We start from the raw sequence: 54302 nt of genomic DNA on the forward strand, positions 1-54302 counted from the left end.
CGGGATGCGCTGCGCCAGCTGGCATCGACCCGCCTGGTCGAGTATCTGCCGCGGCGCGGATTTTCCGTCGCGGTCATGGCCGAGTCCGACCTGGATGGGCTGTTCGAGGCCTCGGGCGAGGTCGAGGCGCTGTGCGCCAAGCTGTGTGCGTTGCGGGCCGCCCCCAGCGACCGCAAGCGGATCGAATTCATCCACCAGCAGGCGACCGACGCGGTGGCGCGCGGGGATTCCCAGGCCTATGCCGCCCTGAACGAGGAGTTCCATGCGCTCATCTATGCGGGCGCGCGCAACAAGACCTTGCAGGAAATCGCGCTGGGGCTGCGCCAGCGGCTGGCGCCTTTCCGCGCGCAAGGTTTTTTCGTGGCCGAGAACCGGCTGCAGCATTCCCACGTCGAGCACGAGGCCCTGGTCAAGGCCTTGCTGGAGCACGACGGCGAGGCGGCCGCCCAGGCCATGCACAGCCATGCGGCGAATTCCGCCATGAACGTCCTGCAGCATTTCGGCCGCGAGCGCCATCCATCGGCCTCCGCCGCCTGAACCTTCCCTCCGGCCGTTCGTCCTGAACGCCACTCCTTCATTCCCGCGCCTGGCGGGCCGGCTCCGTACCGGAGTTGGCCTCGTCCTGCCGCCGCCTCCCATTTCCTTCCTCTTGCCTGGCATCGTTTCTTCGCGTTTCCCCCTATGCATATTTTCTTGACCAATTTGCGTGCTGGAAAATAATATTGCACACAATTTATGGAAAGTGAATGCAAAGCCGTACCGGATGTCATCAACAGAGGAGTTGTCGAATGTCCTGGATTGCCCTTGCCACTTACCGCCGGTCCGACCGGCTGGCCCCCGCCTTGGTCCTGGACCAGCGCCTGTACGACCTGGACGCGGCCCTGGCGGCAGGATTGCCGGCCTTGCCCGAGGCCTGCCGCGGCGGCATCGCCCGCATGCTGGAAGCCTGGCCGCAGACCGCCCCATGGCTGCGCGAGGCAGGTCCGGCGGCCGAACGCCTGGCTGCCTCGGGCGCCATCCGGCCGGTGCCCGCCGGTGAACGCACGGTCGCCGCTCCCTACGTGCCGCAGCGCATCTTCTGCGCCGCCTCCAACTACGCGGCCCATGCCAACGAGATGGGCACCGTCCTGGCTGCCAAATCCCAAAGCAAGCCCTACATGTTCCTGAAGCTGTCGAACACCGTGGTGGGCGATGGCGACGTGGTCCAGCTTCCGCCGGAAACGGCCATGCTGGACTGGGAAGTGGAACTGGCGGCCGTCATCGGCACGCGGTGCCGGCGCGTGTCGGCCGAGCGGGCGCTGGACCACGTCGCCTGCTACACCATCCTGAACGACGTGTCGGCACGCGACCTGAACGTGCGGTCCGACTACCCCTTCAAGCACGACTGGTTCCAGGGCAAATGCCACGATACGTTCGCGCCGCTGGGGCCCTGGCTGGTGCCGTCCTGGCAGATTCCCGATCCCCAGGCCGTGCAGCTCAGGCTGGACGTCAATGGCGAGCCGATGCAGCAGGACAGCACCGCCAACATGATCTGGACGGTGCGCGAGCAGATCGCCTACCTGTCCACCATCGTCACGCTGGAACCGGGCGACGTCGTCGCCACCGGCACGCCCACCGGCGTGGGCATGGGACGGGGCATCTACCTGAAGGCCGGCGACACCATGGTCGCCACCGTTGACGGCATCGGCCGTCTGTCCAACCAGGTGCAAGCCGAGAAGGTCTGAGCGCGCCGGGTAGTCGTGGTCATTCGCTGTACGTCGTATGGAGAAGAAGACATGCAACCCTGCAAGCAAGGTTTTGCGGCGTGGGGCCGGGCACTGGGCCTGGCGGCGCTGATCGGTTGGGCCGGAGCGGCGCACGCCCAGGAGAAGGTCGCATACAACATGGCCTGGCTGCCCCAGGGCAGCTCCGTGGGCGTGATCGTCGCGCAGGAACTCGGGTATTTCAAGGAAGCGGGCCTGGACGTCAACATCCAGCGCGGCTACGGCGGCAACCGTACCGCGAACGAACTGGACCAGGGGCAGTACGAGTTCGGCTACGTCGATCCGATCAGCCTGGTCCTGAACCGGTCCAACGGCGGCAAGATCCGCATGGTGGGCGCGCTCAACACGCGCTGGCCGGCCGGCATCTGCTTCGATACCCGGCGGCACAAGCCCAAGTCGCCTGCCGACATGAAGGGGCTGACGCTGGGGGGCGGCTCGGCCTCGCCGGTCCACAACGTGGTGCCGGCGTGGCTGGAACTCAACGGCCAGCCACGCGACGGCATCCGGCTGCTGCGCATGGACCCGGCCGTCGTGGACGCCTCGCTGATCGAGGGACGCATCGATCTGGCCGAATGCTGGCGCGCGAGCAACCGCGCGGTCACGCAGAAGCAGGCCGATGCGGCGGGCGTGCCGCTGGGCTGGGTCGAATACAGCGATTTCGGCCTGGATGCCTACGGCAGCGGCTTCGCCGCCAGCGAGGACACCATCCGCAAGCGGCCCGACATGGTGCGCAAGTTCCTGAAGGCTTCCTATCGCGGCTATGCATACGCATTCGCCAATCCCGAGCGGGCGGCCGACCTCATGGTCAAGATGTTCCCCGTCACCGACCGGAGCGTGGCGCTGGCCCAGATCCGCGACATGGCGGACCTGCTGGTCGACCCGCAGGCCAAGGACCAGGGCTTGGGCTATCTGCGCGACGACCGCATGCGCTCGACGGTGCAGTTCGTCGACAAGGCCTTCGGCCTGAACGGCAAGGTCAAGCCGCAGGACACCTATACCAACGATCTGCTGAAGTAGGAGGCAAGCATGGCGACTCGACCCTGCCCCCGCAGGCTGGGGCACGTCGTATTGAACGTGCGCGACCTGGCGGCCTCGGTGCGCTTCTATACCGACATCGTCGGGCTGGAGGTGTCGGACTACATCGAGGACCAGATGGCGTTCCTGCGTTGCGGCCGCGACCACCACGATCTGGCGCTGGCGCAGATCCCCGCCGGCGGTCCCTTGCGCGAAGCCACCTATGCGCCGGGGCGCCCGGGCATGGAACATTTCTCGTACGAGCTCGGCTCCCTGGCCGAGATAGAGGATGCGGCGCGCTACCTGCAGGACCGCGGCGTGGAGATCGTGCGCGGCATAGGCAAGCACGGGCCGGGCGAGAACCTGTTCCTGGTGTTCAAGGATCCCGACGGCAACTACTGCGAGTTCTATGCGGAAATGGTGCAGGTCACGCCCGAGCAGCCGCATACGGCGCGGGTCTGGCGGAACGATCTCGCGGCCTTCGACCAATGGCATTTTTCCCGCTTCGTCGTGCCGGCTCCCGACTGGGGGCCCCGCGGCGGTGGGCAGGAGGGGCAGGCATGAACGCGCACGTACAACCCACCCCGCTGCCCGCGGCCGGACGGCGCGCGCTGCGGCTGCTACCATCCGGCGATGCCTGGCGCCGCGTGATCGATCCCGCCGTGCTCTGCTTGATGCTGGCGCTGCTGTGGGAGCGGGCCGTCGACATGTTCGGCATCAAGCCCTACCTGTTGCCGCCGCTGTCCAAGGTGCTGGAAAGCCTGTGGGCCAATCGCGCCGCGCTGGTCCTGCAATCCTGGGTCACGACCCAGGAAGTGCTGGCCGGCTTCGCGATGGCGGTCATCGGCGGCATCGCGCTGGGGCTGGCCATCCATGCGATGCCGCTGCTGCGGCGGGCGCTGTATCCGCTGGTCGTGGTGTTCCAGGGGCTGCCCAAGATCGCGTTGGCGCCGCTGATGGTGATCTGGTTCGGCTACGGGTCGGCGTCCAAGATCCTGATGGCCTTCCTGTTCGCCTTCTTCCCGGTCGTGATCGCGACCATGGGGGGACTGGCCGGCACGCCCGCCCACCTGATCGAGCACTTCAAGGCCATACGCGCGCCGGCCTGGACCACGTTCCGCCGCCTGTACGTGCCGGCGGCGCTGCCCTCCATCATGGACGGGTGCCGCTCGGCCATGCCGCTGGCGGTCATCGGCGCCATCGTGGGCGAGTTCGTGGGCTCGGACAGCGGCCTGGGCCACCTGATACTCGAGGCCAACGCCAATGGCCGCACCGACTATCTGTTCGCCGCGCTCATCGTCGTCTCGGCCGTGGCCGGCCTGCTGTATCTCTTGGTCGAACTGGCGGCCAAGCGCATCTGGTGGCGAGGCTTCTGAGCCTCGCGTCCATCTCACATCTTTCAGGAGCATTTCGCATGGCCAAGCTACGTCACATCGCCCTTGCCGTTCCCGATCCCGAGAAGGCCGCCAAGTTCTACAGCGAGGTATTCGGGCTGGAGATCGTCGAACCCACGCATTCGCCGCTGGCCGATGGCGTGTACCTGTCGGACGGCACGATCTGCCTCGCGCTGCTCAACTACAAGACCGACGATGCCGCCGGCCGTGACCGGGGCAAGGATTGGGTGGGCACCCATCACTTCGGCTTCTGGGTCGACGACCTGGACGAGCAGCGGCGCCGCATCGAAGAGCGTGGCGGCACCTTCTTCATGGACCTGCCGCACGACAAGAAGAGCCTGTACTACGAGATGAAGTTCCGCGACCTGGACGGCGTCGTGTTCGACATCTCGGAAGGGGGCTGGGTCGGGGCGCGCAAGTGAGAGCCGCGGCCATGACGGGCGGGGATGCGGGAGCGGTGCGGATCGAGACCGCCGTCCAGGTCGAGCGGACCGCCAAGACCTTTCGTTCGCGCAACGCCGTGCGGGCGCTCGACCAGGTCGATTTCTCCATCGCGCGCGGGGAGTTCGTGTCCATCCTGGGGCCGAGCGGCTGCGGCAAGAGCACGCTGCTGCGCATCGTCGCGGGCCTGATCCAGCCCGACGCGGGAGGCGAGATCCGGGTGTTCGGGCATTCCCAGACGCGCATGTCCAGCGACGTGGGCGTGGTGTTCCAGACCCACAACATGCTGCCGTGGGAAACGGTGGAGGCCAACATCCGGCTGGCGGCCGAGGTGGCGGGCGTGGCGCCCGCCGAGATCGACCGCCGCGTGGAGCAGATCCTGCCGGTGCTCAAGCTGGAGCGGTTCCGCCGCAACCATCCGCACGAACTGTCGGGCGGCATGCGCCAGCGCGCGGCGCTGGGGCAGATCCTGATCACGCATCCCAAGGTGCTGCTGCTGGATGAACCCTTCGGCGCGCTGGACGCGCTCACGCGCGATCAGTTGAACGTCGAGCTGCTGCGGCTCTGGCAGGAGATGCGGCAGACGGTGCTGCTGATCACGCACAGCATCGCGGAGGCCGTCTTCCTGTCCGACCGGGTGCTGGTCATGAGCGAGAGTCCGGGGCGCATCGTCGAGGACATGCGGATAGACCTGCCGCGTCCGCGCGACCCGCGCACCACCAAGGAACAAGCCGCCTTCGGGCAATACGTCGGCCGCCTGGGCCGGCTCATGGGCGTCGGCGACTGACATCGTCCTATACGGGAGTACACATGCAGATTTCGAAATTCCACGGCGTCGTGCCGGCCATGGCCACGCCCTTCACCCGCGACCACCGCCTGGACGAGGCGAGGGTGGGCGAACTGATCGACGGGTATATCCGGGCCGGGGTGCATGGCATCTCGGTGGCCGGCAGCCAGGGCGAGTTCTTCGCGCTGGACACCGACGAGCACATCCGGCTGCTGGAGCTGTCGATGCAGGCCATCGACGGCCGCGTGCCGCTGTATGCCGGCACGGGCGGCGCGACCACGCGCAAGTCCATCGAACTGACCAAGGCCGCCGAAGCCCTGGGCGTGGACCTGGCGCTGGTCATCACGCCGTATTTCGCGCAGCCGTCGCAGGACGAGCTGGTCGAGCACTACACCGCTGTCGCGCGCGCCACCCGGCTGCCGGTCATGCTGTACAACAATCCGCCGCGCACCAGCGTGAACGTGCTGCCGGCGACGCTGGCGCGCTGCATGCGCGCCGCGGAGAACATCGTGGGCATGAAGGACTCCAGCGGCGACCTGACGCAGTCGGTGGAGTACCTGTTGACCGCGCCGCGCCCCGCGCTGCTGTTCTCCGGGCGCGATACCGTGGCGCTGGCCATGATGTTCCATGGCGGGCAGGGCACGATCTCGCCGGCGGCCAACGTCTTTCCCGAGCTGATGGTGCGCATGTACGACGCGCTGCGGGCCGGCAACCAAGACGAGGCGGTGCGCATCTCCAACGTGTTCGCGCCGCTGCGCGCCGCCTGGGCCTGGGGATCGTTTCCGGTGGTGATCAAGGAGGCCATGGCGCTGGCCGGCCGCGATGCCGGTCCGGCGCGTCCGCCCATCGCCGGCCTGAGCGAGAAGGTCCGCGCGGACCTGGCCGCGGTGGTGGAACGGATCGGGGCGGCGGCCTAGGCGGCCGCCCAAATGAATGGCCCCGGGGCGCGAAGTCCGCACGTCCGGGGCCGGGGGTAAAGCGTCGTCAGCCAGTGCGCGGCGGTCAGGCCAGCGGCTTGAAGCGGTAGAGTTTCTCGGGATTCTCGACCAGCAGCTTGCGGCGCAGGGCGGGATCCGGGCAGAAGTCCAGCATCAAGTCGACCAGCTCGCCGTCGTTGGGCATGTCCTTCGAGATGTTCGGGTGCGGCCAGTCGGTGCCCCACAGCACGCGGTCCGGCGCGGCTTCGATCAGCCGGGCGGCGAAGGGCGCGGCATCGGCGAAGGGGCGCTTGCCCACGGACACGCGCTCGCCTCCGCAGACCTTGACCCAGGCCAGCGGGTTCTTCATCAGTTCCAGCAGCGCGCGGAAGGGCTCCTGGTCCAGGCCCTTGGCGGCCTGCACGCGGCCCATGTGGTCGATCACGAAGGGCACGTTGATGCGGTTGATGCGATCGCTGTAGGTCAGGATGTCCTGAGCGTCCAGGTGCAGCACGACGTGCCAGCCCAGGCCGTCCAGGCGCTCGATGGTCTTGTCGAAGATTTCCAGGTCGGGCGCGCCGCCCAGGTGCTGCACGAAATTGAAGCGCACCGCGCGCACGCCGCCGGCGTCCATGTCGGCCAGTTGTTCGTCGGTCTCGGAGCCGTTGACGATGGCCACGCCCAGGTAGCGGCCTTCGCTGCGGGCGATGGCGTCGAGCATGGCGCTGTTGTCGTCGCCGTGGCAGCTGGCCTGAACGATCACCGCGCGGTCCAGGCCCAGGAAGTCATGCAACTGGCGCAGGCGCTCGAAGGGCGCGTCGGGCGGCGTGTAGCTGCGGTCGGGCGCGTACGGGAACTTGTCGGCGGGGCCGAAGACGTGGCAGTGGGCATCGCACGCGCCGGCCGGCAGGGCCTCGCGCGGTTTGACGGGATTCGGATCGGGTGCGGCGCAGGTTTTCATGGTTCAGCTTCAGGTTCGGGGACTGCCGCGGCAGGCCGCGGCGAGGTCCGTTGGAGACGGGTCTCCCCCAAGGGGCGGTCTCAGCCGTTCAGTTCGTCCAGCGAGTCGACATAGCGCAGGCCGGCCTCGGCCAGCCTGGGTCGCATGTTGTAGATGTCCAGGCCGAGCTCGCCGGCGGCCAGGCGGGCGCGCTTGCCTTCCTCTTCCTGCACGCGCTTGTCGGCCTTCTGGATGACGGTGGCGACCTGGGCGTTGGGCACGATGGCCACGCCGTCGTCGTCGGCCACGATGGCATCGCCGGGATGGACCAGCGCGCCGCCGCAGACAATGGGCACGTTGACCGAGCCGATGGTGGCCTTGACGGTGCCGCGGGCATTGATGGCCTTGGACCAGACGGGGAAGCCCATCGCGGTCAGGGTGGCCACGTCGCGCACGCCGGCGTCGATCACCAGGCCGCGCACGCCGCGCGCCTTGAGCGAGGTGGCGAGCAGGTCGCCGAACATGCCGTCGGCGTTCTCGGTGGTGCAGGCCACGACCAGGATGTCGCCCGGCGAGCACTGCTCGACCGCGACGTGCAGCATCCAGTTGTCGCCCGGTTGCGCCAGCACCGTCACCGCCGGCCCGGCAATCGACGCGCCCGCGTAGATCGGACGCATATAAGGCCGCATCAGGCCGACGCTGCGCCCCTGGGCCTCATGCACCGTGGCCACGCCCTGCGCAGCCAGCTTCTCCGCCGCGCCCTCGGGCAGCGCCGGCTTCTTTCGTACGACTACACCCAGCATTCTTTTCTCCAACCGTTAAGCAACACGTCGCATCGTGTCCACCACTACCAGCCAGCCCTGCCAACAAAACGCCAGTCATCGCCAGCCCATTGGTACCCCAGGAAACCGCGGATCCGGCTCCGCCGGTCCGCCAGTTTCGCCCCCTGGGGGGCGCGCGTAAGCGCGTAGGGGGGGGACTACTGCTTTTCTATTTTTGCCGTATCGATCACCTTGCTCCACTTCGCGATCTCGGCCACCAGGAAGTCCTGGAATTCCTTGGGCGTGTTCGTCTGCGGAATCATGCCGACCTCGACCAGCTTCTTGTTGATGGCCGGATCCTTGACCACTTCGCGCACGGCGGCGTTCAGCTTGTCGACGATGGCGGGCGGCGTGCCGGCGGGCGCGGCGAAGCCGTTCCACGATACGGCCGTGTAGCCCGGCACGGTTTCGGCGATGGTCGGGGTGTCGGGGAACAACTGGCCGCGCTTGACCGAGCCCACGCCCAGCACGCGCAGGCTGCCGCCCTTGATGTTGCCGATGACGGCAGGCACCGTCTCGAACATGACCTGCACGCTCTTGCCCTTGACGGCGCTCAGGACCTCGCCGCTGGACTTGAACGGAATGGTGGGGACATCCAGGCCGGCCATGGAGCGGAACATCTCGGCCGACAGGTGCTGGGTGCTGCCGACGCCGATGGTGCCCAGGTTGAAGTGCTGCGGGTCCTTCTTGGCCGCGGCGATGGCGTCGGCGACGGTGTGCAGCGGGCTGCTCTGGTCCACGGCCATGACGATGTCGAACGAGCCGACCATGGAGACCATGGCGAGCTGCTTGACCGGATCGTAGGGCAGCGACTTGAACAGCGACGGGCTGACGGCTTGCTGGTTGCTGACCAGGAAGAGCGTGTGTCCGTCGGGCGTCGCGCGCGTCACGGTGACGGCGCCGGTGATGCCGCCGGCGCTGGGCATGTTCTCGACCACGACCGGCTTGCCGAACTTCTCGGCCAGGCCCTGGGCGACGATGCGGGCGGTGACGTCGGCCACGCCGCCGGGCCCGAAGGGCACGATCAGGCGCAGCGGCTTGGTGGGGAATTCCTGGGCCTGGGCGCCGGCGGCGACCAGGGTGGCGGTGGCGCCGAGACACAGGCGCGCGAGCAGGGTACGGATCATTGTCGTCCTCAAATCGTTGGAGGGGGTGGCGACGGGTCGCCTGCCCGCCTTCTGGTCATGGATGGCGCCACGGACGCCATCCAGTCAGCTTGCCATTTTGACCCGGAAATCCCCATTGGAAACCACAAATCAGAACTAGCTGTTATGCTTAAAAAACATGAATCGGGGCTTTCCATGGACTTGAAACAACTCGAGTGCTTCGTCCGGGTCGTCGAGTTCGGCAGCGTCACCCGGGCCGCGATCACCCTCAATCTATCGCAACCCGTGGTCAGCCGCCACGTCCGGCAGCTCGAGGTCGAACTCAAGGAGCACCTGCTCGAACGCAATGGCCGGGGCGTCATACCCACCGACGCCGGCAAGCGGCTGCTGGAGCGGGGCCGCGGCATCCTGCACCAGGTGCGCCTGGCCAGGCAGGAGATCGAGGACCTGCGCGGCTCGCCGGCCGGCAAGGTCGTGGTCGGCATGCCCCCCAGCGTCGGCAAGTCGCTGACGGTGGACCTGGTCAGCGATTTCCGTGCCGAGTTCCCGCGGGCCTCGCTGGGCGTGGTCGAGGCCCTGACGGTGTCCATGTACGAGTGGCTGCTGCTGGGCCGCCTGGATTTCGCGCTGTTGTACAACCCGCCCGTCACGCAGCAGGCGGCCTACGAGCATGTGTGGTCCGAGGACCTCTATCTGATCGGCAGCCGGGGGCTGGACGGCAAACCCATGCCGGCCAGCGTCAAGATGCGCGAGCTGGCGAATTATCCGTTGATCACGCCGGGGCAGCCCAACGCCATCCGCAATCTGCTGGACGTGCAGTGCGCGCGCCTGGGCGTGCCCTTGTCGGTCTCGCTGGAGGTGGATGCGATCGAATCCCTGCTGGACCTGGTGGACCGGGGCATGGGCTACGCGGTCCTGTCGCGCAACGCCATCTACGGCCGCGCCCATCGTCCGAACCTGCACGCGTCCCGCATCGTCTCGCCGTCGCTGACCAGCCAGCTGGTGATCGCGACGGTGTCGCAGCGGCCGCTGACGCGCCTGGCCCAGGCCACCATCGACCTGATCCGCAAGCGCATCCAGGGCGGCATCCTGGCGGGCGACGGGCAGCGCGACGCGGCCCGGGGCAGGGCGTGACCAGATGTGAGCGCGCGGCCCGGCCGTGTTGCGACGCCGCATCGCCGCCGCCATAATCGGGCCATGTCCTGGAGGCGGCAAGCGATGGATTCCCCGATGAACAGGCAGGCGCCGATGGCGTTGCAGCCTGCCCCGCGTTGTACCCTGGTCATCTTCGGCGCGACCGGCGACATGACCGGCCGCCTGCTGGTGCCGGCGCTGTACAACCTGGCGCGCTTCAACCTGCTGAATTCCGATTTCCGCGTGATCGGCGTCGGCCACCGCAAGCTGGACGACGACGAGTTCCGGCGCGGATTGAAGCATTCCATGGACCAGGTCGTCGCCTCGCGGGGCGGGCAGGCCTCGGCCAGCTTCGACGTCCAGGCCTGGGACTGGCTGATGGGCCGCACGTCCTTCCTGATGGGCGATTTCGAGGGCGAGCAGACCTACGCCCAGCTCGCCACGATGCTGGCGCCCGAGCCGGGCGGCGTCATCTTCTATTTCGCCACCGCGCCCACGTTCTTCCAGTCCATCGCGCGCCACCTGCACGATGCCGGACTGTTGAAGCAGGGACACGGCCGCTGGCGCCGCGTGGTGATCGAGAAGCCGTTCGGCCGCGACCTGCCCTCGGCGCGCGAGCTGAACAAGCAGCTGACGCGGGTCGTGCACGAGAACCAGATCTTCCGCATCGACCATTTCCTGGGCAAGGAGACGGTGCAGAACATCCTGGTTTCCCGCTTCGCCAACAGCGTGTTCGAAAGCAACTGGAACCGGCTGTACATCGATCATGTCCAGATCACGGCGGCCGAGGCGATAGGCGTGGAGCGGCGGTCGCAGTTCTACGAGCAGACCGGAGCACTGCGCGACATGGTGCCCAACCACCTGTTCCAGCTGCTGGCCATGGTGGCGATGGAGCCGCCCAACTCCTTCGATGCCGACGCCGTGCGCACCGAGAAGGAAAAGCTGCTGGACGCCATCCGTATCCAGACGCCGGCCGAGGCGCTGCAGAACAGCGTGCGCGGACAGTACCGCGCGGGCCTGGTGGGCGGCCAGCCCATGCGCGGCTATCGCGAGGAAGAGGGCGTCGCTCCGGATAGCCGGACCGAGACCTACGTGGCCCTCAAACTGGGTATCGACAACTGGCGCTGGGGAGGCGTGCCGTTCTACCTGCGCACCGGCAAGGCGCTGGCGCGGCGCCAGACGCAGATCGTCATTGCCTTCAAGGATGCCGGCCATGCGCTGTTCCGCCAGAACGCGCAGGAAAAGCCGCCCTCCAACTCCCTGGTGCTGCAGATCCAGCCCGACGAAGGGCTGTTCTTCCACATGAAGGCCAAGGTGCCGGGATCGAAGATACGCATCGCGCCCGTCAGCATGGATTTCCGCTACGCGGATCATTTCATGACGGGGCACAGCTCGGGCTACGAGACCCTGATCTACGACTGCATGGTGGGCGACGCGACCCTGTTCCAGCGCGCCGCCGACATCGAACTGGGCTGGGAGGCGGTCATGCCGTTCCTGCAGGCCTGGGAGGACGGCGGCGAGATCCATCCCTACCGCGCCGGCAGCCAGGGGCCCGTGCAGGCCGACGTGCTGCTGGCCCGCGACGGGCGGCAATGGCTGTCGCTGGACTAGGGTCCGCTAAAAAGAGGCTCGCACGGGGCGGGAACGCTTCTTGCGGCAGCGGGCCGCATGAACACCGAGATCGATGGCAAGAGGCAAGGCGGCCCGGACGGGCTGACGTTCCGCGTCCTGACCGTGAATGTCCACAAGGGATTCAATTTTTTCAATCGCCGCTTCATCCTGCATGACCTGCGGGAGGCGGTGCGCAGCGTGTCGGCCGACATGGTGTTCCTGCAGGAAGTGCTGGGCACGCATGCCCGCCATTCGCTGCGGTTCGCCGATTGGCCCGCGACCCCCCAGTACGAATTCCTGGCGGACACCATCTGGACGGACTTCGCCTATGGACGCAACGCCGTTTATCCGGACGGCCACCATGGCAACGCGGTGCTGTCCAAGTTTCCCATCGTCCACTACGAGAACCGCGACGTTTCCATCAGCGGGCCGGAGCGGCGCGGCCTCTTGCATTGCGTGGTCCGGGCGCCCGGCACGACAGCAGACATCCACGCGATATGCGTCCATCTCGGGTTGCAGGAGCGCCATCGCGTGCGCCAGTTGCAACTGCTGTGCCACCTGGTGGAGAAGGAGATTCCCGCCGACGCGCCGCTGGTGGTGGCCGGCGATTTCAATGACTGGCGCCGCCGCGCAGGCAGGGTGCTGAACGGCTGCGCAGGTTTGCGCGAGGTGCACGCCCACGCGAGCGGGCGGCTGGTGCCCACCTTTCCCGCGTGGTATCCGGTGCTGCCGCTCGATCGGATCTACGTGCGCGGCGCGCGCGACCACTGGCCCATGCCCCTGGGGCGCCGGCCCTGGACGTCGCTGTCGGACCACGCGCCACTGGCGGCGGAGATCGTGCTATGAGCGGGCCGGCCCGTGGCAGCGGCGGCCGCCAGCGCGGCCCGCGCCGGCCCCCCGCCAGCACGCAATGGATGCCGGGCAACGCGGTGTCGCTGCTGGAGAACGGCGAAGCCTTCTTTCCCCGCGTGTTCGAGGTCATCCGAGGGGCCCGCCGCGAGGTGCTGCTCGAGACCTTCATCCTGTTCGAGGACAAGGTCGGACTGGCGCTGCGCGAGGTGCTGCTGGATGCCGCCAGGCGCGGCGTCTTCGTATCCGTGCTGGTGGACGGCTACGGTTCGGTGGACCTGTCGGAGGCGTTCCTGGCGGACCTGATCGCAGCCGGCGTGCATTTCCGCGTGTTCGACCCGCGTCCCAAGCTGCTGGGCATGCGCACCAATGTCTTCCGGCGCATGCATCGCAAGCTGCTGATCGTCGACGGCGAGACGGCCTTCGTCGGCGGCATCAATTTCTCGGCCGATCATCTGGCGGATTTCGGCCCGAGCGCCAAACAGGACTATGCCATCGAGGTGCGTGGCCCCATCGTCGCGCGCCTGCGCAGCTTCGTGCGCACGGGAGAGGTCAGGCGCGGCCACCCGGACGCCCGGCCGGGCACGGATGCCGAACGCGCCGGCGACGCGGAATGCCTGTTCGTGGTGCGCGACAACGATGCGCACCGGACGGACATCGAGCAGCACTACCGCATCGCCATCCGTGCGGCCCGCCGCGACCTGACGATCGCCAACGCGTATTTCTTTCCCGGCTACCGCCTGCTGCGCGACCTGCGCCATGCCGCGCGCCGCGGCGTGCGCGTGCGGTTGATCCTGCAAGGAGAGCCCGACATGCCCATCGTCAAGGTGGGCGCGCGCATGCTGCACGACTACCTGCTGGATGCCGGCGTGAAGATCTATGAGTATTGCGAGCGGCCGCTGCATGGCAAGGTGGCCGTGGCCGATGACGACTGGTCCACCGTGGGGTCGAGCAATCTCGATCCGCTGAGCCTGTCGTTGAACCTCGAAGCCAATCTCGTCATCCGCGACCAGCGGTTCAACCAGGTGTTGCGCGAGCGGCTGGATACGCTGGTCAGCCGGCATTGCCGCGAAGTGAAGGCCGTTGCGTCGCACCGGCGGCCGATATGGCGGGCGGCGGCGTCGTTCCTGGCCTTCCATTTCCTGCGGCGCTTTCCCGCCTGGGCGGGTTGGCTGCCCGCGCACACCCCCAAACTGGAGAAGGTCGAGGCGCCCCCGCGGGGCCAGGCCGAGCCACCCGATGCCCACTCTCGCCAAACCGGATAGAAGCTGCACACCGTCCCGCACCCGAAGCCGCCGCCGCTCGTGGTGGTGGTGGGGCCGGCACGCGCTCACGCTGCTCTTCATCGCCGTGGTGGTGCTGCTGCTGGCCGAACAGGTCACCAAGATCGACTGGAGCAAGGTGCTGCAAGCGCTCAAGGCCTACACGGGGTGGACCCTGGCCGCGGCGGCTGGCCTGACCATGGTCAGCCATCTCCTGTTCGGCGGTTTCGACCAGCTCGGCAGGCGCTACGTGGGCAGCCCGTTGCGTCCGGCCCAGGTCGCGGTGGTGGCGGGAATCTGCTATGCCTTCACCCTGAACATGGGAGCGCTGATCGGCGGCATCGCCTTTCGCTACCGGCTGTATTCCCGCCTGGGGCTGGCGGCGCCCGACATCACCAAGATCTATGCGCTGAGCGTATTGAGCAACTGGCTGGGCTACCTGATCCTGCTGGGAGCCCTGCTGCTTGCAGGCGCGGTGCATGTGCCGCCGCGCTGGGGGATACCGGCGGGCCTGCTGCCCGTGCTGGGCGTGGCATGCTGGGCGCTGGTGGCCGGGTATGCGGCGATGTGCGCCGGGGTGGGACGCCGCCGTTTCACGCTGAAGGGAGTGCCCATCGAGTGGCCGGGATGGCGGATGGCGCTCGTGCAGGGCGGAATGTCGATCGCCAACTGGCTGATCATGGGATGGATCATCCATCTCTTCATCGGGGGGCGGGTCGACTATCCCACCATCCTGGGCGTGATGTTGCTGAGCGCGGTGGCCGGGGCGCTGACGCATGTGCCGGCGGGACTGGGCGTGCTGGAGGCCGTGTTCCTGACGCTGCTGGCAGGCGCGCTGCCTCCCTACGAGATCCTGGCCGCGCTGCTGGCGTATCGCGCGATCTACTACCTGTGCCCGCTGGTGCCAGCGGTGGCCGCATACGCCGTGCTGGAAGCCCGGGCGCGCCGGTAGCTGCCGCCAGGGCTAGGCGCGCGCGCCGCGCACGATCTTGGCCAGCAGTTCGCCCAGTATCTGCCGTTCCCCTTGGGACAGCGGCGCCAGGACGGTTTCTTCCATGCCGTGCGACAGTCGCTCGGCCTCGAGCGCCAGCCGGCGGCCTTCCGGAGTCAGCACCACGTGATGGGCACGCCGGTCGGTGTCGCTACGCTCGCGCGACAGCAGTCCGCGCTCTTGGAGCCGGTCCAGGACCAGCGCCAGGCGCGGCGCGGACAGCGACAGGCTGCGGCACAGGTTCTGCTGGTTGGCCTTGTCGTTGTGGGCCAGCAGCACCAGGATGGCGAACTCCACGGGTCGCAGGTCCAGGTCCTTCATGTGCGAGAAGAAGGCCTTTTGCAGCTTGACGTGCGCGAGCGAGGTCTGGAAGCCCAGCAGGTGGGAGAGTCGGGATTGGTCCAGGTCGGATTTGGCCGGTCGCGGCGTGGTGGTGGTGCGCGGCGAGGTCTTGGGCATGTGGTGGCGAGTGCGAGTCGATGCGGGGGCGCGGGGGCTTTCCTCGGGGCGGCCCGGCGGCAAGAAATGCCCCCACGCTTGCCGCTACGCGGCGGCGCTGCCCTCCGAGGGGGCGCTTTTTGCTTGGGGGGCGGCCCGGCGGCAAAAAAAAGGGCCGCCGCGAGGGCGGCCCGGTCCAGTGCCACAACATACCACACGGGGCGGCTGCGCGCCGCCCGGACTTCAGAAGCTGTGCCGCATGCCCAGCATGACGCCGGTCTGGTTCAGGCCGTTGGGAAGACCAGCCAAGGCCTGACCGCCGCTGACCGAGAGGTTGGCGTTTTTGTTGTTGTCCATGTAGCCCACCAGGCCGTAGACCGCCGTGCGCTTGGAGAGCGAATAGGTTGCGCGCACCGTGGCCAGCGTGGAGCGGGCGTCGGTGGTCTTGTTCTTCAGGCGGGCCACCTGGCCGTCCAGGGTCCACGCCGACGACAGGGCATACGTGACGCCCAGGTAGTACAGGTTGGCCTCCGAGCGGGTGGCCGCGCGCGTGATGCGGCCGATCCAGCCGCCGCCGATCTTCAGGTCGCCGAAGCGGTAGTAGCCGTTGAGCAGGGTGCGGGTGTCGGACGTGTCGCTGCTGGAGAGGCCGCCGGCGGCGCCGGTGCCGCCGCGCATCTGGTCGTAGGCGGCGGCGATGCCGCCCGGACCCATGTCGTACTTGAGCAGCGCGGTGACCTGGCGGCAGGCCTTGCGGTCGCCGGGAACCTCGCCCGCGCAATTGGTGGCGGCCGGACCGCCGGTGGCCGCGGCATCGCGGCCGAAGCTGTAGGTGGCGCCGACGGTCAGGCCCGAGAACGTGCCGCGATAGCCGATCGCGTTGTCCGACCGCGTGTTGGGGATGTAGTTGTCGAGCGACCCCAGGCCGTACACCGCGGGCCCCATGACGTCGGAGTCGAGCAGGGCGTAGAAGGTCATGTTGGACTGGCGGCCCAGCGTGACCGTGCCCCAGTTGCCCGACAGCCCGACCCACGCCGCGCGGCCGAACAGGCGGCCGCCCTGGCCCGATACCCCGGTATCCACGCCGAAGCCGCTCTCCAGGGTGAAGAGCGCCTTCAGGCCGTTGCCCAGGTCTTCCGTGCCGCGCAGGCCCCAGCGCGAGGGCATGAGCCCGCCGGTGTTGCTCGGCATGCGCCAGGTCGCGTCGCCTTGCGCGTTGGCGTGGTTCACGTATTCGATGCCCGTGTCGAGAATGCCGTACAGCGTGACGTTCTGCGCGTGCGCGCCGGTGGCGGCCAGTCCGAGGGCGCTGGCCAGCAGGATGCGTTTCATGTGTCTCCTTCCCTGTTTCCGGGTTTGATTTGTTTAACAATGATAAATATTAATTTTGTTAAGTAATTAGGGGCTTACCCGTATCGGATTGCAACAAGCACGAATTGTTCGCATTCCATGTTGTCCATGCACACTCGACCCAGATTGCGTCCGCCTCGCCCGTGTCCACCACTTCCAACTTCGCTCCCGCTCCGCCGCCCGTTTCGTCCCGCCGTTGGGAACTGGACGCGCTGCGCGGATTGATGCTGGTCCTGATGACTTCCACGCATCTGCCTACCTGGTTCGCGATACCCGCGGGCCAGCCTTTCGGCTTTGTCTCGGCCGCGGAAGGCTTCGTCTTCCTGTCTGCGTACATGGCCGGGCTGGTGTACACCCAGCGCGCCGTGCGCGACGGCATTCCCGCGATGCGCCGCGCGTTCCTGCGGCGCGCATTGGTCATCTACGCGTGCCAGGCGGCGTGCCTGCTCTTCCTGTTCACGGTCATTGCCGCGCTGGGCATGAAATTCCACCAGCCGGCCGCGAACAACCTCATGTCGTTCTATCTGCATGCGCCGCTGACCGGCCTATGGACCGGACTGTTGATGATCTACAACCCGCCGCTGCTGGATATCCTGCCGGTCTACATCGTCTTCATGCTGGCGAGCCCGTGGATCCTGAGCCATGTCCTGCAAGGGGGATGGAAAACCGTGATGGCGGCCAGCATCGCGCTGTGGGGCGCCGCCCAGTTCGGCCTGTCGCGCGTGCTGTACGACGCGCTGGTGGCGGCGACCGGCCTGCCGGTGCCGTTCCGCGAGACCGGCTCCTTCGAGACCTTCGCCTGGCAACTGCTGTGGGTGCTGGGCCTGTGCCTGGGGGCCTACCATGCGCGGGTGCCGTCCGAGCGCCGCATCGTCTTCCCGTCATGGCTGGTCAAGGCAGCGGTGGGTATCGCGATACTGTTCTTCGTCTGGCGCCACATGACCGGGCTGGAACCTTTTCCCCAGAACGATCCGCTCAACCTGTGGTTCGACAAGTGGCACGTCGGGCCGCTGCGGCTGCTCGACTTCCTGGCGCTGGTCGTGGTGCTGCTGCACTACGGCGGCTGGCTGACCCGTCATCTGCCCCGCCTGCGGCTGCTGGAAACGCTGGGCGCCGCGTCGCTGCCGGTCTTCTGCGCCCATCTGGTCATCGTCCTGGTGGCGCTGGCCGTGGTGGGCGAAAGCCATCCGGGCAGGCCGCCGTGGTTCGATCCGCTGATGTTCGCGCTCAGCATCGCCGCCATGTACGCCGTGGCCCGGCTGGTGCGCATGTTCGGCTCGGGGCCGAGGTCCGGGCAGGGCCGGCGGGCGGCGCCGGCGGCGCGTACGGGCGGCTCAGGGACGACGCTGAGCGTGGAGGCGGGGCAGGGCTAGGGACGCGCCTAGCGCACGTGGCTCGCGATGACCGACGTCCAGAGCGCGTAGCCGGCGTCGTTCAGATGCAAGGCGTCGTCGCGGAACAGCTCGGCCCTGGGCATGCCCTCGGACGTCAGCATGGGGGTGAAGACATCGATGTAGTCGGCGTTGGGCACGCTTTGCGTGTAGGCCTTGATGAGCGCGTTGGTGGCGCGTGCCTGCGGAATCAGCGAGTAGCGCGCCGGGCTCGGCTTGATCGAGATGTAGGCGATCCGGGTATCGGGCAGGGCATGGCGCACGCCTTCGACGAAGACCTTGAAGCTGTCCAGGATCTGGCCGGGCGACCGGCCCTCGGCCAGGTCGTTGTCGCCGGCGTAGACGAGGACGATGCGGGGCTGGTAGGGAACGACCAGCCGCGTCAGGTGGCGGGCGCAGTCGATCATGCGCGAACCGCCGAAGCCGCGCTTGAGGACGGGGAGATCCTTGAACCGGGTTTCCAGATCGTTCCACAGGCGTATGGACGAACTGCCTATGAACAGGATGCCGCCGGGAGCCGGCGCATGCAGGCGGTCGGCCTGATCGAACGCGGCGAAGCTGGCCGCCCACTGCGTATCGGGCACGGCCGGCGCGCTGTCCGCCGGATCGGCCGCGCAGGCGCTGCCCGCCGCGAGCAACAGGGCGAAAACGGCAAGGCGAGACCTCATGGGGCGTGCGGGAACAACGCGGCGACGAAACATCCATCATACCGGCAGCCGCGCGCCTGTGGCCTCGAATTTGTTGCCGATGTGGTGCCAGTCGCCACAAGAATGGCACGAATGTAAACTTTTGATAGCGCGGCGGACCTCTTCGTAAATCCTGCACTCCAATGGTCTAGGATCGAAAGACGGACTCTCGGAGGCCAGCCATGAACCAAGTCGTCGAACACGCCGCCGTTCAATATTTCCTGAAGTCCCGGGTGCACGATCTGCCGGAGGGACAGTTCCGGGGTTATGTCGAGGTGAAGGCCCGCTCCGGCAAGGACATGCTCGACAGCCGGCTCAAATACTGCCCGTTGATACGCGGTACCTGGAACGAGGCCATCGAGGACGCCGAGCGCCTGGCCGAGAGCATGCGCGCCTCGGAGTACCACGACGGGGAGTGCTTCGTCTTTTCCACCCGCGGCGCCAGCAGCTTCGACGCGCTGATGAACATGTTCGCCAGCGCGCGCTGATACGGTCTAGCCGTTGATGATTTCCCCACCGTTGGGGTGCAGCACCTGGCCAGTCATGTAGCTGGCGTCGTCCGACGCGAGGAATACGTAGCAGGGAGCCACTTCCTCCGGCTGGCCGGGCCGCTTCATGGGAACCTTGGACCCGAAGGTCGAGACCTCCTCGGCACTGAACGAGGCGGGGATCAGCGGGGTCCAGATCGGCCCGGGCGCCACCGCGTTGACGCGGATGCCACGCTCGACCACGGCCGACGACAGTGAACGGGTGAAGGCGACGATCGCTCCCTTGGTGGCGGCGTAGTCGATCAGATGCGAACTGCCGCGATAGGCGGTGACGGACGTGGTGTTGATGATGGCACCGCCGGACATCATGTGCGCGAGGGCTTCCCGGGTCAGGTTGAACATGCCGAAGAAATTCGTGCGGAAGGTCCGTTCCAGCTGGGCGCTGTCGATGTCTTCCAAGGCCCTGCGCGGATGTTGTTCGCCGGCATTGTTCACGAGGACGTCGATGCGGCCGAGCTCTTCCATTGCGCGCCGCACGACTTCCCGGCAGTGCGATTCGCTGCCGATGTCCCCCGCCATTCCCACGCAACGGCGTCCGGCCTGGGTCACCAGCCGGCGGGTTTCCTCGGCGTCGGCGGTCTCGTCCAGGTAGGTGAAGAGGATGTCCGCGCCTTCCTTGGCGAAGGCCACCGCCACGGCGCGCCCGATGCCGCTGTCGCCGCCGGTGACGATGGCGCAGCGGCCCTCCAGCTTGCCCGAGGCCCGGTAGTCCGGCCGTGTCGTCCTGGGCTCCGGATGCATGTCTTCCTGCATGCCGGGTTGCCGGGGTTGCTGCTGAGGGGGCAGGGTCTGCGGATTGGATTTGCCTGGCATCGTCGTTCTCCCATGAAAAAGAAACGGGCCGACGAGTCCAGCAACTTGCGTGCCGCGGCTTCTACCGCGGCGCGGCGAAGGCCTCCGGACTTTCGTACTGAATGTCCAGCAGTTCGAACACCTGCATGGCCAGCTCCACGCAGGCATTGGTGAGCTGCCAGGGAAGCGTGGCCGGGATGCGGTCCTGCAGCAACAGCTTGGTTGCCGCGAGGTGGGGGATAGGGTCCAGCAGCCGATGGCCGAAGGCGCCCAGCAGCTCGTCGGTAGCGGCCTGCGCCATGCGATGGGCCGCCGGGTCCGCCGGCCATTGCGAGGGCAGCCCCCAGGCGCGCGGCATCCACTCCAGGTCGCGCAGCACGGTGCGCATGTCTTCGTGAGAGTCGCGGAAGGGCAGCAGGACCAGATCGGCCAGGTTCGCGAGATGGCTGTCGGTGTCCGAACGGTTGCCGCCACCGTCGATGACGCCGAACCAGTCGCCCACGTCGTTCAGCGTGGCGACGACCTTGGCCAGGTTGCCGGCGTCGCGCGCGTCGAAAGGCAGGTAGAGCCGGTTTTCCTTGGACAGGCGTTCACGCTCGAGATCGGTCAGCACGCACACCACGCGCTTGCCCAGCAGCGCCATGCCGTGCGAGATCATGTGCGACAGCGTGGTCTTGCCGGTACCTCCCTTGTTTCCCAGCACGCATACGATCTGGGCCATGACCTCCCCTGGGCGGGCACGGACGCGGGCCGTACCTGTCCAGCAGTATGGACGGGGCACGGCCGCGCCGAAAGCGCGAATAACGGGGGATAGCGGCGGTTGTTCGGCGCCGGATGCTCAGGCGGCGCGGCGTTCGGCCGCGTTGGCCACGACCTGCCAGGCGGCGTCGATCAGGGCGGGATCATTGGCGGCCAGCAGGCGGTTGTCGGAAAGCATCTGGCGCCAGCGGCGGGCCCCGCCCTGCGTGTTGAACAGGCCCAGCATGTGGCGGACCACCGAGCGCAGCGGCACTCCGCCGGCCACCTGCCGGCCGGCGTAGTCCATCATCGCCCGCACCACGGCTTCGTCGCCGGGAATGGGGGTTTCCGGCCACAGCCGGCGGGACAGCTCGGACAGCACGCGAGGCCGGTGATAGGCCTCGCGCCCGAGCATGACGCCGTCCAGCTCGCCGCCGCCTTGGCCGACGTGCGCCAGCGTGTCGCCGGGGTCCGTCAGGCCGCCGTTGAGCACGATCAGGGTCCGCGGGAAGTCGCGCTTGAGCTGGCGCGCCACGTCGTAGCGCAGCGGCGGAATTTCGCGGTTTTCCTTGGGCGACAGGCCCTTGAGCACGGCGTTGCGGGCGTGGACGATGAAGACCTCGCAGCCCGCCTCGTGCACGGTGCCGACGAAGTCGCGCACGAAGCCGTAGGACTCGTCGTAGTCCAGGCCGATGCGGTGCTTGACCGTGACCGGGATATCGACCGCGTCGCGCATGGCCTTGACGCAATCGGCCACCAGCGCCGGCGTGGACATCAGGCAGGCGCCGAACGCGCCTTTCTGCACCCGGTCCGACGGACAGCCGCAGTTCAGGTTGATTTCGTCGTAGCCCCAGTCCTGGCCGGCCCGGGCCGCGCGCGCCAGGGCCTCCGGTTCGTTGCCGCCCAATTGCAGCGCGACCGGATGTTCGCTGTTGTCGAAATCCAGGTGCCGGGCCGCGTCCCCGTAGAGAATCGCGCCGGTGGCGATCATCTCGGTGTACAGGCGGGCATGCGGGGACAGCAGCCGGTGGAAGTAGCGGCAATGGCGGTCGGTCCAGTCGATCATGGGCGCGACACACAGCGCCCAGCCGCCAAGTCGTTGATTTGAAAGCATAATGCCGCAATCATAACCCGCCGTGCGGCTTAACCGATATCATTGCCGTCACGTCCAGACCCGGAGATCTCTTTCATGCGCAAGCAATTCCTTGCCGCCACGCTGTTGCTGGCCGCCTCGGCGGGCACGGCCTACGCCGCCAATCTCAGCTTCCTGAACCAGTCCATCCTGGTGCGTATACCCAAGGCCCAGGTCCCCGCGTTCTCGACCGAGGTGGGGCGCGTCCTGAACGACGTGGCCGATGGCCAGCAGGCGACCTGGACCAGCAAGGCCGAGCGGTCGCGCCAGGTGCCCGTCAGCGTCACGCTGGCGCCGAAGAACACCACTCGCACCAGCAAGGGCCAGACCTGCCGCTTCCTGGCGGCCGACGTCGCGCAGGGAACGGCGAAGGAGAACTGGGGGTTCTGGTTCTGCAAGCAGGAGAACGGCGCCTGGCGCGCGAGCGGGATGTAGGCCGGCAAAGCGAATGCCGCGGCGCCTGCGCGCCGCTATTCCAGCTTGAGTCCCAGCCGCTTGATCACCCCGCCCCAGCGGCGCGTGTCGGTCTCGATGCGCGCCGCCATCTCGGCTGGCGAGCCGCCCGTGGCGTCCCAGCCCTGCGCCGCCAGCTTGGCCCGCACCGGGGCCGACCGCAGGATGGCGTTGATCTCTTTCGCCAGCATGGCCGCCACCGGCGCCGGCGTGGCGCGCGGCGCGTAGGCGCCTATCCACAGCTCCGCGGCAAAGCCCGGCAGGCCCGCGGCCTGGGCGACGGTCGGCACCCCCGGCGCCAGCGGCGAAGGCTGCGCCGACGTGACGCCCAGTACGCGCACCTTGCCCGCCTTGGCCTGTTCGATGGCCCCCGAGGGCGCCATGAACCCCGCCTGGATCTGTCCGCTCATCACGGCCATGGTGACCTGCGGGAAGCCCTGGTAGGGGACGTGCATCATCCGGATGCCGGTTTCCTGCGCGAACAGTTCGCCCGTCAGGTGCGAGCCCGAACCCACACCCACCGACCCGTACGAGATCTCCTTGTGGTGGGCGCGCGCGTCGTCCACCAGCTCGCGCAGCGTGGCATAGGGCAGCTTGGGATCGATGACCAGGATCTGCGGGCTGACCGCGGCCAGGGACAGCGGCTGCAGGTCCCGGGCGACGTCGTAGGGCAGGTTGGGATAGAGCAGGGCCGAGGTGGTCAGCGGACCGTGGGCGGTCACGCCGAAGGTATGGCCGTCGGTGGCTCGCGCGACCAGGTCGACGCCGATGTTGCCGGCGGCGCCGGGTTTGTTCTCGACGATGACCGGCTTGCCCAGCTTCTGAGACAGCGGCTCGGCGATCAGTCGGGCCACCGTGTCGGGCGAGGTGCCGGCGGGAAAGCCCACGATGAGCTTGACCGGCTGGGTGGGCCAGGGGGCGTCGGCGCCGCGCGTCATTCCCGTGGCGAGCAGGCCGCCCGACAGGACGGCGAAGGCGAACAGCGTGCGCCGCCGCGGCGCGGAACGGTGCGAAAGGCAGGGCATGGATGTCTCCTGTTTTTGGATGGATGAAGGACGGGCGGGGATCTCAGGTTTCCAGGGCCACGGCGGGGGGCAGGACCTGGGCCATGCGGCGTATGCCCGCTTCGGCGGCCTCGCCCAGTTCGAACTCGAAATTGCCGAGCAGCGCGCGCAGCGCCGCGGGGGCCGAGGCCACGCCGTGGCGCGCGCAATGGCGTTCGATGGCCAGGTCCGGTTGGCTGGCATATCGGGACAAGGAGGCCGCCAGGCCGGCGCGCAGCGGTTCCAGCGCGTCGTCCGCCAGGTCCCGGCGGCGTACCCACACCGCCGAGACCACCGGGGTGCCTTGCCACTCCCACCATTCCCGCCCGAGGTCGTGGACGTGTGGGAAACGTCCCCGCGCCGCTTCCTCGACAGCCTGGTCCTGGATCAGCAATCGGGGCATGGATGGGTCGGCGGGCAGACCGCGCCGCCAGCGGCCGATGCGCAGCCCGTACTTGTCGGCCAGGATGGCATGCAGCACCCGCAGCGACGTGGCGGTCTCGTCGCAGATCGCGATGTCCGCGCCGTCCAGCTCATGGATGGGGCGCGGCGAGAACAGCAGCACGCTGCCCGCGCGCTCGCGGTAGGCCAGGCCCAGCCCGCCCAGGCGCGGCCATTGGTCGCCGCGCGCCAGCCAGTCCACGGTGGCCATGGGCGTGGCGTCCAGCAGGCCGGCATCCGCCATGGCCAGGACCGTGCTGGAGACGCACGGAACGCGCCGGACGGGCCAGTCCTCGCTACCGACGTAGAACGGGATCCAGGGCACCGACTGGAAATGCCCGACGCGCAGGCCGGCCTCACGCATAGTGGACGTAGGCATAGCCGCGATGCATCAGCCGCTGGCCGCCCTGATAGTCCGCGGGCGAGGCCGAGTGCAGCGAGGCGCGGTTGTCCCAGAAGACCAGGTCGCCGACCTGCCATTTGTGGCGGTAGACCGCCTCGGGGCGGGTCGCGTGGGCGACCAGTTCGGCGGACAGCCGCTGCGCTTCCTCGTCGGAATAGCCGCTGATGCCCCGGACCAGGGTCGGGCTGATGAAATACAGCGGGCGGCCGGTTACCGGATGGCGCTGCACCAGGTCGTGTTCCCGGTCGGGCCACTTGGCGCGGTCGGCTGCCGACAGGGGCCGGGCCGAGCCGGGGTTGCGGGCCAAGAGATAGTCGTTGTGCTGGTTGAAGTTGTGGACCACGGTCCTGCCGTCGATGCGGGCCTTCAGGTCCGCCGGCAGCGTGTCGTAGGCCCTGCCCATGCTGGCGAACAGGGTGTCGCCGCCGATTTGCGGCGTCATCACGCAGTACAGCATCGTGACCCCGTCGACGTGCTGGTCGCTGGCCGTGTCGCTGTGCCACAGGTTGCCGTAGCGGTCCAGGAAGGCCGACGGCGTGCCGTCGGGATGCCGGGTGTTGCCCACGCGGCCGATCTCGGGCGTGCCCGGCACGTGGAACTCCTTGCGCTGCGAGATCTTGGGCGTGCCGAAGCGGCGCAGCAGCCCGGCCTGCGCGGGCGCGGCCAGCGATTGCCCGCGCACGACGACGACGGAATGGCGGTGATAAGCGTCCAGCAGCGACTGGAACTGCTCGTCGTCCAGGGGTTGGCTGAGGTCGCAACCCAGGACTTCCACTCCCACGTCGGGGTGGAGGGGGCGCAAGGCAAGCGGCATGGCGGGGTCTCCGGAAAAGTTCTTGACGTGCCGCCACCTTAATCCTCATTCTATTTCTATAGAATCCACCAAAAAGCGCGATCATTGTTCGCGAAAACAGAGAGGTCATGGACACCATCGTCAATTTCCGGACCTTCATCGCCGTGGCGCAGGCCGGCAGCTTCTCCAAGGCGGCGCGCCAGTTGGGCATCGCCGCCTCCGTGGTGACCAAGCGCATCGACCAGCTCGAATGGCGCGCCCGAACCCGGTTGTTCGAGCGCAGCACCCGCCGCCTGGCCCTGACCGACGAAGGCCAGCGCCTGCTACCCGTGGCCCGGCGTATCGTCCACGACGTCGAGGACGCGTTCGGCAGCGCGCTGGGCCATGCGCACGAACTGGAGGGCCACCTGCGCATCAAGGTGCCGACGTCGTTGACCGCCACGTGCCTGGGCGATGCGCTGGGGCGTTTCCTGGAGGTCCATCCCAAGCTCAGCATGGACGTGGTGGTGATCGACCGGCCCGTGAACCCTATCCAGGAAGGCTTCGACATCGTGGTCGGCATGCTGCCGGCCTCGTACGACGGCGTGCTCGAGGCCGGACTGTGCCCGCTGCCGCGCATGGCGGTGGCGGCGCCGTCCTATCTGGCCGCGCGCGGCCGTCCCGCCCATCCCACGGATCTGGCGCGGCACGCACTATTGAATTTCCAGCCCACGGGGCCGGTCTGGACTTTCCAGGGGCCGAACGGGCCGATCGCGGTCGAGGTGACGCCGCGCCTGAGCACCAACGACGGACACGTGTTGCTCAATTCGGTGCTGCGGGGCAATGGCATCACGATCCTGTCGGCCTACATCGTCGACGGCGCGCTGGGCCGGGGCGAACTGGTCCGGGTGCTGGAGGACTTCGCCATTCCCGAATACTGGATCCGGGCCCTGGTGCCCCACAGCCGGGCCCACCTGGGCCGGGTGCAGGCCCTGCTGTCCTGGCTCAGGAATGAATTCACGCCGCTGCCGCCCTGGGCGCGGCACGAAAGTTGCGGCTTGCCGGCCTTCTCGTGAAGGAGTTCGCCATGCCGAATCATCCCGCATCCCCGCCCAGTCCCCGCCAGGCGGACGACCAGCCGCGCGAGCAGCAGCGCAGCCATGGCGATACGCAGAATCGCACCAAGAAGGACGGGCATACCGACCAGATCGGGACCGGCGGCAACCAGACCTCGCAGCGCCAGCGCGGCGGCGGCGCCAGGCGCACCGGGCCGTAGGCTTAGGGCAGGACCTTGCCCGGGTTCATCAGGCCGTCGGGATCCAGCGCCTGCTTGATCCGGCGCATCAGGTCCAGGGCCACCGCGCTCTTGTAGCGGGCCAGTTCGCCGCGCTTGAGCTGGCCGATGCCGTGTTCCGCGCTGATCGACCCGCCGTGCGCGTGCACGCTGTCGTGCACCAGGCGATAGATCTCGTCCTGGCGCAGCAGGAAGTCGGGCTCGGCCATGGCGGGCGGCCGGCTGACGTTGTAGTGCAGGTTGCCGTCGCCCAGGTGGCCGAAGGTGATGTGGCGCACGCCGGGGATGGCCGCCTGCAGCAGCGCGTCGGTCGCGGCCACGAAGGCGGGGATGCGAGAGGCCGGGACCGAGATGTCGTGCTTGATGTTCTTGCCCTCCCAGGACTGGGCGGCCGAGATGCTTTCGCGCAGGTGCCACAGCGCACGGCTTTGCGCGAGGCTGGCCGCAACCGCGGCGTCCTGGGCCAGGCCCTGCTCCAGCGCCCGCTGCAGGACCGCGTGAAAGCGTTCCTGGGCGTGTTCGGCGCTTTCGCTGTCGGATACCTCTAGCAGCGCGTACCAGGGCGTGGGGCCGAGCGGCAGTTTCTGGTCGGGGAAGGCGCGCGTCACCACGTCCAGGCTGGCATGCGACATGACTTCGAAGCCGGTCAGCGCCGCGCCGAATCCCGAGCGGGCCAGGGCCAGCAGCGCGACCGCGGTTTCCAGCGAGGGCAGGGCGACCAGGGCCGTGCATTGCGCCACGGGCAGGGGATAGAGCCGCAGGGTGGCGGCGGTGATGATGCCGAGCGTGCCTTCGCTGCCTATGTACAGGTCGCGCAGGTCGTAGCCGGTGTTGTCCTTGCGCAGGCCGCGCAGGCCGTCCCAGATCTCGCCCTGGGCGGTGACCACTTCCAGCCCCAGGGCCAGTTCGCGTGCGTTGCCGTAGCGCAGGACCTGGGTGCCGCCGGCATTGGTGGCCAGGTTGCCTCCCACCGTGCAGCTGCCTTCCGAGGCCAGGCTGAGCGGGTAGAGACGGCCGGCCTCGCGCGCCCAGTCCTGTACCGCCTGGAGCACGCAGCCGGCTTCGACGGTGATGGTGTCGTCGTCGATGTCGAGGGCGCGCAGCCGGTCCAGGCGCCGCGTCGACACGACCACCGCGCGGCCTCCGGCGTCGGGCGTGGCGCCACCCGCCAGACCGGTGTTGCCGCCTTGAGGGACGATGGGAACGGCGTGGCGGCGGCACAGGCGCACGACGCGCGCGACCTCGTCGGTCGTGCCGGGGCGGACGACCGCCAGCGCGGCGCCGGTATAGCGGCCGCGCCAGTCGGTCAGGAAGGGCGCGGCGTCCGGCCCGGTCAAGACCTGGCCGGCCCCCAGCAGGTTCGTGAGCTCGGTCAGCAGGTCCATGCCGGTGTCTCCTTGGCGGCGGTCAGCCCGCCTGTTTGTCCGCCGCCTTGGCGGCCTTGCGGGCGGCCTGCGCGGCGCGCTTGGCCGGGCGCACGTACAGGATGGCGCACCAGAAGAAGACCGTGGTCAGCGCGACCTCGGCCCAGGCCACGTGCGCGGACGGAGCTGGATCGGTGGTCGCGCGCACCACGCCTTCCATGAAATACAGCAGGATCAGCATCGATGCCCATTGGTAGGTGTACAGGTTGCCGCGCAGCACGCCGCGCAGCGGCAGCAGCAGCGGCAATGCCTTGAGCGCCAGCAGCGAGCCGGGCCGCAGGGGCGCCAGCACGGTTTCCCAGGCGATGCACAGCACGATCAGGGCCAGCAGCGAGATCGAGGCGACCAGGCGCAGCCGCGGGTTGAGGTCGACGGAGGGAGCGTTCATCGGGTGCGGGCCTGCCGGCCGGTGTGGAGTTCGAGGGCGGTGCGGGCCAGGCGCGTGCCCAGGGCTTCGGCCAGTTGGGTTTCGTCGCGCTGCATGGGCAGGCTGTTGTCGACCCCGGCCACGTGCGAGGCGCCATAGGGCGAGCCGCCATGGCGCGTGGCCATCAGCGCGGGCTCGGTGAAGGGCAGGCCCACCAGCAGCATGCCGTGATGAAGCAGCGGCAGCATCATGCTGAGCAGCGTGCTTTCCTGGCCGCCGTGCATGGAGCCGGTGGACGTGAAGACCGCTGCCGGCTTGCCCGCCAGGCTTCCCGCCAGCCACTGCTGGGTGGTATGGTCGATGAAGTGCTTCATGGGCGCGGCCATGTTGCCGAAGCGGGTGGGCGATCCCAGCGCCAGGCCCGCGCATTCTTCCAGGTCCGCCGGTTCGACGTAGGGAGGACCGCTGTCGGGAATGGCGGGGGCCGTGGCCTCGCACACGGCCGAGACCGGCGGAACCGTGCGCAGCCGTGCCCGCGCGCCGGGTACGCGTTCCACGCCCAGCGCGATGTGCTCGGCCAACTGGCGTGTCGCGCCGTGCCGGCTGTAGTACAAGATCAGAATATCCATAGGTCCGTATTATCTCTCGACATGGTCCAGAAAGCTCCCGCGCCCGCTACTTCTTCCACGCCGCCACCGCCTTCGGGCGCCGCTTCCATCCAGGCGCGCGCGATCGCGCTGCGCCGCAGCCTGCTCGCCAACGAATCCTGGCCCGTGCGCGTGGGGCGGCTCCTGCGGTTCGCATTGCAGCGCGCGGCCGACGAGCGCATCACCCAGGTCGCCTCCAGCCTGACCTTCACCTCGGTGCTGTCGATGGTGCCGCTGCTGGCGGTGGCGCTGGCCCTGTTTACCGCGTTTCCGCTGTTCCGCGAGTTCCAGGGCGCGCTGGAGGCGTTCCTGATCAGCAACCTGATGCCGCCGGCGGTGGCGGACAACATCATGGAATACCTGAACCAGTTCGCGCAGAAGGCGAGCCGGCTGACCGCCGTGGGCGGCATCTTCCTGATGATCACGGCCGTCTCGCTGATGCTGACCATCGACAAGGCGCTGAACGAGATCTGGCACGTGCGCAAGGGCAGGCCGCTGCCGCAGCGGGTGCTGATCTACTGGGCCACGCTCACGCTGGGGCCGGTGCTGATCGGCGCCAGCCTGTGGGCCACGTCCTTCCTGGCGCGCGAATCCATGGGCCTGGTGGGCGACGTGCCGGCGCCCATCGGCGTGCTGCTGTCCTTCATTCCGCTGATATTGACGGGCCTGGCCTTCGGCGCGCTGTTCATGGTGGTGCCCAACCGGCACGTCGAGGCACGCGACGCGATGACGGGCGGTTTCGCGGCGGCCATCGTGCTGGAAATCATGAAGTCCGGCTTCGCGTTCTACCTGACGCGCTTTCCCACCTACACCGTGCTGTACGGCGCCTTCGCCACGCTGCCTATCTTCCTGATGTGGATCTACCTGTCGTGGCTGGTGACCTTGTTCGGCGCCACGCTGGCGGCCAGCCTGCCGCTGATCCGGATGGGACGCTGGGAGACCGTCCGGCGCCCGGGGCGGCCGTTCGTGGATGCCTTGTCCATCCTGCGCGCGTTGTCCTCGGTGCGCGACCGCAATCCACCGGGCCTGAGCACCTTGGCGCTGCGCAGCAGGCTGAACCTGCATCACGACGAATTGATGGTGGTGCTCGACACCTTGTCCAGCATCGGCTACATCGCCCGCATCGGCGATGCCGGCGCCGCCCGCGAACGCTGGGCCATGGTCTGCGATCCCACCGTGGCCACCCTGGCGCCCGTGGTGGACCGGCTGCTGCTGGACCGGGCGCCGCTGGCCGACGACCCGATGTTGCTGCACGCGGTGAACGCCGCCTGGGAAAGCGGCTCGGTCACCATCGCCGAGGCCCTGAAACAGCGCCCCGAGGATGTCGAGGCGGAACTGGCCCTGGATCGAGAGCTGGAACTGGAGCCGGACCGGGAGGAACAGGAAGCCGAGGCCGGCGAAGAGGCGGCCGAGGGCGTCCAGGAGGAGCGGCTGCGCCGCCTGCGCGCGTCCTGACCCGGTGCGGCCTGCGCCCGCCGCGCCGTCATTCCAGCCGCCAGTACACGCCGCCCATGCCGCAGCGCATGGGTACCGACGGCACGTAGAACACCGTTTCCGCCCGGGCGTTGCCGCATACCGCGGCCGCGCCCATGGCGACCACCCAGGCCAGCAGTTCCCCCGCGCCGCCATCCCCGCCCGTCAGCAGTTTCTCGAAGGTCAGCTCGCGCTTGACCCGGTCGGCGTTGCCTTCCTCCATCAGCGCCAGGAACCAGCGGTCGAATTCCTCGTGCACCGTGAAGTAGTCCTTGCCGCCGGGATCGTGCGAGAGACCGCCCGTGCCCATGATCACCACTCGTTCGTCGGACGGGAAGGCCTGGACGATGCGCGCGATGGTTTCGCCCACGGCATAGCAGTGCGCCGCGGTCGGCACCGGCGGCACGATGGGGTTCATGTGGATGGGGACGAAACGCACGTCGTAGCGCGGGAACAGGAACTTGAGCGGCACCGACCAGTTGTCGTCGAACAACAGTTTGTCGGCGAACGCGTGGTTGATGCCCGCCTTGGCCGATTCGCGCACCAGTGCGCGGCCCAGGTCGCGGTGGCCGCGCACCGTGTAGTCCGGTACGTTCAGCCAGTCGCGGAACCAGGGCGCGGGGCCGGCCCATTGTTCGCCTATGCCCACGCAGAAGTCGGGAATGTTGTCGAGCGAGAAATTCAACAGGTGGTCGTTGGCTATGCCTATGACCACGTCGGGCCGCACTTCGTCCATCAGTTTCTGGAACTGCGCGTAGCCGGCCAGGACGCCGTCCTGCTCGTGCTGGGGCGCCTTGTCTATCCAGCCGGTGACGCCGGGGGCGTGGGCCACGCCCAGGGTTGCGACGATCTTTGCCATGTTCTTCTCCGGATCAGTCCTGCGACGCGATGCCCATCTTCTCGGCGTACAGGCGCGCCGCGTCGCTGTCGTTGTGGTTGCGCGAGCCGCCCTTGAAAAGCCGCGATATCTGCGGCAGGAAATAGGGATGCACGCCCATGGCGCCCAGCGCCTCGATGTCCATGTCGCGCCAGGCGCGCTTTTCTTCTTCCGAAAGGGCGTATGCGGTCATGGATGCCTCGATGTCCTGCTTGAACGCGAGGTATTTCTGCTCGTCGCGCCGCAGTTCGAACACCATGCGGTTCGATGGCAGGGTCTTGTCGGTGTCTCGGATTCCCATGTCGGCTCCTTGTTCGTTGGAAACGATAAGTCGTTCATTCGGCCGCGGCAACGTTGAGCCAGCGGTCGAGCGTCTCGGGCGATGCCCGCAGCGCCGCGCTCGAGGACTGATGCACGATGCGGCCGCGGTCCAGGATGATGGCGGTCGAGGCCATGGCCAGGGCGATGACCGGATGCTGCTCGACCACGATCGTGGTCATGCCTTCCTGCGTGTGCAGCGCGATGATGGCGGCGCCAAGCTCCTCGACGACGATGGGCGCCAGGCCCTCCATGGGTTCGTCCAGCAGGAGCAGGCGCGGGTTGGTCATGAGCGCGCGGCCCACGGCCAGCATCTGTTGTTCTCCGCCGGACAGCTCGTTGCCCAGGTTGGCGCGCCGCTCGCGCAGCCGCGGGAACAGGCCGTAGACCCGGTCCAGCGTCCATGGGCCGCGGCATGCGACCACGGTCAGGTTCTCCTCGACGGTCAGCGACGCGAACACCTCGCGCTCCTGCGGCACCCAGCCCAGGCCGGCGCGAGACCGCTGGCAGGCGTCCAGCCTGGCGATGTCGCGGCCCTGCCAGAGAATGCGCCCGCCCGTCAGGCGCGTGTTGCCCATCAGGGTTTCGAGCAGGGTGGTCTTGCCCACGCCATTGCGTCCGAGCACCGCCAGGCTGTCGCCGGCGCCCAGGCAGAACGAGAGATCGTCCAGCACCATCGCGTCGCCGTAGCCGGCGCGCACGTGCTCCAGTTGCAGCAGGCTGTCCGTCGCATTCATGCGGATGCCGCCTCCAGGGGGGCCGCCTGGCCGAGATAGGCCTCGCGCACGCGGGGGTCGCGGGCGATGTCGCCGGGTAGCCCGGTGGCGATGAGGCGGCCGGCGACGAGCACCGAAATGCGCTGCGCGAAGCGGAAGACGAGGTTCATGTCGTGTTCGATCAGAAGGATGGCGATGTCCTGGGGCAGTCGATCCAGGACCGCGAAGACATGGCGGCTGTCGGCCGCCGAGACGCCGGCAGCCGGTTCGTCCAGCAGCAGCACCTTGGGCTTGCGCGCCAGCGCGAGCGCGATTTCCACCAGCCGCTGCCTGCCGTAGGCGAGCTGCCGGGTGGGCCGATGCGCGTCCTGCGCCAGGCCGATGCGCTCGAGCAGTTCCCAGGCCTCGCCGGCCGCCGGCTCATGCCGGCGCAGCGACCCGAACAGCGAGCGGACGGCTCCGGTGCGCGCCAGCACGACCAGCGTGACCGCCTCCAGCACGGTCATGTCCAGGAACAGCGTATTGATCTGGAAGGTGCGCACCAGCCCCAGGTCCACCCGTTTGTCGGGCGGCGCCGCGGTCACGTCCGCGCCGTCCAGCAGGACGCGGCCCGAGGTCGGGCGCAGCATGCCGGTCAGCAGGTTGATGAAGGTCGTCTTGCCCGCGCCGTTCGGGCCGATCAGCGCATGCCGGTCGCCGGGAGCGAGCGACAGGTTCACATGGTCGGTCGCCACCAGCGCGCCGAAGCGCTTGCACAGGTCGACGGTCTGTATCATTGTTGCGCCTCCTTGTGCGCCAGGCGCCGGGCCAGCCGCGCGGCGGTGCCCATGATGCCGCCGCGGGCAAAGAAGATGGTGAGCACCAGCAGCAGGCCCAGCCAGAAATGCCAGTAGGCGGGGCTGATGCCGGACAGCAGGTCGCGGCCCACGACGAATACCAGCGCGCCGATGAAGCCGCCGTACAGGTAGCCCACGCCGCCCAGCGCGGCGATGATCAGGATGTCGGCCGACCGCCCGAAACCGAGCGCGTCGATGGTGATGAACTGCGTGATCTGCGTCGTCAGCGCGCCCGCGACGCCCGCCACCGCCGCCGAGGCGACGTAGGAGATCGCCAGGGTGCGGCCGTCGTCGATGCCCACGGCCAGCGCGCGCCGGCGGTTCATGCGCGTGGCATGCAGGGACAGGCCATAGGGCGAATTGACCAGCCTGCGCACGAGGTAGAGCGTGACGAAGGCTACGATGGCCGCGTATGCGTAGGCGGTCGATCCCATGAGGTCGAACGGGAAGAGGCCGAGCAGCGGCGCGAACTCGATGCCTTGCAGGCCATCGATGCCGCCGGTGATCGCGGTGGCCTTGTTGGCGGCCTCGTACAGCACGAGGCCGATGGCCAGCGTCACCATGAGCCGGCTCAGGTCGGTGCCCCGCACGACCAGCCGGCTGCCGAGCGCGCCCGCGCATGCCGTGACGGCGGCGGCGATGGCCAGCGCCGAGACCGGTTCGTGCCAGCCGTACTTGCCGAGCCAGCCGGCGGTGAACGCGCCCACGCCGAAGAACGCGGCATGTCCCAGGGTGACGATGCCCGCGTAGCCCAGCAGCATGTCGAGCGACAGCGCGAAGATGCCGGTTACCAGTACTTGCGCGCCCAGGCTGCGGTGATCGGGAAAGACGAAGAAGGCCGCGACGACGAGCGTCCAGAACACGAGCTCGGGCACGCGCCAGCGCGAGCGGTCCAGCAGGGGGCGCAGCGGGCTGCCGTTCATGCGGCCCTCCTGCGCGCGAAGAGGCTGTAGAGGCCTTGCGGCCGGTACAGCAGGACCAGCGCCATGAGCACGTAGATCATGAAGGCCCCGAACTCGGGGACGTAGTATTTGCTGCCGATGTCGCAGATGCCCAGCAGCATGGCGGCGAAGAAGGTGCCGTTGACCGAGCCGGCGCCGCCCAGCACCACCACGAGCAGGCACAGCACCAGCGTGCGCGTGGCGAAGGCCGGATCCAGGCCCAGCACCTCGGCCCCGAGCGCGCCGCCCAGCGCCGCAAGCCCGCTGCCGATCGCGAAGGCGATCATGAATACACGCTTGACCGGTATGCCCATCGCGGCCGCGATGCGCTGGTTGTCGACCGAGGCGCGGATCATCGCGCCCAGGCGGGTCGAGTCGAGTCCCCAGTTCAGCAGGGCGAGCAGGGCCAGGCCCGTGCCGAGCAGCATCAGCCGGTACTTGGAGACGCTGAGATCGCCCAGGTACCAGCGGCCGTCCAGGTACTCGGGCACCCGCACCGCCTGTTGCGACGGCCCCCAGAAATAGTGGACGATGCCGCCGGCCATCAGCATCAGGCCGAAGGTCAGGAGGCTCTGGTCGAGCGCCGTGGCGCGATAAAAGGGCGCATAGACCACGCGTTCCAGCACCAGGCTGGCCAGGGCGATCGCCGCCACGACCACCGCCACCGACGCGAAGAACGGCCAGGCCAACTGGTTGACCAGCGTGACGAGGAAATAGCCGCCGAACATGGCGACGGCGGTGTGCGCGAGGTTGACGAAACCCATCAACCCCAGCGTGATGGACAATCCGAGCGCGATCACGAACAGCATGGCGCCGTACGACGTTCCATCGATGATCACGCCGACGAAGTCGGTCAGCATGCGGACTCCTTTGGCTAGCGGGCCTTGACGGCCTCGATCTTGTCGAACTCGACGTTGTAGAGCTCGCCTCCGACCTTCTGGACTTTGCGGATGTAGATGTCTTGCACGATGTCGCGCGTGGCGGGGTCGATCGAGATCGGGCCGCGCGGGCTGTCGAGCTTGAGCCCTTTCATCGCGGCGATGAGCTTGTCGCCGTCGGTATCGCCGCCGGTTTTCTTGACCGCGGCGTAGATGACGGCCATGGCGTCATAGGCGCCCACTCCGATGAAGTTGGGCCGCTTGCGTCCCTGATCCTGGACCGCCTTGACGAAGGCGCGGTTCAGGTCGGAGTCGTGCGCGGCCGAGTAGTGGTGGGCGGTGACGGTATCCAGCGCGACGTCGCCGATGGCCGGCAGCGAGTCGTCGTCGACCAGGTCGCCCGTGCCGATCAGGCGAATGCCCGCTTGCTTGAAACCGCGTTCGTTGTACGCCTTCATGAAGGCGATGGCGGCTTCGCTGCCCGGCACGAACACGAAGATGGCGTCGGCGCGCGCGTCGCGGGCCCGTTGCAGGAAGGGCGCGAATTCCATGCTGCTGACGGGCATGCGTATTTCGCCCGCCATCTGGCCGCCGGCGGCGGTGAACGCATCCTTGAAGGCCTGCGCGGCGTCGTGCCCGGGGCCGTAGTCGGACACCAGCGAGAATACGCGCTTGATGCCGTTCCTGGCCGCCCAGGTGGCCATGGGCGCCGACGTCTGTCCGAGCGTGAATGCGGTGCGCACGATATAGGGGGATTTCTCGGTGACGATGGCCGTGGCCGCGAGCGCGATCATCGGCGTCTTGGCCACGGTGGCGATGGGCGCGGCGGCCAGCGCGTTGGGGGTGAAGTTGAAGCCCACCAGCGCGTCGACCTTGTCGCGGGTGACCAGTTCCTGCGCGTAGCGGCGCGCGTTCTCGGGCGAGATGCCGCCGGTGTCGCGCAGGATGAGCTCGACCTTGCGGCCAGCCACGGTGTCGCCGTTGAGCTTCATGTAGGCGCGCATCGCGCTTTCGATGGACTGCCCGGCGGAGGCATAGGTGCCGGAGAACTCGGTGACGACGCCGATCTTCAAGGGCTTGTCGGCGGCATGCGCAGGGCCGTGCGCGGCCGCGGCGGCCAGGGCGCATGATGCGAGGCAAGAGCGAAGACGCAGTTTCATGATTCGGGCTACTCCTTTATTCAGGTGTGGGCGCGGGAAGCGGCGCCGCGGTTGCGAAGGCCGATCTGTTCGAACATCGCCGCCAGCAGCGGGCCGTCGGGCCGGTTGAGCTCGTCGATGATGGAAAAATGGTCATGGCCCGGCATGGGCATGAAGCGCGAGGGGTAGCCCGCGGCGGCCCATGCCCGCGCATAGCCGGCGGACTGCTCGACGAATTCGGGCAACTCCTTTTCCCCCACGGCGCAGACCAGGGGACAGGCCACGCGAGGCAGGTGCAGGAGAGGGCTGTTGCGCGCGGCGCTTTCCGCATCCAGGCGCAACCACTCGTTCATCAGCGATCGGGCCATGGGCCGCATGTCGAAGATCCCGCTCACCGTCGTGATGCCCTTGACGAGGTCGGCCGGCAGGCCGTGTGCCGCCCAGTCGGTGGCCGCCGCCATGCCGGCCAGATGGCCGCCCGCGGAGTTGCCGCAAAGGAAGATGCGGCCGGGATCGCCGCCGAAGGAGGCCGCGTGGCGATGGACCCAGGCCACGCCCTTGCGTACCGCCGCGACCATGTCGTCCACGCTCGCGGCGGGCGCCAGGGGATATTCCATGGAGACCCAGATGGCGCCCGCCGGCCCGAAGGTATCGGCGGGAAAGCCGCGGTCCGATTTGCTCGATCCCTTCCAGGCGCCGCCGTGCAGGTAGATCACCACGGGCGCGTGGGGAGCGTCCGCCAGATAGACGTCCAGCGTGTGCGCGGCTCCTTCGCCGTAGGCAAGGTCGAGCCGGGTCGGCCGTCGCTCGCGCGTGAGCCGGCTGGCTTCGGCGTAGCGCTGCAGGTGGGTGCGGAAATCGGGGACCGTGGCCTCGATGTCGTAGAGTGCGGGGCGTTCGTTCATGCGGATCTCGTGGTGACGCGGTTCGAAGAAAAATTCGCGGGGGCGAGCCAATCGCCGGGGCTGTGCAGCCGGGCGGACAAGCCCTGCTGGAAGTGGTAGCGCGCGAAGGCCTGCAGCACCTCCCGGTTGGCATCCAGGCCGTACGGCCAGTAGTCCTCGCCCATCAGGTCCACCGTGCGCTGGTATTCCGCCACGACCCAGGGCAGGGTGGCGGCCAGCTGGCAGACGTCCCGGAGGTCCTGGAGCGCCATGCGCCGGGCGGCCTCGAAGCCTTGGCAGATCGCCTGGGCCAGCCAGGGATGGCGCTCGTGCAGGTCGCGCCGCAGTCCCAGCACATGCATGATGGGAAAGAAGCCGGTGCGCCGGTAGTAGTCCTGCTCGACCCGTTGATGATCGGGGAACAACCGGGCCACGTCGTCCTGCCCGGGGCCGAAGCAGGACGGCACTTTGGCGCCGACGACCGCGTCGATCTCTCCACGGGCCAGCATGCCGGACAAGTCCTGGTCCGGCACGGCCAGGATGGAGACGCCCGGGACGGTGGTGGCGGTGGCCGGCCCCGGTTCGCCCGCTTCCATGGCGGCCTCCATCCACTGCATTTCGTGGGGCTGGACGCCGTGGTCGTGGGCCAGGAAAGCCCGGATCCAGACGTTGGCCGTCGTCTTGTAGTCCGGCGTTCCGATGGTCCTGCCGCGCAGGTCGGCCGGCGAGCGGATGCCGCGGCCCGCATGGACATAGATGCCGCTGTGGCGAAAGGCCCGCGAGGGAAAGACCGGCAGCGCGACATAGGTCGGCTTCCCGGCATCCAGCGAGCGCAGGTAGCCGCTCAAGGACAGCTCGGTCAGGTCGAACTCGGCCGCCTTCGCGCGCGCGAAGGCGGCCTCGGGGTGCAGCGTCGTCGCCCGCAGTTCGACGCCTTCGATGGCGACCCGCCCGTCGATCAGCGGCCGCGTTCGGTCATAGGCGGCGCAGGCAAGCGTCAGCGTCAGCATGGTCTGAGCCTGCCCAGGATCATTTCGCGATCCCCGCGTCGGCGATCACTTTCTTCCACCGGGTCGCCTCGGCGTCGATCAGCGACGAGAACTGCGCGCGGCTGGTATTGCCGGTCAGCATGCCCATCTCCGCATAGCGCTTGCGCACCTCCGGGTCGGCCAGCGCCTGCCGGACGGCCGCGTTGAGCTTGTCCAGCACGGCGGGATCCGTGCCCTTGGGCGCGGCCAGCCCTATCCAGCTGCCCGTCTGCAGGGCGCCGAAGCCCGCTTCCGCGGTGGTCGGCACGTTGGGCAGGATGTCGAGCCGTTCGCTGGCCGCGACCGCGATGGGCTGGATCGTGCCGGCCTTGAGCGGGCCCGCGATGGGGCCGGCGGTGTAGAAGGCGACGTTGACATCGTTGCGCAGCAGGGCGAGCACGACGGGGGGCGAGCCATTGAACGGGACATGGGTCATCGAGACGTTGGCCAGGTTCGCGAAGAACTCGGCTGCGAGATGGGGCGGGGTGCCGATGCCCGGCGAGCCGAAGTTCACCTTGCCCGGCCGCTCCTTCGCGTAGGCGGCCAGTTCGCGCAGGCTGCGGGCCGGCACGGCGGGATTGACGACGACGATCGTGGGCGCGTTGCTGATCAGCGCGATGGGATCGAACGCCGTCAGCGGATCGAAGGTCATGTCGCGGTAGAGATACTGGTTCGTCGCGAAATTGTTCACGGCACCCAGCAGCAGCGTATAGCCGTCCGGGGCGGCGCGCGCCACGTCCGCGGCGCCCAGGTTGCCGGAGGCGCCGGGCTTGTTCTCGATGACGAGCGGCTGCCCGAGCTGCTTTTCCATCAGCGGCGCGATCAGGCGGAAGCTGACGTCTCCCAGCCCACCTGCCCCGTAGGGATTCACGATGCGTATGGGCCGGGACGGATAGGCATTGTTTTGCGCCCAGGCCGCGCCATGGGCGGCCAGGGGCAGCAGCACGAGGGAATATCGGGCAAGGCGATGGTGGAACGGCTTCATGGAATCTCTCCTGGAGTGACGTTTCTCCTTACCGGTGGGCGCGCCGCAGGCCGGATGCCTGGCGGCGCGCCGCGCCTTTCGCTCCGTGTATCAGGGCTCCCCGTAGAAGTTGGCGGCGTTGTCGTACAGGAACTTGCGCTTCTGCTCCTTGGTGAGGTCCTGGCGCTCGATGATCTCCATCGCGGCGTTGTCCCGCCCTTCGCCATGGGGGAAATCCGAGGAATAGAGAAGCTGGCCATCGCCCAGCAGCTTGAGCTCGTGCGCCAGCATGGCGTCGCTGGATTCGGGGCCGAGGTAGATGCGGCCCGACTTGACCAGGTCGTCCACTTCGCTCTTGGGCAGCATGCTGGGGTCGGCCATCCGGCCCTTGTTGACCTCGGCGTACTGCTTCATGCGCCCCACCGAATAGAAGATCCATTCGCCGCCGAACTCCAGGAACGCGACCTTCAGGCTGGGATACTTGTCCAGCATGCCGTGGCCGGCCATGGCCATGAAGGCCAGTTGCGCGGGCATGGCCTTGCCGATCATGTTGGCGTCCTGGATCGACTCGCACAGCTGGGCCAGCGGCGGGAAGCTCATGGCCATGTGCACGCACAGGGGCAGCTCGGTGCGCGAGAACTCGTTCCAGATCGGCTCGAAGCTCGGGTGCGACAGCATGCGGTCGCCCACGGTCCCGAACACCACGGCGGCGGCCGCGCCCATGGCGACCATTTCTTTCATGGCCAGCCGGGCCTGCTCGGCGTCCCGCATGGGCAGCAGGCCGACCCAGCGCAGACGCTTGGCCGCGTCGCGGCAGCGCGTGCCGATGTAGCGGTTGTAGGCCCGGAAGAGTTCGCCTTCCAGCGTCGCGTCCGCGGCGATGGTGGCGTATATCGTGCTGGGGAACAGGACCTGGACGTCGATGCCCAGTTTGTCCATCGCGGTGAGCCGGTCGGCGACGTCGCCCAGCGTGACACAGCCGACGGGCAGGGAGAAGGCGGTGAAGTCGCCGGCCCGGGCGCGGTTGGCGCCGTATTCCTCCAGCACCATGCCGGGAGTGTTGGCGGCGTGGGTGCCGGGTCCGAACGGGTGCGGCTCGATGCGGCCGTCCACCAGCCATGCCGTGCCCCAGTTGCCGAGCTCGTGGCCGTCGCCGAACTTGACTGGCCGCGGACGCCGCAGCCAGTACTGTTTGGGAAGGGTTTCCCACATTTCCGGGGTCATTAGAACGTGGGCATCTGCATCATAAATCTTGAATCCTTCAAGCATGTTCAGTCCTTTCACGTAATGATGGGGAAAGCAGCAGGGCTACTGGGTCAGTGGGTGGGCAAGTTCCTCCTTCGCGGTGGCGGCATTCAACCCGACAGGCCCATCAGCCGCAGCGCGGCCTGGGAAAGGGCGGAGTCGGGGGCGTTCAGGTGGGTCACGATTTCGTAGTGATTCGTGGCGGGCAACTGCATCAATTCCACCTGCCTGTCCTGTTCCTGCGCGGCGCGGACGAAGTCGCGCGCCTGCCGCTGGAATTCGGGACTTTCGCGGTCGCCGATCGCGACGACCGCCGGGCAGTTCAGGCGGGACAGGTGCCGGATCGGGCTGTAGCGCTCGATCTCGTCCGGCTGGAGTTTGACGTAGCCGCTGCGGGCGCTGAGCATCACGGGATGCAGGTCGTACATGCCGCTGATCAGCAGCGCGCTCTTGACCAGGTCGGCGGGCAGGTGCAGGGATTCCCAGTCGGTGGTGGCCAGGACCGCGGCCATGTGCGCGCCGGACGAGTGGCCCGACAGGTGGATGCGGTCCGGGTCGCCGCCGAAGCGGGCGGCCTTGGCCCGGACCCAGGCCAGCGCGCGGCGGGTCTGGGCGATCATCTCGGGCAGGCGCACCTCGGGTATCAGCGAAAAGTCCAGCACCACCAGCACGCCGCCCGCGGGAACCACGGTGCGGGCCAGGAAGGACTCGTCGTCCTTGCTCAGATTGCGCCAGCCGCCGCCGTGCACATGGACGTGGATGGGCGCGCCTTGCCGCTGCGCCGGAAAGATGTCCAGGGTCTCGTGGGGGCCCGGGCCATAGGGAACGTGCCGGTGGTGCGGATATTCCTCGCGGGCGCCGGCGCTGGCCTGCGCGTACCAGGCCAGCATGGCGTCCCGGTTGTCGGCCCAGGCGCGCTGGTCATAGGCGCGATCCAGTTCTTCCTGCGTGTAGTCCAGGTAGACGCGCGCGGACGGCGTCTTCCAATGCGGCGTGAGGTCGTCCAGCCGGGTCACGTCGCCCAGCAGGAAACGGACGTTGTTCAGCGTGGCATCGTGCGCGGGCTGCGTGTGCGAGGCCACGCAGTCCTCGGGCACGACGCAATGGAACCCCAGGGCGTTCGCGTGCCGCAGCGTGGCTTCGACGCAGATGTTGGTCTGGACGCCCGCGAAGACCAGGGTGCGGATGCCGCGGGCGCGCAGCTCGTGTTCGAGCGTGGTGCCGACGAAGCCGTCGTAGCTGTGTTTTTCCAGTACCGGTTCGCCGGACAGGGGTTGGACGCCGTACCAGTCGTAGCCCCAGGTGTCGCGGTCGCAGCAGACTTCGGTGATGCCTTGCTCGGTCAGCTTGGTGCGCATGGATGCGGGCAGCAGATCAGGCCGGTAGCAGGCGCGCAGCCAGAAGACCGGGACGCCGCGTTCCCGGGCGGTGTCGACCAGCGACCGGAGCCGGGGCACGATGGCCCCGCAGGCGGCGATGTCCTTGCCGATGACTCGCTCGACGTAGCCGCCGGGGGCGCAGAAGTCGTTCTGCATATCGATCACGAGCAGCGCGGTGTGGGAAACGTCCACCCGGGCCGCCAGGGAAAGGAGGGGCTGCGCATCCGATAAATCGCGATAGGCGTCGGCTTTCAATTCCTTCTCCATAATCGATGATTTTTTTATTTTCGATTTTTGAGTGATTTTTAGGAATAATCGATTATTTGTCAATAGAAAGATGATTTGGGCCGCGTGTTACGATGAATCAAAAGACGAGGGGCATGATGAAACTGGCATCGGTCTGGCCGGCTGGGCAGCCGGCTCCGAGCACGGGACAGAATTTCGCAAGCACGATTGCGACCCGGTTACGCAACGACATCGTTTCCGGCAGGCGTCCTCCAGGTGCCAGGCTTTCCATCGAAGAACTCAAGGGGGACTTCGGCGTCAGCCTTTCCCCGCTGCGCGAGGCCCTGGCCAGGCTGGCCACCGAGGGCTTCGTGGTCAACGAAGACAAGAAAGGGTTCAAGGTCGCGCCGGTGTCGCGCGAGAACCTGCTCGAGGTCGCGAAGCTGCAGTCCACGCTCGAACCCATGGCCTTGCGCGAATCGATCCGGCACGGCAACCGGGACTGGGAGGACGGCATCGTCCTGACCCACCACCGGCTGTCGCGCTACGAGCGTCCCGAACAGAAGGACGGCGGGGGCGTCGACGAGTGGGAGGCGCATCACCGCGAATTCCACCTGGCGCTGCTGGCGGCCTGCCGCATGCCGCTGGCCCTGATGGTGTGCGATTCGCTCCAGCATTTCAGCGCGCGCTACCGGCGCCTGTTCCTGGCGTACAAGCCCTTCGATCGCGACGTTGCCCAGGAGCACCGTTCGCTGGTGGACGCGACGCTGGACCGCAAGGAGGACCTGGCCGCGGAGATCCTGGCCGAGCACATCGAGCGAACAGCTCGAAACATCCTGGCGGCGCTGGATGCGGGCGGCGTGGCGGCGGCGAGTTGAAGCGCTTTTCGAGGCGCGCTAGGATAGCTGCATGGCCATGCACGAGCCGATATATTTTCAGTTCCGCCCCATAAACAGAACCGGCGTGCGTGGCTCAGGAGGCCGTCATGATCAAAGTCAGTGAAATCCTGCGCGTCAAGGGCGACGCGCTTTATACCGCCAGCCCCGATACCCCCGTCGCGCAGGTCGTCGATACGATGGCCCTGCAGGACATCGGCTCGCTGGTCATCATGGAGTTCGGCGAACTGGTGGGCATGCTCACCTTCCGCGAAATCATCCGGCACCTGCAGGCCAACGGCGGCTCCCTGGGCACTACCACCATCCGGTCGATCATGGACGACGCGCCGGTCACGGTATCGCCCAACACCGAAGTCAACGAGGTGCGGCGCCTGATGCTCGACAAGCACGCCCGCTACATCCCCGTCATGGACGGCCGCATGCTGCTGGGGGTGATCTCGTTCTACGACGTCGCCAAGGCCGTGCTCGAGGCCCAGGGCTTCGAGAACCGCATGCTCAAGGCCTACATCCGCGACTGGCCCGGCGAGCAGCGCGAGACCGAAGGAACGCTGTAGGGAAGAATCCCCCCCTACGCGCTTACGCGCGCCCCCCAGAGGGCGAAACCGGCGGACTGGCGGAGCCAGATCCGCGGTTTCCTGGGTTTAGCGCTAGCTTCTTGGACTGGAGCACCGTTGCTACCGCTGGCAGCCAGCGAAGCACGGTTGCTGCAATCCAAGAAGCTAGCGCTAGACCCAGGATGTGGTGGATCCGGCTTTGCCGGTCCACCCGCATCGCCCCCTCGAGGGGGCCCGCGCAAGCGGGTAGGGGGTGGGCTTCCCTTCAGGGTGAGCTTCCCTTCAGGGCTACAATCGAGGGGTACAATACGGCGTCCCTATCGGAGTCCAGATTTCATGCCTGGCAGCACCCTCGGAGAGCTTTTTTGCGTCACCAATTTCGGTGAATCCCACGGACCTGCCGTCGGCTGTGTGATCGACGGCTGCCCGCCCGGGATGGCGCTGGCCGAGGCCGATATCCAGGTCGAGCTGGACCGCCGGCGTCCCGGCACGTCGCGCCACGTCACCCAGCGGCAGGAACCCGACCAGGTCGAGATCCTGTCCGGCGTGTACGAGGGCAAGACCACCGGCACCCCGATCGCGCTGCTGATCCGCAACCAGGACGCGCGCAGCAAGGACTACAGCAACATCGCGGAAACCTTCCGCCCCGGGCATGCCGACTACACCTATTGGCACAAGTTCGGCATCCGCGATCCCCGTGGTGGCGGCCGTTCATCGGCCCGCCTGACGGCACCCACGGTAGCCGCCGGGGCGGTGGCCAAGAAGTGGCTGGCCGAACGCTACGGCGTGCGGGTGCGCGGCTACATGAGCCAACTGGGCGACATCCAGATCCCGTTCGAGGACTGGGACGCGGTCCACACCAATCCCTTCTATGCGGCCGGCAACAGCCGCGTGGCCGAGCTCGAGGCCTACATGGACCAGTTGCGGCGCGACGGCGACTCGGTGGGCGCGCGCATCGAGGTGGTGGCCGAGAACGTGCCGGTGGGCCTGGGCGAGCCCGTGTACGGCCGCCTGGATGCCGACATCGCCTATGCCATGATGGGCCTGAACGCGGTGAAGGCGGTCGAGATCGGAGCCGGTTTCCACAGCGTCGAGCAGCGCGGCACCGAGCATGGCGACGAACTGGCGCCGGAGGGTTTCCTGTCGAACAACGCCGGCGGCATCCTGGGCGGCATCTCCACCGGCCAGCCGATCACGGTGTCGCTGGGCATCAAGCCCACCTCCAGCATCCGCAGCCCCCGCCGGTCCATCGACAAGCTGGGCGCGCCCACCGTGGTCGAGACCCACGGGCGCCACGACCCCTGCGTGGGCATCCGCGCCACGCCCATCGCCGAGGCGCTGCTGGCCCTGGTGCTGGCCGACCATGCGCTGCGCCACCGCGCGCAATGCGCCGACGTGTCGGTCGAAACCCCCCGGCTGGGCCTGGCGCGCGGATAAAGAAAGTAACAGGGGTTTTGGGGCAAAATTGCCGCCTTGGCGTTCTTGTCTCGGGGGCAGCATGAAAAAAACCCAACGTTCTCCTGTCTTGCGCCGCGCCGCGATGGCCGCGGCGGCCCTGGCGCTGGTGGCGGCGGCCGGCTGCGAGTCGGTCAACACCACCCAGGGCGGTACGATAGGCATCGACCGCACGCAGCGCATGTCCAGCCTGGTGTCCGAGCAGCAGCTCGACCAGCAGGCCGTCCAGCTCTACCAGCAGACGCTGTCGGGGGCGCGCAGCAAGGGGCAGCTCAACACGAACGCCTCTCAACTCGCCCGGGTGCGGACGATTTCCCAGCGGCTGATCGCACAGGTGGGCGTGTTCCGGCCCGATGCGACCAAGTGGAAGTGGGAAGTCAACGTCATCGACGACAAGGAAGTGAACGCCTGGTGCATGCCGGGCGGGAAGATCGCCGTCTATACCGGGCTGATCAATACGGTGAAACCGACGGACGATGAACTGGCGGCGGTGCTGGGCCACGAGATCGCGCACGCGCTGCGTGAGCACGCGCGCGAGCGGGCGTCGGAGCAGATGGCGACGAGCATGGGCTTGAGCGTGCTGGCGGCGATCACCGGATCGCAGGCGAGTTCTGACCTGGGCGGGGCGCTGGCCAATGTGATGTTCGGGCTGCCGAACAGCCGGTTGCACGAGACGGAGGCGGACCGGATGGGGGTGGAGCTGGCGGCCCGGGCGGGGTATGACCCGCGGGCGGCGGTGACACTGTGGACGAAGATGGGGCAGGTGGGCGGCTCCGCGCCGCCCGAGATCCTGTCCACCCACCCGTCGGCCGAATCCCGCATCGCGGACCTGCGGCAGGCTTCCGAGAAGGTGTTGCCGCTGTACCAGCAGGCCCGACGCTAGCGTCCTCAAGGCGGCCGTGGCGGGGCGCGCAAGCGCGTAGGGGGGGCTTAATATACAATCAAGAGTTCCCTATCCCTGAGCGGGTCCGTCGAGGCTGGTCCTCGCGCCTGGGCGACGCCGAGAGGCGCCGAGCCGCGCGGCTGTTCATGAGCCCGTTCACTTTTTGGCCGGAATCTCATGCCTCAGACCCTTTACGACAAGCTGTGGGACGCCCACGTCGTCCATCAGGAAGAAGACGGTACCTGTCTGATCTACATCGATCGCCACCTGGTCCACGAAGTGACCAGCCCGCAGGCGTTCGAAGGGCTGAAGCTGGCCGGTCGTCCGGTCTGGCGCATCAGCGCCAACCTGGCGGTGGCCGACCACAACGTGCCCACGCACAATCGTGACAAGGGCATTGCCGATCCGGTCTCGCGCCTGCAGGTGGACACGCTGGATGCCAACTGCCAGGACTACGGCATCGTCGAGTTCGACATGGGCGACCGTCGCCAGGGCATCGTGCACGTGATCGGGCCGGAGCAGGGCGCGACGCTGCCGGGCATGACCGTCGTCTGCGGCGATTCGCACACCAGCACGCACGGCGCCGTGGCCGCGATGGCCTTCGGCATCGGCACGTCCGAGGTCGAACACGCGCTGGCCACGCAGACGCTGCTGGTCAAGAAGAACAAGAACATGCAGGTGCGCGTCGAAGGCAAGCTGCCCGCGGGCTGCACCGCCAAGGACCTGGTCCTGCACGTGATCGGCAAGATCGGCACGGCGGGCGGCACGGGGCATGCCATCGAGTTCGCCGGCAGCACGATCCGCGACCTGTCCGTGGAAGGGCGCATGACCATCTGCAACATGGCCATCGAGGCCGGCGCGCGCGTCGGGCTGGTGGCGGTGGACGAGAAGACCATCGAGTATTTCCGCGGCCGTCCCTACGCGCCCAAGGGCGAGGCCTGGGACCAGGCCGTGGCGTACTGGAACACGCTGCATTCGGACGAAGGCGCGCATTTCGATCGCGTGGTCGAGATCGACGCGGCCGAGATCCAGCCGCAGGTGACCTGGGGCACGTCGCCCGAGATGGTGCTGCCGGTGGGCGCGAACGTGCCGGATCCGGCCAGCGAGAAGGACGAAACCCGCCGTTCCGGCGTGGCCCGCGCGCTGGAGTACATGGGCCTGACGGCCAACATGCCGATCACCGATATCAAGATCGACAAGGTCTTCATCGGCTCGTGCACCAACTCGCGCATCGAGGACTTCCGTGCCGCCGCGGCGGTGCTGCGTGGCAAGCGCATCGCGTCCAACGTCAAGCTGGCGCTGGCGGTGCCCGGTTCGGGCTTGGTCAAGGCGCAGGCCGAGCAGGAAGGCCTGGACAAGATCTTCATCGAGGCCGGCTTCGAATGGCGCGATCCCGGCTGCTCGATGTGCCTGGCCATGAACGACGACCGGCTCGAGCCGGGCGAGCGCTGCGCCTCGACCTCGAACCGCAATTTCGAGGGCCGGCAGGGCGCGGGCGGCCGCACCCACCTGGTGAGCCCCGCGATGGCGGCGGCCGCCGCCGTGGCCGGTCATTTCGTCGACGTCCGCAAGGTCAACTGAGGTAGAACATCATGCAAGCATTCACCACTCATGAAGGCCTGGTGGCGCCGCTGGACCGCGAGAACGTCGACACGGACCAGATCATCCCCAAGCAGTTCCTGAAGTCCATCCATCGCAGCGGCTTCGGTCCCAACCTGTTCGACGCCTGGCGCTACCTGGACGAAGGCCAGCCCGGCATGGACAACAGCAAGCGGCCGCTGAACCCGGACTTCGTGCTGAACCAGCCGCGCTACCAGGGCGCTTCCATCCTGCTGTCGCGCAAGAACTTCGGCTGCGGCTCGAGCCGCGAGCATGCGCCGTGGGCGCTGGACCAGTACGGTTTCCGCGCGGTGATCGCGCCGTCGTTCGCCGACATCTTCTTCAACAACTGCTTCAAGAACGGCGTGCTGCCCATCGTGCTGTCGGAAGAGGACGTGGACAGCCTGTTCAAGGAAGTGGAGGCCAAGGAAGGCTACCGGTTGACCATCGACCTGGACCGCCAGGTGGTGGCGACGCCGTCGGGACGCGAACTGTCGTTCTCGATCGATACGTTCCGCAAGTACTGCATGCTCAACGGCCTGGACGAGATCGGCCTGACGCTGCGCCATGCGGACAAGATCAAGGCCTTCGAGCAGAAACGCCTGGCCGCCCAGCCCTGGCTGGACGTTCCGGCCCTGCGCGGCACCCAGGCCGGCCGCTGACACCGCACTCCGCCGGCCCCGCTGGGCCGGCCCCGACCCTGAATCAAGAGCCACAATGACACAACATATCGCAGTGCTGCCGGGCGACGGCATCGGTCCCGAGATCATCGAACAGGCCGTGCGCGTGCTGACTTCGCTGGGCGAATCGTTCAAACTCGAAGAACAGCCGGTGGGCGGCGCCGCCTATGAAGCGTCCGGCCATCCGTTGCCGCCGGCCACGCTCGAACTGGCCAAGAAGGCCGATGCGGTGCTGTTCGGCTCGGTGGGCGACTGGAAATACGACAAGCTCGAGCGCGCGCTGCGTCCCGAGCAGGCCATCCTGGGCCTGCGCAAGAACCTGGGCCTGTTCGCCAACCTGCGCCCGGCCATCCTGTATCCCGAGCTGGCCAATGCCTCGTCGCTCAAGCCCGAGGTGGTGTCGGGCCTGGACATCCTGATCATCCGCGAACTGACCGGCGATATCTATTTCGGCCAGCCGCGCGGCGTGCGCACGGCCCCGGACGGCGCGTTCGCGGGCCAGCGCGAAGGCTTCGACACGATGCGCTACGCCGAGCCGGAAATCCGCCGGATCGCGCACGTGGCCTTCCAGACCGCCCGCAAGCGCCGCGGGAAGTTGTGCAGCGTCGACAAATCCAACGTGCTGGAGACCTTCCAGTTCTGGAAGGATATCGTCACCGAGGTCGGCAAGGAGTATCCTGACGTGGAGCTCAGCCACATGTACGTGGACAACGCCGCCATGCAACTGGTGCGCGCGCCCAAGCAATTCGACGTGATCGTGACCGGCAACATGTTCGGCGACATCCTTTCCGACCAGGCTTCCATGCTGACGGGTTCCATCGGCATGCTGCCGTCCGCCTCGCTGAACGAGACGGGCAAGGGCCTGTACGAGCCCAGCCACGGCTCGGCGCCCGACATCGCGGGCAAGGACATCGCCAATCCACTGGCGACCATCCTCTCGGCGGCGATGATGCTGCGCTATTCGCTCGACAAGGCGGCCCAGGCCGACCGGATCGAGGCAGCCGTCAAGAAAGTGCTGGAGCAGGGCCTGCGCACGGCCGACATCTACGAAGAAGGCACGACTAAGGTCGGCACTGCCGAGATGGGCAGTGCCGTGATCAAAGCTCTGTAACCAGCCTGCGTGTCGCGCCCCCCGGGTGTGATGCGCCCGGCAAACAGTTTCAATCTGGACTACTTGTTAGGGGTGTGTAAATGAAAGCAGTTGGTCTGGTCGGCTGGCGTGGCATGGTCGGTTCCGTGCTCATGCAGCGCATGCGCGACGAAAACGATTTCTCGCTGATCGAGCCGGTGTTCTTCTCCACCAGCAACGCCGGCGGCGCGGCGCCCTCGTGGGCGCAGGGCGCCGGCCCGCTGCAGAACGCGTTCGACATCGAGGCGCTGAAGAAGCTGCCCATCATCGTCACGGCGCAGGGCGGCGACTACACCTCCGAGGTCTATCCCAAGCTGCGCGCCGCCGGCTGGGACGGCATCTGGATCGACGCGGCCAGCACGCTGCGGATGAAGGACGACGCCGTCATCGTGCTCGATCCCGTCAACCGCAACGTGATCGACCAGGCGTTGAAGAAGGGCGTCAGGAACTACATCGGCGGCAACTGCACGGTCAGTTGCATGCTGATGGGCCTGGGCGGCCTGTTCGAGCACGACCTGATCGACTGGATGACCAGCATGACCTACCAGGCCGCTTCCGGCGGCGGCGCGCAGCACATGCGCGAGCTGCTGACCCAGTTCGGCCTGCTCAACGCCACGGTGTCCGGCCTCCTGGCGGATCCGGCCTCGGCCATCCTGGAAATCGACCGCACGGTGCTGGCCAAGCAGCAGGACGGGTCGCTGCCGCAGGAACACTTCGGCGTGCCGCTGGCGGGCAACCTGATCCCCTGGATCGACAAGGACCTGGGCAACGGTACCTCGCGCGAGGAATGGAAGGGCGGCGCCGAGACCAACAAGATCCTGGGCCGGGGCGAGGGCTTCGGCTCGTCGCCCATTCCCATCGACGGCCTGTGCGTGCGCATCGGCGCCATGCGCTGCCACAGCCAGGCGCTGACCATCAAGCTCAAGAAGGACGTGCCGCTGGACGAGATCGAGGGCATGCTGCGCGAGAACAACCAGTGGGCCAAGGTCGTTCCCAACACGCGCGAGGCGTCGATGCAGTCGCTCACGCCCGTGGCCGTCACGGGCACGCTGGACATCCCGGTCGGCCGCATGCGCAAGCTGGCGATGGGCCCCGAGTACCTGAGCGCCTTCACCGTGGGCGACCAGCTGCTGTGGGGCGCGGCCGAGCCGCTGCGCCGCATGCTGCGCATCGCCCTGGGCGAACTCTGATCCCCGGGCTTGCATCAGAACGTACCTGAGCTTGCGACGGTAAGTCTCTGATGCTACAAGGAGGCCCGGCAGGCGCCGACCTGCCGGGATGACCAACCGCCAGACTGTTCGCGGGGGCTTTTGCGCATGGGATTAGGATGAACGGACTTTCCGACCGAGAGACAGGCCGTCCGGCCTTGACACACAAGCGTCCGCGCGCGGGCGGTCCATCGGCGGGGCTGCTGGCGCTGGGATTGGCGGCCGGGGCCCTATCGGCGGCGCAGGCCGCCGACCTGGGGGCGTTGAAGGTCCTGTCCGCATCCGGCGAACCGCTGCGTGCCGAGATCGCGGTCAATGCCGCGACACCCCAGGAAGCCGGCACGCTGAAGGCGGCCATCGCGCCGCGGGACGTCTACCGCCAGACCCAGTTGGAATACAGCGAGGCGCTGGCCAACCTGACGCTGCGCATCGAAGACCGTCCGGACGGACGCAAGGTGGTCAGCATCGCGTCGGCGGCGCCGCTGGACGTTCATGTTCTGGACCTGCTGGTGGAGCTGACCTGGAACATGGGCCGCTTCATCCGCCAGTACACCTTCATCCTGGATGCGCAGGCGCCCAAGGCGCAGGCGGCCGAGACGCAGTCCGCGCCCGCGGCCCTGGAGGTCAAGCCCGGCGATACCTTGTTCGGCATCGCGGGCCGCCTCAAGCCCGAAGGCGCGTCCATCTACCAGACCCTGGCGGCGCTGCTGCGCGCCAACCCCCAGGCCTTCGTCGACGGCAACATGAATCGGCTGCGCGCCGGCGCATCGCTGTCCGTGCCCGGCGCGGACGACGTGGAGGCGATCGACGCGGCGCAGGCGGCGGCCTTGTTCTCCAGCCAGGCCGAGGCCTTCGAGGCTTATCGCCAGCGGGTGGCGGGCGGCGCGAGGCAGGTGCCAGCCGGCGCGTCCACGGGCGGCGCCGAGTCGCGGGGCGATATCGCGTCTTCGGCCGGATCGCAGGCGGAGTCCGGCTCGAAGGAGGGCGATGCCCTCAAGCTTTCCAGTGGCGGCCAGGAGACGGCCGCCGGCGGCGAGCAGACCACGCGCGACCGCCTGGAGGAAGAGCGCGACGCCACCGCCAAGGCCATGCGCGAGGCGCAAGAGCGGGTCGAGGCCTTGCAGGGCAATGTCGAGGCCATGCGCGGCCTGCTCGAGGCGCAGAACGAAACCCTGGCGAAGATGGAGCAGCAGGCCCGCGACCGCGCGGCCGATGCCACGGGTCCCGCGGAAGCCGCGCCAACCGCGCCAACCGCGCCAACCGCAGATCCCGAGGCACGGCCTTCTCTGGCCGCCTCGGTGGCCGACAAGGTCCGCGACCACAGCGTGGCGGTGCTGGGCGCCATCGTCGCCGTGCTGGCGGCCCTGCTGGGGGCCTTCGCGCTGCGCCGCCGTTCGGCCCGCGCCGAGGCGGAAGAGGCGCGCGAGGCGGCGCGCATCGAGGCCGAGAACGCCAATGAGGAGGCCGACGCGTTGCCGCCGGCCGGGAGTGCCGCACCCGTCAACCACCTGCGCGACTGGGATGACATTCCGCCGTTCCCCATTCCCGATGATCTGCCGCCACGCGTGGAAGGCGAGCCCGACGACTATCCGGACGACGACGAGCCCGAGGACGCCGGCCGTCCCGTGGCGGTGCCGCCGGCCGCCGCGGCGGCCTTCGGCCTGGACCTGAACCTGGATGCCCCCGCGCCGGCCTTGCCTGCCCAGGACGCGTCCAGGCCGCCTCCCGCGCCGGGCATCGACCTGAATACGGACCTGGATGCGCCGGCCGGCATGGCCGCCAAGCTGGACCTGGCCAAGGCCTACGCCGACATGGGCGACCGCGCCGGCGCGCGCGAACTGCTGGAAGAGGTCCTGCGCGACGGCGACTCGGACCAGCGCGAACGGGCGCGGGCGCTGCTCGCCTCCTGGTAGGGCCGCCCGCATGCCGCGCATCGCGCTGGGGCTGAGCTACGACGGCGCCCCCTGGTTGGGCTGGCAGACCCAGCCGCACCGGCGAACCGTGCAGGACCGGCTGGAGTCGGCCCTGGCCGACTTCGTCGGCCAGCCGGTGGCCACCACCTGCGCGGGCCGCACCGATACCGGCGTGCATGCCGCCCAGCAGATCGTGCATCTGGATACCGGGGTATTGCGTCCCGAACAGGCCTGGGTGCGCGGCGTGAACGCGCACCTGCCGCCCAGCATCGCGGTGCGCTGGGCCCGCGAGGTGCCGGCCGATTTCCACGCCCGTTTCTCCGCGCGTTCGCGTTCCTATGTCTACCTGCTGCTGGACGATCCCGTGCGCTCGCCGCTGTGGACGGGCCGCGCGGGCTGGAGCTTCCGGCCACTGGACCTGGAGGCGATGCGGTCGGGGGCTGCCCATCTGCTGGGCGAACACGACTTCAGCAGTTTCCGCTCGTCCGAGTGCCAGGCCGCCTCGCCGGTGCGTACGATGCACGAAATCGGCATCGAACGGCGCGGCCGGCTGGTGGTCTTCACCCTGCGCGCCAATGCCTTCCTGCACCACATGGTTCGCAACATCGTGGGGGCGCTGGTGTACGTGGGGCAGGGCAGGCAGCCCGCCGACTGGATGCCCGCGCTGCTGGCCGAGCGCAACCGGACCAAGGCCGCGCCCACGTTCTCGCCCGACGGCCTGTACCTGACGGCCGTGGGCTATCCCGGCGACTACGGCCTGCCGTCCACCGACGCGACCGACGAGATCCGCCTGGGGTGCTGATCCGCCGGCCGCCTGGCCGGCTTCCTAGCGGCAGCTGTAGTTCGCGCCGTCGGTGGCGGAACCGCTGCCCTTGTAGGTGGCCTTTTGCGGGTGGACGCAGATCGGCATGCTGACGCTGGCATCGGCCGACTTCAACATCAGCGGTCCGGGCTGCGTGCCTTTCTCGACCCAGGCGACCAGGGCGTCGAAGAACTGGTTGGCGGCGGGCAGCGGCACGGTGTTGGCCGTGGCTGCCGGCCCCACGCTGCCGCTGACGGAGCCCACGCCGGCGCAGTGGCCCATGCCGGGAACCAGGTACAGCCGGTTGAAGGCCTGGACCGCCTCGATGCCGCCCATCTTGTCCGCCACGCGGCTCAGGTAGTTCAGCGAGCCGGCGGGCGTGATCAACTGATCGGCCAACCCGTGATAGCTGATGACCTTGCCGCCGCCGTCGCGCAGCCGCGTCAGGTCGGGATTGTCGGTGTTGATATGGCCGAAGGCCGCTTGCAGCGCGATGCCGCGGTCATAGGCGTTGGCCAGGTCGGCGTAGCTCATGTCCTTCCACTTGTCGGCGCCGTTGCCGGTCGCGTTGATGAAGGACGAGGTCGCATAGGCCGGGTTCTGCAATTCCAGCGCGACCATGTCGGTGGCGATGGTGAACGGGCGGGCGACCGGGGGCGTGCCCGAGGATCCGGCCAGGCCGCTGAGGTCGGTACCGCGCGTCAGGCCCCACCAGAGCTGCCTGCTGGCCAGCGTGGTGCCGCTGGCGTTGTCCGCCTGCGGGTCGGGGGCGCTGCCGTCGGCGGTCTGGCCGTACCAGATCTTGTTGATGGTACGGGCTTCGGCCAGCGAGACGCAGGCGGCGTCGGTGCTGGTGCCGACCACGCCGTTGCCGGCGACGCCCGCGCACAGCGCCGAGGCGTCGCGCGTCGGGTCGTAGCGGCATTGGCCGGGATCGGCGATGAAGCCCAGGTGCTGGCCGCCCACCGTGTCGCAGGCGCTGACCGCGGCCGCGCTGACGCGGCGCAGCTTGTCGGCGGCGATCGGGCCGCCCAGGTCGCGCTGCATGGCCACCTGCGGATACAGCTCGTTGGTGATGAACCGGGTCCAGTTGAAGGCGGGCGCGCCGTTCAGGTAGCCGTCGTAGTCGTCCGGGTGTTCCTGGGCGATCTTGTAGCCCTGGCGGCCGCCGGTCGAGCAACCCTCCCAGTACGCGTACTGCTGCGGCTTGCCGTAGTACGCCTCGACCAGGGCCTTGGTCTTGACCGCGAGCTCGTGCAGGCTGCGTTCGGCGAAATCTCCCCACAGCGCGCTATTGATCGTGCCGTCCTCCTTCATCGCGAACGAGCCGT

General features: G+C 68.1%; 57 protein-coding genes (2 of these 57 cut by a window edge). 29 read left to right on the plus strand and 28 right to left on the minus strand.

What is annotated here, in order from left to right:
• The 8 genes from CDO46_RS14340 to dapA form a co-directional block, all read left to right on the plus strand.
• Positions 1 to 537, plus strand: partial view of a GntR family transcriptional regulator gene (locus tag CDO46_RS14340; RefSeq protein ID WP_087839166.1) — the 3' portion only. Its footprint begins 147 nt before the window's first position; the window shows 537 of its 684 coding nt (coding positions 148-684); the start codon falls outside the window, past its left edge; it ends in the stop codon at positions 535 to 537.
• Between the two features lie 251 nt (positions 538 to 788).
• Complete coding sequence (locus CDO46_RS14345; protein ID WP_087839167.1) at positions 789 to 1724, plus strand: fumarylacetoacetate hydrolase family protein; 936 nt, start codon at positions 789 to 791, stop codon at positions 1722 to 1724.
• A gap of 51 nt (positions 1725 to 1775) precedes the next feature.
• Positions 1776 to 2780: an ABC transporter substrate-binding protein gene (locus tag CDO46_RS14350; protein ID WP_087839168.1), complete on the plus strand. Its 1005-nt coding sequence runs from the start codon at positions 1776 to 1778 to the stop codon at positions 2778 to 2780.
• A gap of 9 nt (positions 2781 to 2789) precedes the next feature.
• Positions 2790 to 3341 carry a VOC family protein gene (locus tag CDO46_RS14355; RefSeq protein WP_087839169.1) on the plus strand — a complete coding sequence of 184 codons (552 nt, stop codon included), beginning with the start codon at positions 2790 to 2792 and terminating at the stop codon, positions 3339 to 3341.
• On the plus strand, positions 3338 to 4153 hold the full coding sequence (locus CDO46_RS14360; protein WP_243724639.1) for an ABC transporter permease: 816 nt from the start codon (positions 3338 to 3340) through the stop codon (positions 4151 to 4153). The genes CDO46_RS14355 and CDO46_RS14360 overlap by 4 nt, the downstream gene beginning before the upstream one ends.
• A gap of 38 nt (positions 4154 to 4191) precedes the next feature.
• Positions 4192 to 4593, plus strand: coding sequence for a VOC family protein (locus CDO46_RS14365; RefSeq protein WP_087839170.1), 402 nt, complete (start codon positions 4192 to 4194; stop codon positions 4591 to 4593).
• Between the two features lie 11 nt (positions 4594 to 4604).
• Positions 4605 to 5399: an ABC transporter ATP-binding protein gene (locus tag CDO46_RS14370; RefSeq protein ID WP_087839171.1), complete on the plus strand. Its 795-nt coding sequence runs from the start codon at positions 4605 to 4607 to the stop codon at positions 5397 to 5399.
• A 23-nt stretch (positions 5400 to 5422) separates the two neighbouring features.
• On the plus strand, positions 5423 to 6316 hold the full coding sequence (dapA, locus tag CDO46_RS14375; protein WP_087839172.1) for a 4-hydroxy-tetrahydrodipicolinate synthase: 894 nt from the start codon (positions 5423 to 5425) through the stop codon (positions 6314 to 6316).
• An 85-nt stretch (positions 6317 to 6401) separates the two neighbouring features.
• Here the strand turns inward: dapA and CDO46_RS14380 are convergent, their stop codons facing one another.
• From CDO46_RS14380 to CDO46_RS14390, 3 genes are all read right to left on the minus strand, one after another.
• Entirely contained in the window at positions 6402 to 7277 is an 876-nt protein-coding gene (locus tag CDO46_RS14380; RefSeq protein WP_087839173.1) for an amidohydrolase, read from the minus strand.
• Positions 7278 to 7357: 80 nt separating this feature from the next.
• Positions 7358 to 8059 carry a 4-carboxy-4-hydroxy-2-oxoadipate aldolase/oxaloacetate decarboxylase gene (locus tag CDO46_RS14385; protein ID WP_087839174.1) on the minus strand — a complete coding sequence of 234 codons (702 nt, stop codon included), beginning with the start codon at positions 8057 to 8059 and terminating at the stop codon, positions 7358 to 7360.
• Positions 8060 to 8235: 176 nt separating this feature from the next.
• Complete coding sequence (locus CDO46_RS14390; protein ID WP_087839175.1) at positions 8236 to 9204, minus strand: tripartite tricarboxylate transporter substrate binding protein; 969 nt, start codon at positions 9202 to 9204, stop codon at positions 8236 to 8238.
• Positions 9205 to 9378: 174 nt separating this feature from the next.
• Here CDO46_RS14390 and CDO46_RS14395 point away from each other — a divergent pair, with 174 nt between their 5' ends.
• The 5 genes from CDO46_RS14395 to CDO46_RS14415 all read left to right on the plus strand — a co-directional run bounded on the left by CDO46_RS14395 (position 9379) and on the right by CDO46_RS14415 (position 14991).
• Positions 9379 to 10317 carry a LysR substrate-binding domain-containing protein gene (locus tag CDO46_RS14395; RefSeq protein WP_087839176.1) on the plus strand — a complete coding sequence of 313 codons (939 nt, stop codon included), beginning with the start codon at positions 9379 to 9381 and terminating at the stop codon, positions 10315 to 10317.
• Positions 10318 to 10413: 96 nt separating this feature from the next.
• Entirely contained in the window at positions 10414 to 11928 is a 1515-nt protein-coding gene (gene zwf / locus CDO46_RS14400) for a glucose-6-phosphate dehydrogenase (RefSeq protein ID WP_243724640.1), read from the plus strand.
• 57 nt (positions 11929 to 11985) lie between these two features.
• Positions 11986 to 12774, plus strand: a complete 789-nt coding sequence (locus CDO46_RS14405) for an endonuclease/exonuclease/phosphatase family protein (RefSeq protein WP_087839178.1) — start codon at positions 11986 to 11988, stop codon at positions 12772 to 12774.
• Complete coding sequence (gene clsB, locus CDO46_RS14410) at positions 12771 to 14042, plus strand: cardiolipin synthase ClsB (protein WP_087839179.1); 1272 nt, start codon at positions 12771 to 12773, stop codon at positions 14040 to 14042. The genes CDO46_RS14405 and clsB overlap by 4 nt, the downstream gene beginning before the upstream one ends.
• Positions 14017 to 14991, plus strand: coding sequence for a lysylphosphatidylglycerol synthase domain-containing protein (locus CDO46_RS14415; protein ID WP_087839180.1), 975 nt, complete (start codon positions 14017 to 14019; stop codon positions 14989 to 14991). The genes clsB and CDO46_RS14415 overlap by 26 nt, the downstream gene beginning before the upstream one ends.
• A 12-nt stretch (positions 14992 to 15003) precedes the next feature.
• Here the strand turns inward: CDO46_RS14415 and CDO46_RS14420 are convergent, their stop codons facing one another.
• Together CDO46_RS14420 and CDO46_RS14425 are read right to left on the minus strand one after the other, a co-directional pair.
• Positions 15004 to 15489 (minus strand): MarR family winged helix-turn-helix transcriptional regulator, encoded by a 486-nt coding sequence (locus CDO46_RS14420; RefSeq protein ID WP_087839181.1) that lies wholly within the window; start codon positions 15487 to 15489, stop codon positions 15004 to 15006.
• Between the two features lie 222 nt (positions 15490 to 15711).
• Positions 15712 to 16800 (minus strand): porin, encoded by a 1089-nt coding sequence (locus tag CDO46_RS14425; RefSeq protein ID WP_087839182.1) that lies wholly within the window; start codon positions 16798 to 16800, stop codon positions 15712 to 15714.
• Positions 16801 to 16961: 161 nt separating this feature from the next.
• Between CDO46_RS14425 and opgC the strand changes: the two genes are divergently transcribed.
• A complete protein-coding gene (opgC, locus tag CDO46_RS14430) occupies positions 16962 to 18191 on the plus strand; it encodes an OpgC domain-containing protein (RefSeq protein ID WP_243724641.1) in 1230 nt (409 codons plus the stop codon).
• An 8-nt stretch (positions 18192 to 18199) separates the two neighbouring features.
• On the opposite strand, the gene CDO46_RS14435 is transcribed toward opgC, so the two are convergent.
• Positions 18200 to 18877, minus strand: a complete 678-nt coding sequence (locus CDO46_RS14435) for an SGNH/GDSL hydrolase family protein (RefSeq protein WP_087839184.1) — start codon at positions 18875 to 18877, stop codon at positions 18200 to 18202.
• 200 nt (positions 18878 to 19077) lie between these two features.
• Here CDO46_RS14435 and CDO46_RS14440 point away from each other — a divergent pair, with 200 nt between their 5' ends.
• Positions 19078 to 19383, plus strand: coding sequence for a hypothetical protein (locus CDO46_RS14440; RefSeq protein ID WP_087839185.1), 306 nt, complete (start codon positions 19078 to 19080; stop codon positions 19381 to 19383).
• A 6-nt stretch (positions 19384 to 19389) separates the two neighbouring features.
• Here CDO46_RS14440 and CDO46_RS14445 read toward each other — a convergent pair whose 3' ends face one another.
• The 3 genes from CDO46_RS14445 to dusA all read right to left on the minus strand — a co-directional run bounded on the left by CDO46_RS14445 (position 19390) and on the right by dusA (position 22087).
• On the minus strand, positions 19390 to 20256 hold the full coding sequence (locus tag CDO46_RS14445; RefSeq protein ID WP_087839186.1) for an SDR family oxidoreductase: 867 nt from the start codon (positions 20254 to 20256) through the stop codon (positions 19390 to 19392).
• A 61-nt stretch (positions 20257 to 20317) separates the two neighbouring features.
• Positions 20318 to 20956, minus strand: coding sequence for an AAA family ATPase (locus tag CDO46_RS14450; RefSeq protein ID WP_087839187.1), 639 nt, complete (start codon positions 20954 to 20956; stop codon positions 20318 to 20320).
• 117 nt (positions 20957 to 21073) lie between these two features.
• Complete coding sequence (gene dusA, locus CDO46_RS14455; protein WP_087839188.1) at positions 21074 to 22087, minus strand: tRNA dihydrouridine(20/20a) synthase DusA; 1014 nt, start codon at positions 22085 to 22087, stop codon at positions 21074 to 21076.
• Between the two features lie 75 nt (positions 22088 to 22162).
• Here dusA and CDO46_RS14460 point away from each other — a divergent pair, with 75 nt between their 5' ends.
• Complete coding sequence (locus CDO46_RS14460) at positions 22163 to 22540, plus strand: hypothetical protein (RefSeq protein ID WP_087839189.1); 378 nt, start codon at positions 22163 to 22165, stop codon at positions 22538 to 22540.
• 35 nt (positions 22541 to 22575) lie between these two features.
• On the opposite strand, the gene CDO46_RS14465 is transcribed toward CDO46_RS14460, so the two are convergent.
• The 3 genes from CDO46_RS14465 to CDO46_RS14475 are packed head-to-tail and all read right to left on the minus strand — an operon-like array spanning position 22576 to position 25259.
• Complete coding sequence (locus CDO46_RS14465; protein ID WP_087839190.1) at positions 22576 to 23583, minus strand: tripartite tricarboxylate transporter substrate binding protein; 1008 nt, start codon at positions 23581 to 23583, stop codon at positions 22576 to 22578.
• 43 nt (positions 23584 to 23626) lie between these two features.
• On the minus strand, positions 23627 to 24421 hold the full coding sequence (locus CDO46_RS14470) for a menaquinone biosynthetic enzyme MqnA/MqnD family protein (RefSeq protein ID WP_087839191.1): 795 nt from the start codon (positions 24419 to 24421) through the stop codon (positions 23627 to 23629).
• Positions 24399 to 25259 carry a TauD/TfdA family dioxygenase gene (locus tag CDO46_RS14475; protein ID WP_087839192.1) on the minus strand — a complete coding sequence of 287 codons (861 nt, stop codon included), beginning with the start codon at positions 25257 to 25259 and terminating at the stop codon, positions 24399 to 24401. Before CDO46_RS14475 ends, CDO46_RS14470 begins: the two co-directional genes overlap by 23 nt.
• Before the next feature lie 107 nt (positions 25260 to 25366).
• Between CDO46_RS14475 and CDO46_RS14480 the strand changes: the two genes are divergently transcribed.
• Positions 25367 to 26293 carry a LysR family transcriptional regulator gene (locus tag CDO46_RS14480; protein ID WP_087839193.1) on the plus strand — a complete coding sequence of 309 codons (927 nt, stop codon included), beginning with the start codon at positions 25367 to 25369 and terminating at the stop codon, positions 26291 to 26293.
• An 11-nt stretch (positions 26294 to 26304) separates the two neighbouring features.
• On the plus strand, positions 26305 to 26493 hold the full coding sequence (locus CDO46_RS14485; RefSeq protein WP_087839227.1) for a hypothetical protein: 189 nt from the start codon (positions 26305 to 26307) through the stop codon (positions 26491 to 26493).
• Positions 26494 to 26495: 2 nt separating this feature from the next.
• Here the strand turns inward: CDO46_RS14485 and CDO46_RS14490 are convergent, their stop codons facing one another.
• Genes CDO46_RS14490 through wrbA form a run of 3 tightly spaced genes read right to left on the minus strand, consistent with a single transcriptional unit; the run spans position 26496 to position 28931 of the window.
• Positions 26496 to 27896: an FAD-binding oxidoreductase gene (locus CDO46_RS14490; RefSeq protein WP_087839194.1), complete on the minus strand. Its 1401-nt coding sequence runs from the start codon at positions 27894 to 27896 to the stop codon at positions 26496 to 26498.
• A 22-nt stretch (positions 27897 to 27918) separates the two neighbouring features.
• A complete protein-coding gene (locus CDO46_RS14495; protein WP_087839195.1) occupies positions 27919 to 28323 on the minus strand; it encodes a DUF2069 domain-containing protein in 405 nt (134 codons plus the stop codon).
• Positions 28320 to 28931: an NAD(P)H:quinone oxidoreductase gene (wrbA, locus tag CDO46_RS14500; protein WP_087839196.1), complete on the minus strand. Its 612-nt coding sequence runs from the start codon at positions 28929 to 28931 to the stop codon at positions 28320 to 28322. The genes CDO46_RS14495 and wrbA overlap by 4 nt, the downstream gene beginning before the upstream one ends.
• A gap of 21 nt (positions 28932 to 28952) precedes the next feature.
• On the opposite strand from wrbA, the gene CDO46_RS14505 reads away from it, so the two are divergent.
• On the plus strand, positions 28953 to 30404 hold the full coding sequence (locus CDO46_RS14505) for a YihY family inner membrane protein (RefSeq protein ID WP_087839197.1): 1452 nt from the start codon (positions 28953 to 28955) through the stop codon (positions 30402 to 30404).
• Positions 30405 to 30432: 28 nt separating this feature from the next.
• Here the strand turns inward: CDO46_RS14505 and CDO46_RS14510 are convergent, their stop codons facing one another.
• From CDO46_RS14510 to CDO46_RS14565, 12 genes are all read right to left on the minus strand, one after another.
• Positions 30433 to 31281 (minus strand): hypothetical protein, encoded by an 849-nt coding sequence (locus tag CDO46_RS14510; protein ID WP_087839198.1) that lies wholly within the window; start codon positions 31279 to 31281, stop codon positions 30433 to 30435.
• A 13-nt stretch (positions 31282 to 31294) separates the two neighbouring features.
• Positions 31295 to 31600, minus strand: coding sequence for a hypothetical protein (locus CDO46_RS14515; RefSeq protein WP_087839199.1), 306 nt, complete (start codon positions 31598 to 31600; stop codon positions 31295 to 31297).
• Between the two features lie 34 nt (positions 31601 to 31634).
• On the minus strand, positions 31635 to 32354 hold the full coding sequence (locus CDO46_RS14520; RefSeq protein ID WP_087839200.1) for an ABC transporter ATP-binding protein: 720 nt from the start codon (positions 32352 to 32354) through the stop codon (positions 31635 to 31637).
• A complete protein-coding gene (locus CDO46_RS14525) occupies positions 32351 to 33109 on the minus strand; it encodes an ABC transporter ATP-binding protein (protein ID WP_087839201.1) in 759 nt (252 codons plus the stop codon). Before CDO46_RS14525 ends, CDO46_RS14520 begins: the two co-directional genes overlap by 4 nt.
• Positions 33106 to 34092, minus strand: a complete 987-nt coding sequence (locus CDO46_RS14530) for a branched-chain amino acid ABC transporter permease (RefSeq protein ID WP_087839202.1) — start codon at positions 34090 to 34092, stop codon at positions 33106 to 33108. Before CDO46_RS14530 ends, CDO46_RS14525 begins: the two co-directional genes overlap by 4 nt.
• On the minus strand, positions 34089 to 34967 hold the full coding sequence (locus CDO46_RS14535) for a branched-chain amino acid ABC transporter permease (protein WP_165963299.1): 879 nt from the start codon (positions 34965 to 34967) through the stop codon (positions 34089 to 34091). The genes CDO46_RS14530 and CDO46_RS14535 overlap by 4 nt, the downstream gene beginning before the upstream one ends.
• Before the next feature lie 17 nt (positions 34968 to 34984).
• Positions 34985 to 36148: an ABC transporter substrate-binding protein gene (locus CDO46_RS14540; RefSeq protein ID WP_087839203.1), complete on the minus strand. Its 1164-nt coding sequence runs from the start codon at positions 36146 to 36148 to the stop codon at positions 34985 to 34987.
• A 20-nt stretch (positions 36149 to 36168) separates the two neighbouring features.
• Positions 36169 to 37032 (minus strand): alpha/beta hydrolase, encoded by an 864-nt coding sequence (locus CDO46_RS14545; protein ID WP_087839204.1) that lies wholly within the window; start codon positions 37030 to 37032, stop codon positions 36169 to 36171.
• The gene (locus CDO46_RS14550; protein WP_087839205.1) at positions 37029 to 38021 is read right to left on the minus strand and encodes an MqnA/MqnD/SBP family protein; all 993 of its coding nucleotides are present in this window, start codon (positions 38019 to 38021) and stop codon (positions 37029 to 37031) included. Before CDO46_RS14550 ends, CDO46_RS14545 begins: the two co-directional genes overlap by 4 nt.
• 19 nt (positions 38022 to 38040) lie before the next feature.
• Positions 38041 to 39024 (minus strand): tripartite tricarboxylate transporter substrate binding protein, encoded by a 984-nt coding sequence (locus tag CDO46_RS14555; protein WP_087839206.1) that lies wholly within the window; start codon positions 39022 to 39024, stop codon positions 38041 to 38043.
• A gap of 90 nt (positions 39025 to 39114) precedes the next feature.
• Entirely contained in the window at positions 39115 to 40215 is a 1101-nt protein-coding gene (locus tag CDO46_RS14560; RefSeq protein WP_165963292.1) for an amidohydrolase family protein, read from the minus strand.
• Positions 40216 to 40358: 143 nt separating this feature from the next.
• The gene (locus CDO46_RS14565; RefSeq protein ID WP_165963293.1) at positions 40359 to 41882 is read right to left on the minus strand and encodes an isochorismatase family protein; all 1524 of its coding nucleotides are present in this window, start codon (positions 41880 to 41882) and stop codon (positions 40359 to 40361) included.
• 125 nt (positions 41883 to 42007) lie between these two features.
• Between CDO46_RS14565 and CDO46_RS14570 the strand changes: the two genes are divergently transcribed.
• From CDO46_RS14570 to truA, 10 genes are all read left to right on the plus strand, one after another.
• The gene (locus CDO46_RS14570; protein ID WP_243724642.1) at positions 42008 to 42730 is read left to right on the plus strand and encodes a GntR family transcriptional regulator; all 723 of its coding nucleotides are present in this window, start codon (positions 42008 to 42010) and stop codon (positions 42728 to 42730) included.
• 107 nt (positions 42731 to 42837) lie between these two features.
• Positions 42838 to 43302 carry a CBS domain-containing protein gene (locus CDO46_RS14575; RefSeq protein WP_176400758.1) on the plus strand — a complete coding sequence of 155 codons (465 nt, stop codon included), beginning with the start codon at positions 42838 to 42840 and terminating at the stop codon, positions 43300 to 43302.
• A gap of 336 nt (positions 43303 to 43638) precedes the next feature.
• Positions 43639 to 44739 carry a chorismate synthase gene (gene aroC / locus CDO46_RS14580; protein WP_087839209.1) on the plus strand — a complete coding sequence of 367 codons (1101 nt, stop codon included), beginning with the start codon at positions 43639 to 43641 and terminating at the stop codon, positions 44737 to 44739.
• Positions 44740 to 44842: 103 nt separating this feature from the next.
• Entirely contained in the window at positions 44843 to 45640 is a 798-nt protein-coding gene (locus CDO46_RS14585) for a M48 family metallopeptidase (RefSeq protein ID WP_087839230.1), read from the plus strand.
• A 177-nt stretch (positions 45641 to 45817) separates the two neighbouring features.
• Positions 45818 to 47221 (plus strand): 3-isopropylmalate dehydratase large subunit, encoded by a 1404-nt coding sequence (gene leuC / locus CDO46_RS14590; RefSeq protein ID WP_087839210.1) that lies wholly within the window; start codon positions 45818 to 45820, stop codon positions 47219 to 47221.
• Positions 47222 to 47232: 11 nt separating this feature from the next.
• Positions 47233 to 47901, plus strand: a complete 669-nt coding sequence (leuD, locus tag CDO46_RS14595; RefSeq protein WP_087839211.1) for a 3-isopropylmalate dehydratase small subunit — start codon at positions 47233 to 47235, stop codon at positions 47899 to 47901.
• 55 nt (positions 47902 to 47956) lie between these two features.
• A complete protein-coding gene (gene leuB / locus CDO46_RS14600) occupies positions 47957 to 49030 on the plus strand; it encodes a 3-isopropylmalate dehydrogenase (protein WP_087839212.1) in 1074 nt (357 codons plus the stop codon).
• 80 nt (positions 49031 to 49110) lie between these two features.
• The gene (asd, locus tag CDO46_RS14605; protein ID WP_087839213.1) at positions 49111 to 50238 is read left to right on the plus strand and encodes an aspartate-semialdehyde dehydrogenase; all 1128 of its coding nucleotides are present in this window, start codon (positions 49111 to 49113) and stop codon (positions 50236 to 50238) included.
• Positions 50239 to 50414: 176 nt separating this feature from the next.
• On the plus strand, positions 50415 to 52169 hold the full coding sequence (locus CDO46_RS14610; protein ID WP_132980447.1) for a FimV/HubP family polar landmark protein: 1755 nt from the start codon (positions 50415 to 50417) through the stop codon (positions 52167 to 52169).
• Positions 52170 to 52179: 10 nt separating this feature from the next.
• Positions 52180 to 52971, plus strand: coding sequence for a tRNA pseudouridine(38-40) synthase TruA (gene truA / locus CDO46_RS14615; protein WP_087839215.1), 792 nt, complete (start codon positions 52180 to 52182; stop codon positions 52969 to 52971).
• 24 nt (positions 52972 to 52995) lie between these two features.
• Here truA and CDO46_RS14620 read toward each other — a convergent pair whose 3' ends face one another.
• Positions 52996 to 54302, minus strand: the 3' portion of a protein-coding gene (locus tag CDO46_RS14620) for a tannase/feruloyl esterase family alpha/beta hydrolase (RefSeq protein WP_087839216.1). The gene runs 556 nt beyond the window's last position; the window shows 1307 of its 1863 coding nt (coding positions 557-1863); its start codon lies off the right edge, out of view; its stop codon occupies positions 52996 to 52998.

It is taken from the genome of Pigmentiphaga sp. NML030171 (assembly GCF_002188635.1).
Classification (GTDB): Bacteria; Pseudomonadota; Gammaproteobacteria; order Burkholderiales; family Burkholderiaceae_B; genus Pigmentiphaga; species Pigmentiphaga daeguensis.

What these genes read in the sequence shown, in the direction of transcription:
- CDO46_RS14345 (WP_087839167.1), top strand. Translation starts at nt 789, where the DNA reads ATGTCCTGGATTGCCCTTGCCACTTACCGCCGGTCCGACCGGCTGGCC.
- CDO46_RS14350 (WP_087839168.1), top strand. Translation starts at nt 1,776, where the DNA reads ATGCAACCCTGCAAGCAAGGTTTTGCGGCGTGGGGCCGGGCACTGGGC.
- CDO46_RS14355 (WP_087839169.1), top strand. Translation starts at nt 2,790, where the DNA reads ATGGCGACTCGACCCTGCCCCCGCAGGCTGGGGCACGTCGTATTGAAC.
- CDO46_RS14360 (WP_243724639.1), top strand. Translation starts at nt 3,338, where the DNA reads ATGAACGCGCACGTACAACCCACCCCGCTGCCCGCGGCCGGACGGCGC.
- CDO46_RS14365 (WP_087839170.1), top strand. Translation starts at nt 4,192, where the DNA reads ATGGCCAAGCTACGTCACATCGCCCTTGCCGTTCCCGATCCCGAGAAG.
- CDO46_RS14370 (WP_087839171.1), top strand. Translation starts at nt 4,605, where the DNA reads ATGACGGGCGGGGATGCGGGAGCGGTGCGGATCGAGACCGCCGTCCAG.
- dapA (WP_087839172.1), top strand. Translation starts at nt 5,423, where the DNA reads ATGCAGATTTCGAAATTCCACGGCGTCGTGCCGGCCATGGCCACGCCC.
- CDO46_RS14380 (WP_087839173.1), bottom strand. Translation starts at nt 7,277, where the DNA reads ATGAAAACCTGCGCCGCACCCGATCCGAATCCCGTCAAACCGCGCGAG.
- CDO46_RS14385 (WP_087839174.1), bottom strand. Translation starts at nt 8,059, where the DNA reads ATGCTGGGTGTAGTCGTACGAAAGAAGCCGGCGCTGCCCGAGGGCGCG.
- CDO46_RS14390 (WP_087839175.1), bottom strand. Translation starts at nt 9,204, where the DNA reads ATGATCCGTACCCTGCTCGCGCGCCTGTGTCTCGGCGCCACCGCCACC.
- CDO46_RS14395 (WP_087839176.1), top strand. Translation starts at nt 9,379, where the DNA reads ATGGACTTGAAACAACTCGAGTGCTTCGTCCGGGTCGTCGAGTTCGGC.
- zwf (WP_243724640.1), top strand. Translation starts at nt 10,414, where the DNA reads ATGAACAGGCAGGCGCCGATGGCGTTGCAGCCTGCCCCGCGTTGTACC.
- CDO46_RS14405 (WP_087839178.1), top strand. Translation starts at nt 11,986, where the DNA reads ATGAACACCGAGATCGATGGCAAGAGGCAAGGCGGCCCGGACGGGCTG.
- clsB (WP_087839179.1), top strand. Translation starts at nt 12,771, where the DNA reads ATGAGCGGGCCGGCCCGTGGCAGCGGCGGCCGCCAGCGCGGCCCGCGC.
- CDO46_RS14415 (WP_087839180.1), top strand. Translation starts at nt 14,017, where the DNA reads ATGCCCACTCTCGCCAAACCGGATAGAAGCTGCACACCGTCCCGCACC.
- CDO46_RS14420 (WP_087839181.1), bottom strand. Translation starts at nt 15,489, where the DNA reads ATGCCCAAGACCTCGCCGCGCACCACCACCACGCCGCGACCGGCCAAA.
- CDO46_RS14425 (WP_087839182.1), bottom strand. Translation starts at nt 16,800, where the DNA reads ATGAAACGCATCCTGCTGGCCAGCGCCCTCGGACTGGCCGCCACCGGC.
- CDO46_RS14435 (WP_087839184.1), bottom strand. Translation starts at nt 18,877, where the DNA reads ATGAGGTCTCGCCTTGCCGTTTTCGCCCTGTTGCTCGCGGCGGGCAGC.
- CDO46_RS14440 (WP_087839185.1), top strand. Translation starts at nt 19,078, where the DNA reads ATGAACCAAGTCGTCGAACACGCCGCCGTTCAATATTTCCTGAAGTCC.
- CDO46_RS14445 (WP_087839186.1), bottom strand. Translation starts at nt 20,256, where the DNA reads ATGCCAGGCAAATCCAATCCGCAGACCCTGCCCCCTCAGCAGCAACCC.
- CDO46_RS14450 (WP_087839187.1), bottom strand. Translation starts at nt 20,956, where the DNA reads ATGGCCCAGATCGTATGCGTGCTGGGAAACAAGGGAGGTACCGGCAAG.
- dusA (WP_087839188.1), bottom strand. Translation starts at nt 22,087, where the DNA reads ATGCTTTCAAATCAACGACTTGGCGGCTGGGCGCTGTGTGTCGCGCCC.
- CDO46_RS14460 (WP_087839189.1), top strand. Translation starts at nt 22,163, where the DNA reads ATGCGCAAGCAATTCCTTGCCGCCACGCTGTTGCTGGCCGCCTCGGCG.
- CDO46_RS14465 (WP_087839190.1), bottom strand. Translation starts at nt 23,583, where the DNA reads ATGCCCTGCCTTTCGCACCGTTCCGCGCCGCGGCGGCGCACGCTGTTC.
- CDO46_RS14470 (WP_087839191.1), bottom strand. Translation starts at nt 24,421, where the DNA reads ATGCCTACGTCCACTATGCGTGAGGCCGGCCTGCGCGTCGGGCATTTC.
- CDO46_RS14475 (WP_087839192.1), bottom strand. Translation starts at nt 25,259, where the DNA reads ATGCCGCTTGCCTTGCGCCCCCTCCACCCCGACGTGGGAGTGGAAGTC.
- CDO46_RS14480 (WP_087839193.1), top strand. Translation starts at nt 25,367, where the DNA reads ATGGACACCATCGTCAATTTCCGGACCTTCATCGCCGTGGCGCAGGCC.
- CDO46_RS14485 (WP_087839227.1), top strand. Translation starts at nt 26,305, where the DNA reads ATGCCGAATCATCCCGCATCCCCGCCCAGTCCCCGCCAGGCGGACGAC.
- CDO46_RS14490 (WP_087839194.1), bottom strand. Translation starts at nt 27,896, where the DNA reads ATGGACCTGCTGACCGAGCTCACGAACCTGCTGGGGGCCGGCCAGGTC.
- CDO46_RS14495 (WP_087839195.1), bottom strand. Translation starts at nt 28,323, where the DNA reads ATGAACGCTCCCTCCGTCGACCTCAACCCGCGGCTGCGCCTGGTCGCC.
- wrbA (WP_087839196.1), bottom strand. Translation starts at nt 28,931, where the DNA reads ATGGATATTCTGATCTTGTACTACAGCCGGCACGGCGCGACACGCCAG.
- CDO46_RS14505 (WP_087839197.1), top strand. Translation starts at nt 28,953, where the DNA reads ATGGTCCAGAAAGCTCCCGCGCCCGCTACTTCTTCCACGCCGCCACCG.
- CDO46_RS14510 (WP_087839198.1), bottom strand. Translation starts at nt 31,281, where the DNA reads ATGGCAAAGATCGTCGCAACCCTGGGCGTGGCCCACGCCCCCGGCGTC.
- CDO46_RS14515 (WP_087839199.1), bottom strand. Translation starts at nt 31,600, where the DNA reads ATGGGAATCCGAGACACCGACAAGACCCTGCCATCGAACCGCATGGTG.
- CDO46_RS14520 (WP_087839200.1), bottom strand. Translation starts at nt 32,354, where the DNA reads ATGAATGCGACGGACAGCCTGCTGCAACTGGAGCACGTGCGCGCCGGC.
- CDO46_RS14525 (WP_087839201.1), bottom strand. Translation starts at nt 33,109, where the DNA reads ATGATACAGACCGTCGACCTGTGCAAGCGCTTCGGCGCGCTGGTGGCG.
- CDO46_RS14530 (WP_087839202.1), bottom strand. Translation starts at nt 34,092, where the DNA reads ATGAACGGCAGCCCGCTGCGCCCCCTGCTGGACCGCTCGCGCTGGCGC.
- CDO46_RS14540 (WP_087839203.1), bottom strand. Translation starts at nt 36,148, where the DNA reads ATGAAACTGCGTCTTCGCTCTTGCCTCGCATCATGCGCCCTGGCCGCC.
- CDO46_RS14545 (WP_087839204.1), bottom strand. Translation starts at nt 37,032, where the DNA reads ATGAACGAACGCCCCGCACTCTACGACATCGAGGCCACGGTCCCCGAT.
- CDO46_RS14550 (WP_087839205.1), bottom strand. Translation starts at nt 38,021, where the DNA reads ATGCTGACGCTGACGCTTGCCTGCGCCGCCTATGACCGAACGCGGCCG.
- CDO46_RS14555 (WP_087839206.1), bottom strand. Translation starts at nt 39,024, where the DNA reads ATGAAGCCGTTCCACCATCGCCTTGCCCGATATTCCCTCGTGCTGCTG.
- CDO46_RS14560 (WP_165963292.1), bottom strand. Translation starts at nt 40,215, where the DNA reads ATGTGGGAAACCCTTCCCAAACAGTACTGGCTGCGGCGTCCGCGGCCA.
- CDO46_RS14570 (WP_243724642.1), top strand. Translation starts at nt 42,008, where the DNA reads ATGATGAAACTGGCATCGGTCTGGCCGGCTGGGCAGCCGGCTCCGAGC.
- CDO46_RS14575 (WP_176400758.1), top strand. Translation starts at nt 42,838, where the DNA reads ATGATCAAAGTCAGTGAAATCCTGCGCGTCAAGGGCGACGCGCTTTAT.
- aroC (WP_087839209.1), top strand. Translation starts at nt 43,639, where the DNA reads ATGCCTGGCAGCACCCTCGGAGAGCTTTTTTGCGTCACCAATTTCGGT.
- CDO46_RS14585 (WP_087839230.1), top strand. Translation starts at nt 44,843, where the DNA reads ATGGCCGCGGCGGCCCTGGCGCTGGTGGCGGCGGCCGGCTGCGAGTCG.
- leuC (WP_087839210.1), top strand. Translation starts at nt 45,818, where the DNA reads ATGCCTCAGACCCTTTACGACAAGCTGTGGGACGCCCACGTCGTCCAT.
- leuD (WP_087839211.1), top strand. Translation starts at nt 47,233, where the DNA reads ATGCAAGCATTCACCACTCATGAAGGCCTGGTGGCGCCGCTGGACCGC.
- leuB (WP_087839212.1), top strand. Translation starts at nt 47,957, where the DNA reads ATGACACAACATATCGCAGTGCTGCCGGGCGACGGCATCGGTCCCGAG.
- asd (WP_087839213.1), top strand. Translation starts at nt 49,111, where the DNA reads ATGAAAGCAGTTGGTCTGGTCGGCTGGCGTGGCATGGTCGGTTCCGTG.
- truA (WP_087839215.1), top strand. Translation starts at nt 52,180, where the DNA reads ATGCCGCGCATCGCGCTGGGGCTGAGCTACGACGGCGCCCCCTGGTTG.